60 protein-coding genes (2 of these 60 only partly in view) are annotated in these 57,671 nt (G+C 32.3%); 31 read left to right on the top strand and 29 right to left on the bottom strand.

The genetic code is table 11. The features are described from left to right. Both P6733_RS04145 and P6733_RS04140 read left to right on the top strand, forming a co-directional pair. Window positions 1–291, top strand: partial view of a vWA domain-containing protein gene (locus P6733_RS04145; protein ID WP_306350422.1) — the end only. It extends 831 nt beyond the left edge of the window; 291 of the gene's 1,122 nt are visible here — the last part of the coding sequence; its start codon lies off the left edge, out of view; its stop codon occupies window positions 289–291. A gap of 40 nt (window positions 292–331) precedes the next feature. Next, window positions 332–1,801: an AAA family ATPase gene (locus P6733_RS04140; protein ID WP_372339292.1), complete on the top strand. Its 1,470-nt coding sequence runs from the start codon at window positions 332–334 to the stop codon at window positions 1,799–1,801. A gap of 58 nt (window positions 1,802–1,859) precedes the next feature. Here the strand turns inward: P6733_RS04140 and P6733_RS04135 are convergent, their stop codons facing one another. Next, window positions 1,860–2,357 carry a hypothetical protein gene (locus tag P6733_RS04135; RefSeq protein WP_306350341.1) on the bottom strand — a complete coding sequence of 166 codons (498 nt, stop codon included), beginning with the start codon at window positions 2,355–2,357 and terminating at the stop codon, window positions 1,860–1,862. Between the two features lie 181 nt (window positions 2,358–2,538). On the opposite strand from P6733_RS04135, the gene P6733_RS04130 reads away from it, so the two are divergent. The 3 genes from P6733_RS04130 (at window position 2,539) to P6733_RS04120 (ending at window position 4,943) form a co-directional block, all read left to right on the top strand. Continuing rightward, window positions 2,539–3,438: an EamA family transporter gene (locus P6733_RS04130; protein ID WP_306350340.1), complete on the top strand. Its 900-nt coding sequence runs from the start codon at window positions 2,539–2,541 to the stop codon at window positions 3,436–3,438. A 10-nt stretch (window positions 3,439–3,448) separates the two neighbouring features. Then, window positions 3,449–4,261: a helix-turn-helix domain-containing protein gene (locus P6733_RS04125; RefSeq protein WP_306350339.1), complete on the top strand. Its 813-nt coding sequence runs from the start codon at window positions 3,449–3,451 to the stop codon at window positions 4,259–4,261. A 76-nt stretch (window positions 4,262–4,337) separates the two neighbouring features. Beyond that, window positions 4,338–4,943, top strand: coding sequence for an NAD(P)H-dependent oxidoreductase (locus P6733_RS04120; RefSeq protein WP_306350338.1), 606 nt, complete (start codon window positions 4,338–4,340; stop codon window positions 4,941–4,943). Window positions 4,944–5,043: 100 nt separating this feature from the next. Here P6733_RS04120 and P6733_RS04115 read toward each other — a convergent pair whose 3' ends face one another. Beyond that, entirely contained in the window at window positions 5,044–5,664 is a 621-nt protein-coding gene (locus P6733_RS04115; protein WP_306350337.1) for a hypothetical protein, read from the bottom strand. Window positions 5,665–5,972: 308 nt separating this feature from the next. Here P6733_RS04115 and P6733_RS04110 point away from each other — a divergent pair, with 308 nt between their 5' ends. Together P6733_RS04110 and P6733_RS04105 are read left to right on the top strand one after the other, a co-directional pair. Next, the gene (locus P6733_RS04110) at window positions 5,973–6,875 is read left to right on the top strand and encodes a J domain-containing protein (protein ID WP_306350336.1); all 903 of its coding nucleotides are present in this window, start codon (window positions 5,973–5,975) and stop codon (window positions 6,873–6,875) included. Window positions 6,876–6,892: 17 nt separating this feature from the next. Beyond that, window positions 6,893–7,189: a chaperone modulator CbpM gene (locus P6733_RS04105; protein WP_306350335.1), complete on the top strand. Its 297-nt coding sequence runs from the start codon at window positions 6,893–6,895 to the stop codon at window positions 7,187–7,189. A 95-nt stretch (window positions 7,190–7,284) separates the two neighbouring features. Here P6733_RS04105 and P6733_RS04100 read toward each other — a convergent pair whose 3' ends face one another. From P6733_RS04100 to P6733_RS04090, 3 genes are all read right to left on the bottom strand, one after another. Beyond that, complete coding sequence (locus tag P6733_RS04100) at window positions 7,285–8,619, bottom strand: MATE family efflux transporter (RefSeq protein WP_306350334.1); 1,335 nt, start codon at window positions 8,617–8,619, stop codon at window positions 7,285–7,287. 132 nt (window positions 8,620–8,751) lie between these two features. Next, window positions 8,752–9,510 carry a LytR/AlgR family response regulator transcription factor gene (locus P6733_RS04095; protein ID WP_306350333.1) on the bottom strand — a complete coding sequence of 253 codons (759 nt, stop codon included), beginning with the start codon at window positions 9,508–9,510 and terminating at the stop codon, window positions 8,752–8,754. 9 nt (window positions 9,511–9,519) lie between these two features. Further along, window positions 9,520–10,617, bottom strand: coding sequence for a sensor histidine kinase (locus P6733_RS04090; RefSeq protein ID WP_306350332.1), 1,098 nt, complete (start codon window positions 10,615–10,617; stop codon window positions 9,520–9,522). A 206-nt stretch (window positions 10,618–10,823) separates the two neighbouring features. Between P6733_RS04090 and P6733_RS04085 the strand changes: the two genes are divergently transcribed. From P6733_RS04085 to P6733_RS04070, 4 genes are all read left to right on the top strand, one after another. Further along, complete coding sequence (locus P6733_RS04085; protein WP_306350331.1) at window positions 10,824–11,183, top strand: GNAT family N-acetyltransferase; 360 nt, start codon at window positions 10,824–10,826, stop codon at window positions 11,181–11,183. A gap of 25 nt (window positions 11,184–11,208) precedes the next feature. Next, window positions 11,209–11,661: a GNAT family N-acetyltransferase gene (locus tag P6733_RS04080; RefSeq protein ID WP_306350330.1), complete on the top strand. Its 453-nt coding sequence runs from the start codon at window positions 11,209–11,211 to the stop codon at window positions 11,659–11,661. A gap of 51 nt (window positions 11,662–11,712) precedes the next feature. Beyond that, window positions 11,713–11,991 (top strand): hypothetical protein, encoded by a 279-nt coding sequence (locus P6733_RS04075; RefSeq protein ID WP_306350329.1) that lies wholly within the window; start codon window positions 11,713–11,715, stop codon window positions 11,989–11,991. A 189-nt stretch (window positions 11,992–12,180) separates the two neighbouring features. Continuing rightward, window positions 12,181–12,555 (top strand): hypothetical protein, encoded by a 375-nt coding sequence (locus P6733_RS04070; RefSeq protein ID WP_306350328.1) that lies wholly within the window; start codon window positions 12,181–12,183, stop codon window positions 12,553–12,555. Between the two features lie 6 nt (window positions 12,556–12,561). On the opposite strand, the gene P6733_RS04065 is transcribed toward P6733_RS04070, so the two are convergent. Further along, window positions 12,562–13,785 (bottom strand): multidrug effflux MFS transporter, encoded by a 1,224-nt coding sequence (locus tag P6733_RS04065; RefSeq protein WP_306350327.1) that lies wholly within the window; start codon window positions 13,783–13,785, stop codon window positions 12,562–12,564. A 285-nt stretch (window positions 13,786–14,070) separates the two neighbouring features. Here P6733_RS04065 and P6733_RS04060 point away from each other — a divergent pair, with 285 nt between their 5' ends. From P6733_RS04060 to gwsS, 4 genes are read left to right on the top strand one after another with little or no spacing between them, the layout of a single operon-like run. Continuing rightward, the gene (locus tag P6733_RS04060; protein ID WP_306350326.1) at window positions 14,071–14,262 is read left to right on the top strand and encodes a hypothetical protein; all 192 of its coding nucleotides are present in this window, start codon (window positions 14,071–14,073) and stop codon (window positions 14,260–14,262) included. A 53-nt stretch (window positions 14,263–14,315) separates the two neighbouring features. Further along, window positions 14,316–15,302 (top strand): grasp-with-spasm system ATP-grasp peptide maturase, encoded by a 987-nt coding sequence (gene gwsG / locus P6733_RS04055; protein WP_306350325.1) that lies wholly within the window; start codon window positions 14,316–14,318, stop codon window positions 15,300–15,302. Then, on the top strand, window positions 15,289–15,501 hold the full coding sequence (locus P6733_RS04050) for a hypothetical protein (protein ID WP_306350324.1): 213 nt from the start codon (window positions 15,289–15,291) through the stop codon (window positions 15,499–15,501). The genes gwsG and P6733_RS04050 overlap by 14 nt, the downstream gene beginning before the upstream one ends. After that, window positions 15,498–16,496 carry a grasp-with-spasm system SPASM domain peptide maturase gene (gene gwsS / locus P6733_RS04045; protein ID WP_306350323.1) on the top strand — a complete coding sequence of 333 codons (999 nt, stop codon included), beginning with the start codon at window positions 15,498–15,500 and terminating at the stop codon, window positions 16,494–16,496. The genes P6733_RS04050 and gwsS overlap by 4 nt, the downstream gene beginning before the upstream one ends. On the opposite strand, the gene P6733_RS04040 is transcribed toward gwsS, so the two are convergent. From P6733_RS04040 to P6733_RS03990, 12 genes are all read right to left on the bottom strand, one after another. Next, a complete protein-coding gene (locus P6733_RS04040) occupies window positions 16,489–17,433 on the bottom strand; it encodes a DUF6624 domain-containing protein (protein ID WP_306350322.1) in 945 nt (314 codons plus the stop codon). The two genes, gwsS and P6733_RS04040, sit on opposite strands and share 8 nt — an antisense overlap. A 355-nt stretch (window positions 17,434–17,788) precedes the next feature. Beyond that, window positions 17,789–19,525 (bottom strand): sensor histidine kinase, encoded by a 1,737-nt coding sequence (locus tag P6733_RS04035; protein ID WP_306350321.1) that lies wholly within the window; start codon window positions 19,523–19,525, stop codon window positions 17,789–17,791. Between the two features lies 1 nt (window position 19,526). After that, entirely contained in the window at window positions 19,527–20,651 is a 1,125-nt protein-coding gene (locus P6733_RS04030; protein ID WP_306350320.1) for a sensor protein KdpD, read from the bottom strand. Beyond that, complete coding sequence (locus tag P6733_RS04025) at window positions 20,651–21,724, bottom strand: porin (RefSeq protein ID WP_306350319.1); 1,074 nt, start codon at window positions 21,722–21,724, stop codon at window positions 20,651–20,653. The genes P6733_RS04030 and P6733_RS04025 overlap by 1 nt, the downstream gene beginning before the upstream one ends. Window positions 21,725–21,739: 15 nt before the next feature. After that, window positions 21,740–22,300: a K(+)-transporting ATPase subunit C gene (locus tag P6733_RS04020; protein ID WP_306350318.1), complete on the bottom strand. Its 561-nt coding sequence runs from the start codon at window positions 22,298–22,300 to the stop codon at window positions 21,740–21,742. Between the two features lie 20 nt (window positions 22,301–22,320). Continuing rightward, on the bottom strand, window positions 22,321–24,402 hold the full coding sequence (gene kdpB, locus P6733_RS04015; protein WP_306350317.1) for a potassium-transporting ATPase subunit KdpB: 2,082 nt from the start codon (window positions 24,400–24,402) through the stop codon (window positions 22,321–22,323). Between the two features lie 19 nt (window positions 24,403–24,421). Further along, the gene (gene kdpA, locus P6733_RS04010) at window positions 24,422–26,110 is read right to left on the bottom strand and encodes a potassium-transporting ATPase subunit KdpA (RefSeq protein ID WP_306350316.1); all 1,689 of its coding nucleotides are present in this window, start codon (window positions 26,108–26,110) and stop codon (window positions 24,422–24,424) included. 58 nt (window positions 26,111–26,168) lie between these two features. After that, window positions 26,169–26,246: a potassium-transporting ATPase subunit F gene (locus P6733_RS17980; RefSeq protein ID WP_372339293.1), complete on the bottom strand. Its 78-nt coding sequence runs from the start codon at window positions 26,244–26,246 to the stop codon at window positions 26,169–26,171. Between the two features lie 103 nt (window positions 26,247–26,349). Further along, window positions 26,350–26,631, bottom strand: a complete 282-nt coding sequence (locus P6733_RS04005) for a DUF7674 family protein (RefSeq protein WP_306350315.1) — start codon at window positions 26,629–26,631, stop codon at window positions 26,350–26,352. A 191-nt stretch (window positions 26,632–26,822) separates the two neighbouring features. Beyond that, window positions 26,823–27,215, bottom strand: coding sequence for an ExbD/TolR family protein (locus tag P6733_RS04000; protein WP_306350314.1), 393 nt, complete (start codon window positions 27,213–27,215; stop codon window positions 26,823–26,825). Further along, window positions 27,196–27,915: a MotA/TolQ/ExbB proton channel family protein gene (locus P6733_RS03995; protein WP_306350313.1), complete on the bottom strand. Its 720-nt coding sequence runs from the start codon at window positions 27,913–27,915 to the stop codon at window positions 27,196–27,198. The genes P6733_RS04000 and P6733_RS03995 overlap by 20 nt, the downstream gene beginning before the upstream one ends. A gap of 264 nt (window positions 27,916–28,179) precedes the next feature. Further along, window positions 28,180–29,517 carry a sigma-54-dependent transcriptional regulator gene (locus P6733_RS03990; RefSeq protein WP_306350312.1) on the bottom strand — a complete coding sequence of 446 codons (1,338 nt, stop codon included), beginning with the start codon at window positions 29,515–29,517 and terminating at the stop codon, window positions 28,180–28,182. Window positions 29,518–29,653: 136 nt separating this feature from the next. Here P6733_RS03990 and P6733_RS03985 point away from each other — a divergent pair, with 136 nt between their 5' ends. Further along, window positions 29,654–31,606 (top strand): KUP/HAK/KT family potassium transporter, encoded by a 1,953-nt coding sequence (locus P6733_RS03985; RefSeq protein WP_306350311.1) that lies wholly within the window; start codon window positions 29,654–29,656, stop codon window positions 31,604–31,606. A gap of 52 nt (window positions 31,607–31,658) precedes the next feature. Here P6733_RS03985 and P6733_RS03980 read toward each other — a convergent pair whose 3' ends face one another. Both P6733_RS03980 and P6733_RS03975 read right to left on the bottom strand, forming a co-directional pair. After that, entirely contained in the window at window positions 31,659–32,384 is a 726-nt protein-coding gene (locus tag P6733_RS03980) for a carboxypeptidase-like regulatory domain-containing protein (protein WP_306350310.1), read from the bottom strand. Between the two features lie 193 nt (window positions 32,385–32,577). Next, window positions 32,578–33,444 carry a bestrophin family protein gene (locus P6733_RS03975; RefSeq protein ID WP_306350309.1) on the bottom strand — a complete coding sequence of 289 codons (867 nt, stop codon included), beginning with the start codon at window positions 33,442–33,444 and terminating at the stop codon, window positions 32,578–32,580. 268 nt (window positions 33,445–33,712) lie between these two features. Here P6733_RS03975 and P6733_RS03970 point away from each other — a divergent pair, with 268 nt between their 5' ends. From P6733_RS03970 to P6733_RS03955, 4 genes are all read left to right on the top strand, one after another. Next, window positions 33,713–34,213 carry a GNAT family N-acetyltransferase gene (locus P6733_RS03970; RefSeq protein ID WP_306350308.1) on the top strand — a complete coding sequence of 167 codons (501 nt, stop codon included), beginning with the start codon at window positions 33,713–33,715 and terminating at the stop codon, window positions 34,211–34,213. Between the two features lie 170 nt (window positions 34,214–34,383). Beyond that, window positions 34,384–34,767 carry a hypothetical protein gene (locus P6733_RS03965; RefSeq protein ID WP_306350307.1) on the top strand — a complete coding sequence of 128 codons (384 nt, stop codon included), beginning with the start codon at window positions 34,384–34,386 and terminating at the stop codon, window positions 34,765–34,767. 21 nt (window positions 34,768–34,788) lie between these two features. After that, window positions 34,789–35,259 (top strand): PEGA domain-containing protein, encoded by a 471-nt coding sequence (locus tag P6733_RS03960; RefSeq protein WP_306350306.1) that lies wholly within the window; start codon window positions 34,789–34,791, stop codon window positions 35,257–35,259. A 75-nt stretch (window positions 35,260–35,334) separates the two neighbouring features. Then, window positions 35,335–35,727 carry a hypothetical protein gene (locus tag P6733_RS03955; protein ID WP_306350305.1) on the top strand — a complete coding sequence of 131 codons (393 nt, stop codon included), beginning with the start codon at window positions 35,335–35,337 and terminating at the stop codon, window positions 35,725–35,727. Here the strand turns inward: P6733_RS03955 and recG are convergent, their stop codons facing one another. Beyond that, window positions 35,728–37,833, bottom strand: coding sequence for an ATP-dependent DNA helicase RecG (gene recG / locus P6733_RS03950; protein ID WP_306350304.1), 2,106 nt, complete (start codon window positions 37,831–37,833; stop codon window positions 35,728–35,730). Window positions 37,834–37,964: 131 nt separating this feature from the next. On the opposite strand from recG, the gene P6733_RS03945 reads away from it, so the two are divergent. Continuing rightward, entirely contained in the window at window positions 37,965–40,061 is a 2,097-nt protein-coding gene (locus tag P6733_RS03945) for a M1 family metallopeptidase (protein ID WP_306350303.1), read from the top strand. Between the two features lie 109 nt (window positions 40,062–40,170). After that, window positions 40,171–40,422 (top strand): hypothetical protein, encoded by a 252-nt coding sequence (locus P6733_RS03940; RefSeq protein WP_306350302.1) that lies wholly within the window; start codon window positions 40,171–40,173, stop codon window positions 40,420–40,422. Window positions 40,423–40,501: 79 nt separating this feature from the next. Here the strand turns inward: P6733_RS03940 and P6733_RS03935 are convergent, their stop codons facing one another. Continuing rightward, window positions 40,502–41,314, bottom strand: coding sequence for a class I SAM-dependent methyltransferase (locus P6733_RS03935; protein ID WP_306350301.1), 813 nt, complete (start codon window positions 41,312–41,314; stop codon window positions 40,502–40,504). Between the two features lie 262 nt (window positions 41,315–41,576). Here P6733_RS03935 and P6733_RS03930 point away from each other — a divergent pair, with 262 nt between their 5' ends. Beyond that, window positions 41,577–42,482 (top strand): patatin-like phospholipase family protein, encoded by a 906-nt coding sequence (locus P6733_RS03930; RefSeq protein ID WP_306350300.1) that lies wholly within the window; start codon window positions 41,577–41,579, stop codon window positions 42,480–42,482. Window positions 42,483–42,516: 34 nt separating this feature from the next. Here P6733_RS03930 and P6733_RS03925 read toward each other — a convergent pair whose 3' ends face one another. Further along, window positions 42,517–43,038 carry a DUF7935 family protein gene (locus P6733_RS03925; RefSeq protein ID WP_306350299.1) on the bottom strand — a complete coding sequence of 174 codons (522 nt, stop codon included), beginning with the start codon at window positions 43,036–43,038 and terminating at the stop codon, window positions 42,517–42,519. 119 nt (window positions 43,039–43,157) lie between these two features. On the opposite strand from P6733_RS03925, the gene P6733_RS03920 reads away from it, so the two are divergent. From P6733_RS03920 to P6733_RS03905, 4 genes are all read left to right on the top strand, one after another. Continuing rightward, the gene (locus P6733_RS03920) at window positions 43,158–43,928 is read left to right on the top strand and encodes a sulfite exporter TauE/SafE family protein (RefSeq protein WP_306350298.1); all 771 of its coding nucleotides are present in this window, start codon (window positions 43,158–43,160) and stop codon (window positions 43,926–43,928) included. Between the two features lie 121 nt (window positions 43,929–44,049). Next, complete coding sequence (locus tag P6733_RS03915) at window positions 44,050–46,377, top strand: ATP-dependent helicase (RefSeq protein WP_306350420.1); 2,328 nt, start codon at window positions 44,050–44,052, stop codon at window positions 46,375–46,377. A 37-nt stretch (window positions 46,378–46,414) separates the two neighbouring features. Beyond that, window positions 46,415–47,035: an L-threonylcarbamoyladenylate synthase gene (locus P6733_RS03910; RefSeq protein WP_306350297.1), complete on the top strand. Its 621-nt coding sequence runs from the start codon at window positions 46,415–46,417 to the stop codon at window positions 47,033–47,035. A gap of 21 nt (window positions 47,036–47,056) precedes the next feature. After that, window positions 47,057–47,644, top strand: coding sequence for a hypothetical protein (locus P6733_RS03905; protein ID WP_306350296.1), 588 nt, complete (start codon window positions 47,057–47,059; stop codon window positions 47,642–47,644). Between the two features lie 6 nt (window positions 47,645–47,650). Here the strand turns inward: P6733_RS03905 and P6733_RS03900 are convergent, their stop codons facing one another. The 5 genes from P6733_RS03900 to P6733_RS03880 all read right to left on the bottom strand — a co-directional run bounded on the left by P6733_RS03900 (window position 47,651) and on the right by P6733_RS03880 (window position 51,338). Then, on the bottom strand, window positions 47,651–48,289 hold the full coding sequence (locus P6733_RS03900; RefSeq protein WP_306350295.1) for a hypothetical protein: 639 nt from the start codon (window positions 48,287–48,289) through the stop codon (window positions 47,651–47,653). 11 nt (window positions 48,290–48,300) lie between these two features. Next, complete coding sequence (locus P6733_RS03895) at window positions 48,301–48,795, bottom strand: DinB family protein (protein ID WP_306350294.1); 495 nt, start codon at window positions 48,793–48,795, stop codon at window positions 48,301–48,303. Between the two features lie 121 nt (window positions 48,796–48,916). Further along, window positions 48,917–49,771 (bottom strand): OmpA/MotB family protein, encoded by an 855-nt coding sequence (locus tag P6733_RS03890; RefSeq protein WP_306350293.1) that lies wholly within the window; start codon window positions 49,769–49,771, stop codon window positions 48,917–48,919. Window positions 49,772–49,848: 77 nt separating this feature from the next. Next, window positions 49,849–50,844, bottom strand: a complete 996-nt coding sequence (locus P6733_RS03885) for a glycosyltransferase family 2 protein (RefSeq protein ID WP_306350292.1) — start codon at window positions 50,842–50,844, stop codon at window positions 49,849–49,851. A 44-nt stretch (window positions 50,845–50,888) separates the two neighbouring features. After that, on the bottom strand, window positions 50,889–51,338 hold the full coding sequence (locus P6733_RS03880) for a type I restriction enzyme HsdR N-terminal domain-containing protein (protein ID WP_306350291.1): 450 nt from the start codon (window positions 51,336–51,338) through the stop codon (window positions 50,889–50,891). Between the two features lie 52 nt (window positions 51,339–51,390). On the opposite strand from P6733_RS03880, the gene holA reads away from it, so the two are divergent. The 4 genes from holA (at window position 51,391) to P6733_RS03860 (ending at window position 56,997) form a co-directional block, all read left to right on the top strand. Continuing rightward, the gene (holA, locus tag P6733_RS03875; RefSeq protein ID WP_306350290.1) at window positions 51,391–52,395 is read left to right on the top strand and encodes a DNA polymerase III subunit delta; all 1,005 of its coding nucleotides are present in this window, start codon (window positions 51,391–51,393) and stop codon (window positions 52,393–52,395) included. A gap of 140 nt (window positions 52,396–52,535) precedes the next feature. Continuing rightward, complete coding sequence (locus tag P6733_RS03870; RefSeq protein ID WP_306350289.1) at window positions 52,536–52,715, top strand: CAL67264 family membrane protein; 180 nt, start codon at window positions 52,536–52,538, stop codon at window positions 52,713–52,715. A 280-nt stretch (window positions 52,716–52,995) separates the two neighbouring features. Next, complete coding sequence (gene ettA, locus P6733_RS03865; RefSeq protein ID WP_306350288.1) at window positions 52,996–54,690, top strand: energy-dependent translational throttle protein EttA; 1,695 nt, start codon at window positions 52,996–52,998, stop codon at window positions 54,688–54,690. A gap of 147 nt (window positions 54,691–54,837) precedes the next feature. Further along, window positions 54,838–56,997, top strand: a complete 2,160-nt coding sequence (locus P6733_RS03860) for a response regulator (RefSeq protein WP_306350287.1) — start codon at window positions 54,838–54,840, stop codon at window positions 56,995–56,997. Here P6733_RS03860 and P6733_RS03855 read toward each other — a convergent pair. Then, window positions 56,994–57,671, bottom strand: the 3' portion of a protein-coding gene (locus tag P6733_RS03855) for a DEAD/DEAH box helicase (RefSeq protein ID WP_306350286.1). 576 nt of this gene lie beyond the right edge of the window; only the last 678 of its 1,254 coding nucleotides appear in the window; its start codon lies off the right edge, out of view; it ends in the stop codon at window positions 56,994–56,996. The two genes, P6733_RS03860 and P6733_RS03855, sit on opposite strands and share 4 nt — an antisense overlap.

Genomic DNA, 57,671 nt, shown 5'->3' with positions numbered 1-57,671 from the left:
ACAGATGGGAAACCAAGTTGTATTCGAGAGCGCGATGGAAGCTATTACATGAACAGTAATGGTTTAGATCAGTATATTGTTGACCAATGTTACAATAGAGCTCAGGCAGCCCGTAAATTACATATTCCAATTACAACGTTTATGATTGCACAAGATCCTTATTTGAAACAATTTGTAGAGCATTTTACAGAAGCAAATCAAGGAAAGGCATTTTACACTGGATTAAAAGGTTTAGGAACCATGATTTTTGAAGATTACGAACAAAACAGAAAGAAAAGAATAAAAGGATAATCTAATTTTCGATTCAAAATAAACACAAGCACTACACATTATGGCAATTGATTATAAAAACATACACACATTAGGCCAATTAAAGGCTGCGGGTTATATAACTAAAGGGATTAAAGATGAATTACGTGATAATTTGCGTGAACGCATAAAAAACAAGGTACAAACATTTGAAGGGATTCACGGATACCAGGATACCGTTATTCCAGAACTAGAACGTGCTATTCTTTCAAAACATAATATTAATCTATTGGGATTACGTGGTCAAGCAAAAACACGTTTAGCACGCCTGATGATTCACCTTTTAGATGAATGGATTCCATTTGTTGCAGGATCAGAAATAAATGATGATCCGATGAAACCTATTTCTCGATTTTCACAAGATTTAATTGCTGAAAAAGGGGATGAAACCCCAATAAAATGGCTACATCGTAATGAACGTTATTTTGAAAAATTGGCAACTCCGGATGTTACCATTGCAGATTTAATAGGAGATATTGATCCCATTAAAGCTGCAAATTTAAAGCTATCTTATGCCGATGAGCGTGTCATTCATTTTGGAATGATACCTCGTGCAAATCGTAGTATTTTCGTAATTAACGAATTACCAGATTTACAAGCACGTATTCAAGTGGCATTATTCAATATTTTACAAGAAGGTGATATTCAGATTAGAGGATTTAAATTACGTATGCCTTTGGATATGCAATTTGTTTTTACGGCAAATCCGGAAGATTATACAAACAGAGGAAGTATCGTTACTCCTTTGAAAGACCGTATTGGTTCTCAAATCTTAACCCATTATCCTGAAACTATTGAGATTGCCCGTACTATTACTGAGCAAGAAGCACTTGCTAATCAAAGTCAAAATGAATTTATTCACATTCCATCACTGGCCAAAGATTTATTAGAACAAATTAGTTTTGAAGCCCGTGATAATGAATATATCGATAATAAGAGTGGGGTTAGTGCCCGTATGAGTATAACTGCTTTTGAAAACTTAATGAGTACAGCAGAACGTCGTGCCTTAGTTTCTGGAGTAGACAATACGACCATTCGTTTGTCCGATTTTATGGGAATTATTCCATCAATTACGGGTAAAGTTGAATTAGTATATGAAGGTGAACAAGAAGGAGCTGCATTTGTAGCACAACATCTAATCAATGATGCAATACATACTTTATTTCCTGTTTATTTTCCAAAAATTGAAAAATTAGAACGACAAGAAGAGTCAAGCCCTTATCAGGAAATTATTGATTGGTTTTTCACTGAGACAGGTTTTGAATTATTAGATGATTTAACTGATGAGCAATACCGCGAACAACTGGATGCAATTATTCCATTGACTCAATTAATCCAAAAATATCAACCAAATTTAGCTTCAGAAGATATTTATTTCATGAAAGAATTCATCTTATGGGGCTTGGTCGAATATAATAAATTAAGCAAAGATCGCTTCATCAAAGGGTATCAGTTTAAAGATATTTACGGAAGTTATATTAGTAAATTATAATCCTTAGAAATTATCTAATAAAATGAAGTTCCACACTAAATCAGTTGTGGAACTTTTTTTATCTGTAATTTACTAAAAAGTTATAATGTGATTTTAATATCGAATTTACAGTCTTTTCTAAGGAAGGTTTTACATCTTGATAACCCTCTTTTAATTTTCCAGAAGAATTAAAATAATCTGTTATTTTTGATTGAATCAATTTATTCTCAATGTAAATTTCTTTTACCTGAAATATAGCAGTATAGGTGTTATCATTTAAAGTGAATTTTAAAGTGTATTTTATTTTATAATCATACGTTTCACCAAGATTTCTATAGAAAAAAGCATCATCATTAAAAGCCGTAATTAAGATGGTTCTAGAATCTAAATCCTGAATATCTGCTTCACCACGATAATAACCCGATACCCATTCTTTCGTCTGTTTAATAAAATTTTCTGGGGATTTATTAATTGGCGTATCAATGGGATCAAAGCCTTTTGGATTCAAAGTAAGCTTTGGTTGTGCAACTGCAAGATGAGACAAAAATAGTGTGGTAAGTAGTATAAAATACTTCATCGGAAAAGAGTTATGTTATTTAACAAATATAAAAAAAATGGGAGGGAAACCCTAGTTTTTTCCTGTCGCAATAGTATCTATTCTAATCTATCCTAAAATACGTATAAATATTTTCTAAAATGAGGTTTTTATCCCTCAAAATTATTTCATTAATCCTTTTTAGTCAATTATCTTTGCCCCAATGAAACTGATATCCTATTATCTCGCGGCTATTACAGCCTTTATAATCTGGGGACTATTAAGCTTAGTTCTAAAGCCTCTTCATAATTATCAATCCCTTGACATTCTATTTTATAGAGTATTTTTTAGCGGAATTCTACTGTTTCTAATCAATCTTTTGTTTAGAAGGAAAATCATAAAAGCAGATGTCAATCGTCTGAAAAAAATGACCGCTATAGAGAAACGACGTATATTATTATTAACATTAAGTGGCGGATTATTACTTACGACTAATTGGTTTTGTTTCATCTATGTAATGAATCATGTAAGCGTGAAAGCAACCTCTTTAGCTTACTTAGTTTGCCCAATTATGACTGCTGTTTTGGCTAACTTCATTTTGAAGGAACGCTTAACAAAATGGCAATGGACTGCTATAGGCGTCAGTGTTATCAGTTGTTTAATTCTGTCCTTCAACAACTTAACTGATTTACTGTATAGTCTTGTTATTGCTGTTACCTATGCACTTTATCTTGTAAGTCAACGTAAAAATGGAGAATTGGATCGATTTTTCTCCTTGACCATTCAAATTCTTTTTGCAGGGCTTATCATATTACCATTTTACCCAAGTTTTAGCGCTGCATTACCTACAGAACCTATGTTTTATGAATTGGTTGTATTAATAGCACTAGTATTTACAATCTTGCCATTATTATTGAACTTATATGCTTTAAAGGAGATTAATTCTTCTACCGTAGGAATTTTACTTTATATCAATCCTATTATAGCCTTTATGCTGGCTATTTTTAAATACCATGAGCCAATAAATTCAACTCAGATTATTGCCTATTCAATGATATTAGTTGCAATCGCTTTATTTAATATTCATCATTTAAAACGCAAAAGAAAAGAATTACTTATTTAATTAATATGCTATGGGAATTTTAGAAAAACATATTTCTGTACCGAAAAAATTTGAAGATGTTTTTTCCCATATCTATTATACTGAAAACAATACTGACCAAACCTTAGACAAGAAATTAGTCCCCGATTTACAAGCCATTATAGCCTTTAGTTTGGGAAATAATATCAACTTGTCAATAAATGAAACTGAAGTCCTTGCAGTCGATAAATACCTTATACTAGGACCTATTAGACAGACACTTTCCTACCAATTGCAACCTGGTTCAATATTATTAGTGATCAATTTTAAGTGGGATGCTTTTTATCGTTTCTTTGGACATTCACTAGCCTCCTATACCGAATTCATTAAAGATCCCGATCAACTTATTAATGATACTTGTTTTACTGATTTATGTATTCAAATTAAGAAGATGGGTACTTTGACAGAAAAAATAGATTGTATTTTGGATTTTTGTGAACCTTATCTACGTGATCGTACACCTGGATCTATTCCATTGATGAATCAACAAGAAAACAACATTAGTTCTATAAAAAGTATTGCAGCAGAAAAGGGCTATAGTGAGCGCACAGTTCAGTTGAATCACAAAAAGTACTTTGGGTACACTGCCAAAGAACATGCCCGATACCAGCGCTTTAAAAAAGTAATTGATCTTATCACTACACTTCAAAAAACAAATCAAGAGATAGATTGGTTGGACATTGTTACTACTTGTAATTACTATGATCAAAGTCATTTAATCCACGACTTTAATCATTACCTTCAACTTTCCCCTAATCAGTATTTAAAATTACAAGAACAACTCTGTGTAACTAAATTACCGTAATTGTCATTTCGTTTTCTTACAATTCTATCCAAAAGGCAAGATTTAACTTTGCTGAAACAAATTAAAAGTAAACGTTATGAACCATCTTATTATTTACGCACATCCGAATACAGAAAGTATTAATCATTTCATTAAAGAAACAGTCTTAAGCACCTTAAAAGTACAAGGTCATGTTGTTGTAGTCCGTGACTTATATCAGTTAGGTTTTAATCCTGTACTTTCTTTGGAAGATATAAAAGGACAATATAGGGGAGAAGTAGGTCATGATGTCGCTAAGGAACAAGAATATATTCGTTGGGCTAATTCTATTACTTTCATTTATCCGATTTGGTGGACTGGACTTCCAGCTATAATGAAAGGATATATAGATCGTGTTATGACGTATGGCTTTGCGTATCGATATGATCAAGGAATCCAAAAAGGATTACTCACTGGAAAGCAAGCTTTTATTCTTAATACACAGGGTAAATCACATGAAGAATACAAATCCATAGGAATGGATACAGCTTTACAATTAACTTCCGATCGTGGAATATTTACTTATTGTGGATTTGATATAAAAAAACATCTCTTTTTTGAGAAAGCGGATAAAGCTTCAAAAGAAATAATTGAAGTTTGGGCAGATGAAATAAAAGAAACTTATATGAATGCCTCTACTGCATTAGTAGGTAAAATCAAGTGAGACAAAACAAACGGGAAAAACCAAAAGAAATGGTCTCATAGACTGATAAGACCATTTCTCACCTTTAATCAAAACTTATATTCATACTTAACTAATCTATTTATTCTTTGGCCTTTTCAAAACTTAGATTAATATCGTTACCATCATTTGATGCAGCAATATAAGTACACTCTCCAGAAGGAAGGCAACCTAATCCACCCACACCATTTTCATCTTTTATTCTTTTATATTCTCTCGTGTCTTTCCAAACTGGATTAACTACTAATAATTCAGGGCTTTTATCTTTTTGTGGTAAATATGTAATAGCATCGGAATTAAAATATAATATATCCTCTGGTCCACCACTGCTAAAATTTATCTCATCAATATTGTAGAATTTGTTTCCTTTTTTATATTGATAACCAGTACCAGCCACCCAATTAATTTCCAATGGCTTACTATTGAATTCATATCCGCCATTTCCATTATAAGTCGTAGAAATTGCAATATCTGAAGTACCTTTTAATTTTATTTTTACTTTTTTATGAGCTGCAAATACTCCAATAGGTGGATTTACATATACTTTAAATGCTGGAATAATTGTTGATTTCTTATCACCACTAGCGGAATCTAATTTAGTATTTGAGCTCAATCCATTTTTATTAGCCTCTTGTTTATTGCAAAAAGTAAAACTTGTGAATAGGGCTACGACTAAAAGACATTTCAAAAAATTGTTTCTCATAAGAACTATTATTTAGATTAATACTACTATTATTTTAAGAATGTATTCAAATGCTTCAGCATTCCTTATAAAGACATAATTTGTCTTTTTCAGTTCTATAAAGATAATAATTATTTTATTAAATTATTAATCAATATGAATAAATTATAAAAAATAATATTAAAATAAGTTAATATAATAAACATATAAACCAAAAACACTTATTTTATTAAGTAAAACAATTTTCAGAAAATAAAGAAAAAATTAAAACGAGACTGCTATGATTTCAAGGCTAATTTTGTTAAATTTATAATCTGATACAAATTATTATGGCATTTATAGATTATTATAAAGTTCTTGAAATTGATAAAAAAGTAACAGAAGCTGATATAAAAAAGGCCTATAGAAAATTGGCTCGAAAATATCATCCTGATCTGAATCCCAATGATACAGAAGCAAATAAAAAATTTCAACAAATCAATGAGGCAAATGAAGTCCTAAGTGATCCTGAGAAACGAAAAAAATATGATGCTTATGGTGAAAACTGGGAGCATGCCGATCAGTTTGAATCTGCACGCCAATCACAATCAAGTCAACAACGTTCCCAATCCAATCCTTTTTCTGGATATGCTTCAGGAAATTATGAAGGAGAAGATTTTTCAGATTTCTTTGGTTCTATGTTTGGCGGAGAATCCCGTAGAGCGAGTAGTGGAGGTAATGTAAAATACCGTGGACAAGATTATCAGGCTGAACTACAGGTTACCTTACATGACATTGTTAAGACGCACCAACATACCTTAGCTGTTAACGGAAAAAATATTCGGATTACTGTTCCTGCGGGTATTGCAAACGGGCAAGTCATTAAATTAAAAGGACATGGTGGCCCTGGTGTCAACAATGGACCTAATGGAGATTTATACATCACCTTTGTTGTTACTGAAGATCCTGTTTTCAAGCGTTTGGAGAATGATTTACATCTCGCCGTTACATTAGATCTATACACTGCTGTATTAGGCGGTGAAATCATGGTCGATACTCTTGATGGTAAAGTAAAACTAAAAGTGTTACCAGAAACGCAAAATGGGACAAAAGTTCGCTTAAAAAATAAAGGGCTTCCTGTTTATAAACAAGAAGGGAAATTTGGAGATTTATTCATTACCTATACCATTAAAATTCCAACGAACTTATCCGATAAACAGAAAGAATTGTTTCAAGAATTAGCAAAATCATAACTTAAAAAGAAGATTCCATGTCAGTAGAATATATCACTATCAAAACGTACAGCGTACATTATAATATTGATCCTTCTTTTATTATTTTATTAGAAGATGCAGGGTTAATTGAACTTACAATAATTAATGGCGAAAAATCAGTACACACGGAACAATTTGTAATGCTAGAACGTTATGCACACCTGCATTATGATCTTAATATCAATATTGAAGGCATAGATGCAATCCAGCATCTTGTACAAAAAGTAATAAGCATGCAAGAAGAAATTAATACTCTGAAAAACCAACTAAACTTCCATACCATAAAGGAATAAAAGTTTACCCGTCTATAACGATTCAATTAAAATAAAAAGGTCTATCACCTGATTGTACTCAGAGTGATAGACCTTTTATCATTAAATAAATTATCTTATTTTTTTACAATATTTCTATTGACCATTCGAAAGAAACGAGAAGTTAAGAATACCGACATTGATGTTAATCCCACAATAAATCCAATCCATATTCCTGCTGGTCCCATTTTGAAATTAAACGCTAGTACATATCCTACAGGTAAACCAATTACCCAGAAAGCAATCGCAATAAGGTAAGTTGGAATTTTTACATCTTTTATACCACGTAATAAACCTGCTGCAGTAGCTTGTGTACTATCTGAAATCTGAAAAATTGCCGCCAAAAAGAGTAATGTACCCGCTACTTTCACCACTTCTACATTACTATTAAAAAGCAAAGGCAACGATTTATTAAATAAAATCAATATTAAGGCACACAAAACACCATAAGCCAAAGCAATCAATAAGGTACTTTTTCCAATCACAGCTATTTTATCCCATTTTGAACGCCCAAAGGCATTACTCACACGGATAGAACCGGCCTGCTCTAATCCCATTGAGAACATAAACATAAAAGCAACACAGCTAATTGCAATAGAATGAGCAGCTTGTTCAATAGCACCAATTGTACCTACTAAAATTCCTGATACAGCAAATGCTCCAGCTTCCATTCCTAATTGAAAACTACTTGGAATACCAATATGAAGTAATTCTTTAATTGTGTTTAATTTAATCTTCCATTGTTTTTTGCGTACTGCAATATAACGTTTGAAATAACCATGTCTAAAAATGATAATTCCTAGTGTAATAAATAATAAACTTCTAGTAATCAAAGTTCCTAATCCTGCACCCATAAGCTCTAGACGAGGAAAACCTAAATTCCCATAAATCAAAAGCCAATTTAAAAATACATTTACGGGCAATCCCACTAAGGATAATATCATGGCTATTTTTGTAAATTCTAATCCATCCGTAAATTGTTTTAAAGTCATAAAAAATAACATTGGAACAATCGAAATGGCCATCATTTTCATAAATGGAACAGCTAATGTAGCTACCTCAGGATCTTGTCCTAAATGAAATAGAATATCACTTCCAAAGAATAAAGCTCCCGATATGATAACTGCAATTAAAGCACAAAGGAAAAATCCATTAAAGAAAAAATGAGATACCCTTTGCCCATCACGCTGGCCATGTGCCATCGAGACCATCTGGGATACCGATATGGTAATACCTATTCCAAAAACAAAGGGAATATGTAAGGTGTTAAATACTAATGCTGATGCCGCTAATTGTTTATAGCTTATCGCGCCTACCATGGCTGAATCGATCAAATGGAGGGCCATTTGGGCTAATTCTCCAACAATGATAGGGAATGCCAAACGAATTGTTTTTTTAGCTTCCGTTTTCATACTAAATGTTATGTAAAATGATTTTAATAAATGCTCGGCAAAAGTCCATATTCTCGAGCATTCTACAATATATTATATAACCGAAGCAACCAAATTAACTACTGAAATTATATGGATTTGAGCATCTATATCTTACTGATCCAACCATTTCTTAAAGAAACTAGCCTTCACTTTGCTAATCAAAATATAATCTTTTGGTCTTTTTTTAAGGATAATTTTTAGTTTACCATTAATAGCATTCGTGATACTGTGAATGCTTCCTAAGCTTACGATATACTGCCTATTTGCCCGAAAGAAAATTGCAGGATCCAATTGATCTTCCAGTTCTTCCAGGGTTTGACTAATCACATCGGTAGCTCCATTGGCAATAACAACATGTGTGATTTTAAATTCTGAATAAATAAAATCTACGTCTGTTACCTGAACCGTTTTATAACCGTCCCGAAACGGAATTAAAAAGCGACTGCGATATTGTTTGTTTTGCCCTTTAAAAAAGTCCAACATATTCAGAATGGCTTCTTCTGATTTATAGTAGGTTTTCACCCGGTCTAACTTATCCAGCGCATCACTTAATTCGGTAGGTTCAATGGGTTTTAGTAAATAATCTAAACTGTTTACTTTAAAAGCATCCAGCATATATTCATCATAAGCCGTAGTAAAAATGATAGGCGTTTTAATCTCAACTTCAGAAAATATTTCAAAAGATAATCCATCAGAAAGACGAATATCCATCAAAATTAAATCAATCGTTCTGTTTGTTTTCAGGAAGGCTATACTTTCAGTAATCGTAGGTAATACCCCGATTATATCAACTTCTTTACGGATTCCTTTTATAATTTTCTGTAGACGATTTGCATTATGCTCTTCATCTTCTATGATTAAAACTTTCATATAATAAAATTACATATTTAATACGGGAAGTTGAACAATAAACTGCGTTCCAGTAACAATAATTTGTGGTGCTTTTTCAGATAATATTCGATAGCGACTTTTAATGTTTTCCAAACCTATTTTAGAAGTATGAGCGCTAACTTTCATCTTTTGAAGATTATTAGCCACAATAATATGATCATCATCACTCATATAAATACGAATATGCAATGGATTCGAATTCGTTGCAATATTGTGCTTAATCGCATTTTCAATGAGTAATTGCAAAGTAATAGGGAAGATACCCTTATTAAAATTCTTCTTCGGAATATTAATTGTAATATTTATATTATTACCATATCGTATCTGAAGGAGATAAATATAAGCTTGGACAAATTTAATTTCTTCTTCAATAGGCACTACATTCTTTTTCAGATTCATAATCATGTACCGATAAACGCGGGATAAATTATCCAAAAACAAATTGGCTTTCGATTGATTTTTAGTAATCAATTCCGAAAGTGTACTGAAATTATTAAACATAAAATGAGGATCCAATTGCAAACGCAACGATTCCAATTCCGATTGCATCGCAATTTCTTTTTGAGAAATCGCATTAATCTCAAATTCTGCTGCTTCTAGAACAGAATTTTTCCATTTTGTAATCAGATAATTTACAATATGAAATATACTGACTAAAACGGATAAAAATAAGCTCACAAAAATAAACTGCCAATCCTCAATTTTTTGCAATTGGGATTTTGCATGCAAATCATTTGTTGGATAAATCCGATCAAATAAATAAATCAATAATTGTAGTAATAGAACAACAACAATAATTTGAATGAATATCTGAACGAAAAAACGTTTTATAGCATGATTCAACCAAGGAATTTTTCGATCCAACCAATGCGCTGTAATTAAACTTGATTCTGTAACAATAAAACAAAATGAAAGTACGAGCATCCATTCCATTATTGGTAGAGAAAAACCATTATTAAAATAATTTTTCCACCAAGAACTATAAGGATTGACCAAAAACAATAATAAGTAAAAGCTAATGAACGACAAAGGAATCGTTATAGCTCTAAAATAATTATTGAAATTGTCTTTTGTCTTGCGGATCATAAAATAGTATGAATTCTGTATTTGTAAAAATAGTCGTTTTATACAAAAAAAATCTTCCCAAAAACAACTGAAAATAATAGTGCAAATATCTATTATTAAAAAACATCATACTGAAATTTCAGTCGCCAATATAGATGTTTCGGTAATATAATTTATTGAAATAGGGCACAAATTATAGAATTTTGCTCTCAAATAAATTGAATGTCATGAAAATTATATCCGTAAGAGAATATCCAGAATATAAAAAAGACGTTATTCAATACCTTCAAAACAGTTGGTCAGATACACTTCCTGTAGTGTATGAAGATTGCCTCGATCACTGTATAAAAAGTTCAGATCCATTGTCTCTTTGGTATTTGGTAGAACATGAAGGAAGTATACTAGGTTGTGCAGGGCTAATTGCAAGTGATTTTACGAATGAAACCGATTTTTATCCATGGAAAGGGGATAATACAATCGTGAATCCACTCGATTCCGTTTTATTAAGCAAAGCAAAAGAGTATACGTTAAAAGCAGGTTTTGAATACCTCTATTTATGTACCGATAATACCTGTTGGGTATTATAATTATAACACTATAAAACGATACACCATGAAAATTATATCCGTAAGAGAAAACCCAGAATATAAAGATATCACAATCAAATACTTTCAGGATAGCTGGCCTGAAGTATCTGCTATTATGTATGAAGATTGCATTACCCATAGCATCACATCCTTAATGCCTTTACCACAATGGTATTTATTAGAAAAAGACAATGAGATTATTGGCTGTGCAGGGCTTATAACAAATGATTTCATCAGTAGAGGAGACCTATATCCTTGGATTTGTGCCTTGTATATTGACGAAAATCACAGAGGAAATTCGTATGCTTCATTATTAATTGATAAAGCTAAAGAAGATACTTTAAAAGGAGGATTTGAAAACCTATACTTAGGAACAGACCATGTAGGTTATTATGAAAAACATGGTTTCCATTACATTGCTCAAGGATACCATCCTTGGGATGAAGAATCCCGTATTTATGGAATTAGTGTAAAATAATTAAAATTTAGAGGAAACCTTTTCACAATAAAAGCATCTAAAGAATATAATATGAACAGTACTAGAATATATGTAGATTTTAATGAACTGATCGATATGGATATCGTTCTGTTATCACAAGAAGACACAAAACTGGATGCCGAGGGGAATTCAATTCTACTCTATGAAGGAAAACCAATCAACATCTACCAAGATAATACCGAAGATGACATGGTAAATAACCTTGTAGCCAGTGGAGTAGTAGAGAAAAATAATTCGGGCGTGTTCCCAATTTCAAAATGGGTTTGTCGGATTAACGAGAAAGGGATACACTTAGAAAGTGAATTATAATGTAAGTAACTCAAAGTAAAAAGGGTTTAGTTTATTGAAAAACTAAACCCTTTTTCAGTTTAAAGAATAATAAATTATTACTTTATTTCCATCTAAATCTATCTATGATTTAATTCTAGATTAATTTATTATTGGAATAAAACTTACAAATTAATAGGGTATTTTTAAAAAATAAAAGAAATAATAAATATGGGAGATTGGAGTCGACAACCATGGGGAAATGATGAAGCTGCAGATTGGTTTCACAAATTTTGGAAAATTAAAGATTTTACTATTCTAATTAGTGAAATAGAAGATTTTGATCCAACAGAAGAAAAATATGATTCCATCCGAGCAGCAAGCTATCTGTTACAAACTCTCGGTATTGTTTATGTTTGGCCATCGGAACACCTTGAGGTGTTAAAACCATTATTAAACAAAGCCATTACGATATTGACACATATGGTTAATCCGCCTAATGATGATTGGGGATTTTTAGATATGTGGGGGAATGATCCAGCAGTAATCTATTCTGTTAAAGAACAAATTACATTACTAGAAATGAGAATAAATGATTTAGTTTAACAATGATTAATGGGTTATTACCGTTGAATCTGACGTTTCTATTGGTGTTTTAATATAACGTCTTCCAATGACTAGAATTAATAAAGCAATCAGCGATGAACCAGCCATAACTGCAACCATAGGTACTGTAGAAGGCGTTTTAAACAAACTAATGATTACCGAAGCTAATGCTCCTAAAGCCATTTGTGTAGCTCCCATTAATGCAGAAGCACTTCCAGCATTTTTTGCAAATGGAGCCAAAGCCAATCCTGCACAATTAGGATTAGAATATCCTAAACTACACGCAAATAAAAATATCATTGCAATAGTTCCAAATAATCCAAACCAACCATTTATCGCACCAATTAGAAATACAGCACTCACAGTAAATTGTGAAATTAAGGCTGCATAGACCATTTGCTCACTCGTAAATCGTTTTAATAATAAACTATTAATCTGGCTTGATCCAATCAATCCAACTGATAGGAAAGCAAAAACCCAACCGTATTCTTTTTTACTTAAATCAAAGATTTCCATAAATACAATTGGCGATGCCGCTACATAGGAAAATAATCCTGCAAAAGCCATTGCTCCCGTAAAAGCATAGGTAAAAAATTGCGGCTCCTTAAGTACCGTTATAAAGTTCGTGATAATAGGTTTTGGTTTTAATGAAATTGTAGTGTCTGGTTGGTATCCATTAGGCAATCCAAATCTAGAAGCCAGTAATAATAAAAGTCCCATACAAGCTAATACCATAAATACAGATTGCCAACCTAAATCCGAAATAAGATAACCACCTACAGTAGGCGCTAACATAGGAGAAAGACCTAATACCAACATTAATAAAGCAAATATTTTAGGACTGTCTTTCACAGGAAATAAATCACGTACCATTGCTACAGCTGCAACAGAAGCAGCACAACTCCCTACTGCTTGAATAAAACGTAGAAAAATTAAGCTTTCAATTTCCCTTACAGCAATACAACCTAAAGAAGCTAAGATATAGACTAATAAACCAATATATAATGGTTTTTTTCTTCCGAAACGATCCAATAATGGGCCATATAATAATTGACCAGCCGATATTCCAATAAAGTAACTGGATAGTGATAATGAAACTTGTTCTGTAGTGGTTCCTAAATCCTCTGCAATAGCAGAAAAACCAGGTAAATACATATCAATAGAGAAAGGTCCTAAAGCCGTTAATAAACCTAAAATAAGAATTAACGTCCAATATCTTTGCTGTGTCATTTTGTATAGAATTGTACCCAAAGGGCATACTTAAAAAAGAGCGCAAAGATAGGTAATTATTTCCCGTGCATAAATCTTAAAATCAGATTCTTTATGAAAACTTAATAGATGCTATTTAATAGCTTAACATCTTAGTTTTAATCTTTTATTTTATGCATCTAAAAAATGCATTAAATACATAAAAATACACTTTATATTGTGTTTTTTTAATAATAATTCAACAAAAATAGCAATTAAATGATTTATTATTGTTATATTTAGTTTTTAATCATTTAATTTAAAACTATGAAAGACTCATTATTAGAAGCTTTTAAAGCCAAAGGGAAAAAAATTGATTTATCATTGGTAAAAGGAGGGAGAACTGCCCCTTCAATGCAATGGCATTGTACACAAACATCTGTAGGAAGTGATGATTATTCGACACCTGATGAGTGTACTGACTGTCCACCTTATTTTTTTTCTGACATCCAACATTAATTTATAACCAAGAAATATTCAAATTGAATATTTCTTGGTTAATTTTCATTTTTATGGTTATAATCTTTTCCGAAACAACCGATTTATCTACTAATCAAGTTATTGATTGGTTAATATTTAATAATACAAAATACATAAGATATAATGAAGCTAAATCATACTACAAACAGTCATTATTAGATAAAAGTTATTCTTATAAAATTGGAGATAATATTTTTGATCATTCTATTGAAAATTCTAATCAAATTAAATCAATTTGGTTCAGAAGACCTTACAAAGGTATAAATGACATGTTTGAAATTATCCCGACAAATGGATTAATTCCGTTTAAAAAACTAGAATCCAATCTAAAAAATCACTATACAATTTTAAAAAATTTAATAATAAATTCACTTTTAAAATATAGAACTTTAGGTTCTTATGAAACTATTCAGCTTAACAAACCAATTGTTTTATCAATTGCAAAAAATGTTGGATTAAAAATACCTAATACCATTATTACAAATGATTATAAAGAATTAAGAAGGTTTTATATCCAGAATAATAATAAAATTATCACTAAGGCATTGTCCGAATCATTTCGGTTTGACCCACCTAATGAGGGTCATTGGATATCCAATAAAACTGTATTAATACAAAATATTAATCAAAGTCCAAAAAAATTTGCTACATCATTATTCCAAGAATACATTGAAAAAAAATATGAATTAAGAGTGTTTTATCTTAATGATAAAATATTTTGCTCTTGCATATTTAGCCAACTAAATACAAAAACGAAAATTGATTTTAGAAACTACGATAAAACAGTTCCAAATAGAATTGTTCCATACAATTTACCCTCTGATATTATTCAAAAAATTATTAGACTAATGAAAATACTAAATCTTAATACTGGTTCTATCGATTTATTAAAATCACACAATGATGAGTATATCTTTTTAGAAGTAAATCCTGTAGGTCAATTTGGATTTATCTCAGAATCTTGTAATTTTTATTTAGAAAAAGAAATAACAAACTATTTAACTAATGACAGAAAATAAAATAAAGTTCAAAGAAGATAGTAATACTCCTTTCTCATATCATTATTTTGAATTGGAAAAAAAAGATCAAAAAAATATGCTTTATATAACATCTAGTATGGAATATTATGGCACTCATTTTATTAGAGATGAGTATAAGCCTGCAAGCCGAAATTCTCTTTTTATTCATTCACAAAAAATAAAACTTAAAGATCAATGAATTATTTTTTATTATATACAGATTGTATTCTAGTAAAGGGAATAAAAGAAAGCTTAATCATAGATTTACAAAGACATCAAGTTATTCCAATACCAAATTTATTATATGAGATTTTAAATGTAAATCTTTATGATAATAAAGTAAATGCAGTAAAAAAAATATTCAATTCAGAATATGATTTAGGCATAGATAAATACTTCAATTATCTAGTAAAGGAAGAAATTGGATTTTATACAGATACACCAAAGGCGTTTCCTAAAATTAATTTAAAATTTGAATTACCTTTCCATGTTTATTCATCAATTATAAATCTAGATAACACTACTAATTTTAATTTGAAAGATGTTTTAGGAGAATTATTATCCCTAGGTTGCCAAATAATAGAATTAAGAATAAATAATAAAATTGAGATTAATTATTTAAAAACCACATTAAATTGTATTAAATCGAGTAGATTAAAATCATTCGAAATCATCATAAAAAATTCTGATTATTATAGTGAATATGAACTAATAGAACTTGTTGATTTTGACTTAAGAATCTCAATTACAGCGCTATCAAGTATAGGTATATCTAATATAAATGAACGATTATTCTTCTCAACGGACACCATGTATGATCTATCAACAACAAAATACTCATCTGAATTATTTGTCTTGAATATGAAGTTTTTTACCGAAGCACAAAAATACAACACCGCCTTAAATAAAAAAGTTTGTATTGATTCCTTCGGTAATATAAAAAACCATATTTCACATGATACTGTCTTTGGAAATATTAATCAAGTGAGTATAACAAAAGTAATCTCAAAAAATAATTTTACTGAAAAATGGAAAATTAATAATGATCATATTGAAGTCTGTAAGGATTGCCAATATCGATACATCTGTTTCGATGATTCTGATATTATTGAGAATAATGGTAAATATAAAAAAAAAGAAACATGCTCTTTTAATCCCTATACAAATCTATGGGAAAATAGCATATCTAATTAACCTCCATAAACTGTTTATTAATAAGAATCTGATCTTCTAGATTCCATATTATATTCCAGCGTTTTGCATATTTTTCAATAGAGTCTAAACCAACTGATAATCTTCGCTCATTAATTTTGGCTGGATCTTCTACAGCAAATACATAATGCTTCCCTGATTTTTCATCTATTCGAATTTGTGAGCCATATTTTTGCATTTTATTTTCATACATCTTAATTCTGTCGGATAATAATGCTACAGCTTGTGGACTTGCTTCTTCATTTAAAACAGCTTCTTCAAGTAATGGAAGGTATTTTTTCTGTGGTTCAAGATCTGCATGCTGAATTATTAAAAATGCCGCACTGGATGCAAATTTACCTACATCAGACTTTTTGGGCCATCCATTAACCCTGATCATTTTTTCTAAATCAGCTACGTTTTCTAAGTTTAATTTATGCTTAATATTCCATAAAGAATCTTTCATATATATCGTTCGACATTTTTGATTTTGAATTTCTGTTAAGGAATAATAGGCCTGGTCTTTTATATACATTTCCCATAATTTCGTTGTCATTTCAACATTTTTAAATCCTTTAAATTTCTTTTTGATCTTTTCAATTTGATTTCTTTTTAATTGATCCCATCTAGTATCATTGAGAAGATTAATATAATCTGGATTACATAATGCCATGGGTGTAGAATCGCTTACAATAGCTTTATCTAAATAATAAAAACTAGAATCTTTATTATTTTTCATTGCATATAATGAAGCAAGTCTATATAAGTTTTTTTGGTTTAAAGAGTCTTCTTTATTTATAATTAATGAAGTTTTAAGAGCTTGAATATAACAACCTACAGCGAGGTCGTTTTCTACTTCTTGCTTCAGCAATTCAATATTTTTTGACTTTAGAGCATCATCAAAATTTGTTTTGCAAGATAAAAACAAAACTGAAATCATAATAATTGTAAACCTAAAATAAACCATAATAATGAGCTTTAATTAAAAACTCAATATAAGAAGAAAAGCAAAATATAAAGCTTTAAAAAAGCTCAATTTTAAATTTTGATACCGATTTTTATAGCAATGATGTAGAACCTAATCGATTTAGTGATTCAAGATGTTTTTATGTTTTAAGAATATGTATATAGCGCATAAAAATGATAAGAATACTATTTTTGATAAGAGAATTTGTCTGGTCACGATACCTTATTCTTTTTTTCTTGGATGCGAAAGAAGACGTAAATAAGGACTTTCATGACTAACTTCAAGCACAATTTTATTTTTATTCAATCTATTATTTAAAACTTTAATCTTAAATTCTTGAAGCCGATAATTTAAAATAAAATGTACTACCTAATCCAATTTCACTATCCATTCCAATGATACCACCTTGAGCTTCAATAAATTCCTTACTAATGGCCAATCCTAATCCTGTACCGGCATTATTACTCCCCGGAACTTGAAAGTATTTATTGAAAATCTTCTCTTTGTATTGGTTGTCAATCCCTTTTCCTGAATCAATGACTTGAAAATTTACGACATCAACTTCAGTATTGATTTTTAAAACTATGGTGCTCATTTCGGTAGAATAACGAATCGCATTGGTTAAAAAGTTAATCAATACCCAAGCTGTTTTTTCAGTATCGGCAATGACAGCAGGCAAATCTTCTTCAATTTGGGTGGTAATTTCAATATGTTTTTGTTCGGCTGAAACTTTAATTGCTTCAATTGCAAAATGTAATATTTCGTACGGGCTGCTCTTTTGGATATTCAACTGAATATTCCCCGTTTCTACCTGAGATAAGTTTAGTAATTCACCTGTGATTTTGAGTAATCTGTTACTGTCATCCTTTACACTATCAATCAATAATTGTTGTTCTGGATTAATTACTCCTGTGATTTTATTCTCTAATAGTTGTAAACTTAATTTAATCGAAGAAATAGGGGTTTTTAACTCATGAGAAATAGTGGCAATAAAATTGGTTTTCGCAAAATCCAATTCTTTATACTGTGTAATATTTCGCAATATAATTACGTCACCAATATTAATGAGTTTTTGTTCTCCAGTAGGAGTGATGGTAATATTAATGATGTCCTGATCGAAATAACTCTCTTTTCCGTGCGCAAAAATCTTAAGCGGTGTTCTTTTCTGTTCTGGGTCAATGGGTTTATCACAAAGCTCCTGAATCAAGGACTTCATTAAATCATTCTGTAAGGCCAACGTCTGAATAGAATTACCCACTAAGGAATCATTTTCAAAACCTAATATTTTAATCGCTTCATCATTGGCAAAAATAATTTGTTTCTGGTGGTCTAAACCAATAATAGGATCGTGCATATTATTGATTAAAGTATCAAGGCGTTTCTTTTCAAACATCAGTTTGGAAACACTACTATTATTATATTCTTGTAACTTTTCGGCCATTACATTGAAAGACTTTGCCAATTCTCCAAATTCATTATGATCCTCAAAATTAACCCGCTGTGTATAATTCTTATCGGCAATCTGTTTGATACTTTCGGATAGTACATGGATTGGATTGGCGATATTATTTGGGAGATTAATCAATAAACTAAAAGCTATAAAAAAGCAAAAGGTTCCTGTTAATGCAATCCATACCGAAGCTGCTTCAGCCGTTTCATTGGCCTTGTCACTTTTTTGCTGAATAGCATCCATGTTGTATTTCATAATCGTAGATAAGTCTCCACGAATTAGTTTTTTCAATGAATCATTAGAAATATCTAATTGGAGTTGAGCAAAATGATCACTCAAGTGTTGCGTTGCTTCACGTTCACCTTGTTCTGAAATATTATTCTGTTGTTTTTTTAAATTCTCTTTAAAATTTGCTAGGGCAGGAGCCATATCGGGCATATCATCCAAAGCAATAAACATATTACGAGCATATTCTAAGGTATTATGATTGGCTTTCAGAATATTATTTGTGTCATTTTTCAATGACCGGATATAATATTCGCCAAGAAATGATAATGCAATGATCATCAGGAAGAGTAAGCCAACACCCAGCGTTAGTTTCGTTTTAATTTTCATTTTATGAAAGAATTATTAAATCAATATTCGAAGAAGATAATTTCGTCAGCAACTTATTGAAAACGGTCGTAGAAGCAATTATACTGAATAAATTAAGATGTGGCTTGCCAATACATACCGTTGAGATCTCTTTTTGTTCTGCAATTTCCATCATAGCATTCACAATATGAGGGCTTTCTACTTTTATAATCTCAGCACCCAATTCTGTAGCTAATTTAAAATTATTAATCAAATGACGCTGTTTATCCAACGCTATTTTTGTACTGCTTTCTTTTGGCGTTTGTACATACAAAACATACCACTTACTATGATAATAGTTGGCCAGACGAGCCGTCTTCCGAATGACTATTTTAGCTGTTTTTTCGTTGCTACTAATGCAAGCTAGTAAACGATCTTGTCGGAATGAAGCATTTTTTGGCACTTCATTTTCTACTTTTCGTTCCACTTGATTGGCTACTTCACGCAAAGCTAGCTCCCGCAGTTGCAGGATATGTTCGGATTTAAAAAAATTACTTAATGCCGTAGGAATTTTGTCTGCACTATAAATCTTCCCTTCTTTAAGACGTGTAATTAATTCATCTGAAGTAAGGTCAATATTTACAACTTCATCGGCTACCTTCAATACACTATCGGGAATACGCTCTTGTACTTCTATGGACGTAATCTTTTTAATATCGTAATGGAGGCTTTCAATGTGTTGAATATTAACGGCACTAATCACATTTATTCCGGCATCTAATATTTCCATCACGTCTTCCCAACGTTTTTTATTCTTACTGCCTTCAATATTTGTATGTGCAAGTTCATCTACAATTACAATCTCTGGACGTAGATTGATAATGGCTTGTAAATCCATTTCTTCCAGGTGTTTCCCTTTATAGAATAAGGTTCGCCTTGGAATAACCGGCAAACCTTCTAATAAATCATGCGTTTCCTTACGCATATGGGTTTCTATGAAGCCTATTTTCACATCGATTCCATTGCGGAGTAGCGTGTGTGCTTCTTGTAACATACGGTAAGTTTTACCTACACCGGCACTCATGCCGATGTAGATTTTAAACTTTCCTTTTCTGGATTTCTGAATTAAATCCAGAAAATGTTGTGCATTATTTTGTTTCTCATCCATCAAAATGATAGGGCTAAAGAGGTGGTAATACTATAATTCTGGAAACTTGGATTCTCATTATTCAAGAATATTTTGTCTTTACTATCTAGCATTCGACCTTCAATTCTGAATAGAACATTCTCCATAGGAAGGTAATCAAAATTCAATGAATATCCTGTGGTTTTAAAACCATTTTCTGTACCTGTTGGAATAATTACACCATGCTTATCAGTGTAATATTCTACTCTAGCAGCCATTCTTGTTTTATCAGTAGGTTTATACTGTACAATGGCCACTGGAGAATACCATACATTATATTGATTACTACCTTTTGCTTGTTGCTGAATTCCAATGTCAAATCCTGCAATAAGGCCTAACTTTTCGGTAAATTGATGTTGTACAAAAACATTATTAAAATAACGCCATTTTTTTATTGTATCATTCTGTTCATTAACAATATAGGTACTCCAATTTAAAGTAGTACTCGAGTTGGGTTTATAGGTAACTTGCGTCCCAAAAGCAGGCGTTTGATTTCCTTCTACACGTTGAATACGTTGCCATCCATTCAAGTACATTGCCGCTACATATAGCTTCTGATTTGGTGTGGTATAACCTACTTTTACACCGGCTTCAAAATAAGGTGAATTCTCCGCCAGAATACTACGGGTCAACGTCCAACAATCTTTCCCAATGGCACTTTCAAATCCTATATGCGAAGGCATAATCCCTAAGTCTACCCAAAGATTGTGTTTCTCAGAAATTTTTACTCCAATATTGGCTTCATATACGTTTTTCAAAAGACCTTGTTCTGCCGCCAAATTGTATTCCGCATAAGTCCCGACCATCAAGGCTAGATTACCTCTTACTTTATCATTTGCATAAGCAGCTTTAATCACACCTAAATTAAGATTTACCTCGTTGTGTTTATTAAAATTATAGAAAGCAGCATTCTTCACATGATTAGCAGGTTTTCCAAAATCATAACTGTAATATCCTTCTACATAACCTGAAAATGTTAAGGGATTTTTTATAGTGTCTTGAGCAATAGCTTGTAAGGATATCAAGGCCATTGCAGCGATTATTATTTTTTTCATTGTAATAGGGGAGGCTTATTTTAATTGATCTAAAGCCAGATTTAATTGTAATACATTCACTTTTGTAGTTCCTAAAAATCCTAGTAGAGGTTGTTGCGTATGTTGCGCCACTAATTGTTGCACTTTTGCTTCAGGCAATGCTCTTACTTTTGCAATTCGTTTCACCTGAACCAAAGCTGCTTTTGGAGAAATATCAGGATCTAATCCACTACCACTAGCAGTTACTAATTCTACAGGTACATCTTTTTTCTGAATTTCTGGATTATGCACTAAAAATGTATCAATACGGGTTTGAACCATTTGTAAATATTCTGGATTTGATGCTCCTTTGTTACTGGCTCCACTTCCAGCTGCATTATAGTTTACAGCTGATGGACGAGAATAGAAGTATTCGTCTTTTGTGAAGGCTTGTCCAATATTGACATAGTATTTTTTATTGTTTTGAGTCACTACTTCTCCTTTACCTTGATTAGGAGCCAATTGTGCTACTCCCCAGATTACTAGTGTATATACCCCAGAAAAGAACAATAAACTGATGATGGTTAATCGAATTGCGGGAATTATATTCGTTTTCATTTTACTTTATTTTTAAATTTTTACATGAATAGAGATACGATACTGTCAATCACTTTGATTCCTATGAAGGGGATAATTATACCACCCAATCCATAGATCATTAAGTTTCTGCGCAATAAAGCACTGGCGCCAATAGGTTTGTACGCTACACCGCGTAATGCCAGTGGAATCAATATTGGGATTATTATCGCATTGAAAATAACGGCCGATAGTATGGCACTTTCAGGACTGTATAAATGCATGATATTTAATCCTTGTAAAGCCGGAATTGCAGTAATAAATAAGGCAGGAATGATGGCAAAATACTTGGCTACATCATTTGCAATAGAAAAGGTAGTCAATGTACCACGAGTCATTAATAACTGTTTACCAATTTCGACGATTTCAATTAATTTCGTTGGATCATTATCCAAATCCACCATATTTCCTGCTTCCTTAGCAGCTTGTGTTCCACTATTCATGGCCACACCAACATTCGCTTGAGCAAGAGCAGGAGCATCATTTGTTCCATCACCCATCATCGCTACTAGTTTTCCACTTTGTTGCTCTTGAATAATGTAATTCATCTTGTCTTCTGGCTTCGCTTCTGCGATATAATCGTCTACACCTGCTTTTTCTGCAATAAATTTGGCTGTTAAGGGATTATCTCCCGTAACCATTACCGTTTTAACTCCCATTTTGCGTAAGCGCTCAAAACGCTCCTGAATGCCTGGTTTGATAATATCTTGTAATTCGATTACGCCTAAAGCTTTATTATTCTCTGCAACGACAAGTGGTGTTCCTCCATTTTCAGCGATTGATTTTACAGTTGTTTCTACAGAGTCTGGGAATGCATTACCTGCTTGTAACACTTTGGCTTTAATAGCGTCAAAAGAACCTTTTCTGATTTGATCGCCATTCGGCAAATCCACACCAGAAGATCGCGTTTCCGCTGAGAATTTAATAAAAGTCATACCTCCAGTGTGTTCCTGAAAATTGCTTTTAGGTTGTAAGTTGTAATGTGGTTTATTGTATTCCTCTGAAAAGGCCAATTCTATAATCGATTTTCCTTCCGGTGTTTCATCTGCCAAAGAGCTTAAAATACTACTGGTTACAAAATGTTTTTCGTCTATGTTTTCAACAGGGTAGAAGCGTGTTGCTTTACGGTTACCAATAGTAATGGTTCCTGTTTTGTCCAATAATAAAACATCAATATCTCCAGCTGTTTCTACTGCTTTACCAGATTTGGTAATTACATTTGCACGCAAAGCACGGTCCATTCCTGCTATCCCAATAGCAGATAATAATCCTCCAATTGTTGTTGGGATAAGACAAACAAACAAAGCAATAAAGGCAGATATAGTGATTGGAGAATTTGCATAATCGGCAAATGGTTTTAAAGTCACACACACGATGATAAATACCAATGTAAATCCAGCTAATAAGATTGTTAAGGCAATTTCATTTGGTGTTTTCTGACGGCTAGCACCTTCTACCAAAGCAATCATTTTATCCAAGAAGCTTTCACCTGGTTGAGTTGTTACCTGAACTTTGATTTTATCAGACAGTACTTTTGTTCCTCCTGTCACACTACTTTTATCACCACCAGCTTCACGGATTACTGGAGCTGATTCTCCTGTAATCGCCGATTCATCAATGGTAGCCAATCCTTCTATGATTTCACCATCGGTAGGAATTGTATCTCCTGCTTCACAAATAAAAACATCTCCCATTTTCATCTGAGCCGACATTACTTGTTTTACTGTTACATTAAAGCCCGGTTTGTTATCTACAATCAGATTTGCCGGTGTTTCCTCTCGTGTTTTACGCAAACTATCCGCCTGTGCTTTTCCGCGTGCTTCGGCAATTGCTTCCGCAAAATTGGCAAACAATAAGGTTAGTAATAATACAAGGAAAACAATAAAGTTGTAGATAAAGCTTCCTTGTGATGTTTCTCCTAAGGCAATCCAAAGACAAACAATAAGCATCACGACTGTACCAATTTCTACCGTAAACATAATGGGGTTACGGAACATGATTTTGGGATTCAGTTTGATAAAAGCTTGTTTTAATGCTTCATTCACTAAATCTTTCTGAAACAAAGCGTTATTCGTATTTTTCATTTTATTTTATTTAAAATAATTATTTTAGGGAGAAGTACTCTGCAATAGGACCTAGTGTTAAGGCAGGGAAAAAGGATAATGCAGCTATTAAAGCAATCACAGCAAAAACCATAATACCAAATGTGCTTGTATCCGTTTTTAAAGTTCCGGCGCTTTCAGGAATGTATTTTTTACTGGCTAATAAACCTGCAATTGCAATAGGACCAATGATTGGGATGAATCGAGACAACAATAATAATATACCTGTACTCACATTCCACCACATTGTATTATCCCCTAATCCTTCAAATCCGCTACCGTTATTGGCTGCCGAAGAAGTGTATTCGTATAGCATTTCACTAAAACCATGGAATCCGGGATTATTGAGTGTCGAAGTTGTCAAGGCTGGGAATGAAGTTGCCAAGGCTGTTCCTACTAAAATTAAGAAAGGATGTAATAAAGCCACAATCATCGCAATTTTCATCTCTTTGGCTTCAATCTTTTTTCCCATAAATTCGGGCGTACGACCGACCATTAATCCACTGATAAAAACAGCCAGAATAATAAAGATGAAGTAATTCAACATCCCTACACCACAACCGCCGTAGAATGAATTGGTCATCATGGCCAATAGTTCATTCATTCCAGAAAGCGGCATGCTACTATCATGCATTGAGTTTACAGATCCTGTAGAAATTACGGTGGTTGCAATATTCCAATAGCCAGATGCAGCGGCGCCAATTCGGGTTTCTTTTCCTTCCATTGCTCCAGAACTGTTATCGATTCCCATTGCTGAAATTGCGGGGTTTCCACGCATTTCGGTAACCACAGTTGGAATTGTCAGAATTAAAAATCCGAGTGTCATCACCCCGAAAATAACCCAAGCCATTTTTTTGCGTTTCAAATAGTAGCCTAAAGCAAAAATCATTGCAAAAGGAACAATCATTTGGGCAATCATTTCCACACCATTCGTAAAATAGTTTGGATTTTCAAAAGGATGTGCTGAGTTGGTTCCAAAAAAACCACCCCCATTTGTTCCAATATGTTTTATCGCTATAAATGCTGCTGCTGGTCCAGTAGATACTTCTACTTTATCTCCTTGTAAAGAAGTGATGGCATCTTTTCCTTCAAAAGTCATTGGAGTTCCATTAAATACTAATAGAATCGCAACTACAATGGAAAGTGGAAGTAATATTCGTAAACAAGATTTAATCAAATAGTTGTAGAAATTCCCTAGTTTATTGGTTGCTCTTTCTTTTAAAGCATTGAATAATACAACGGCAGCTGCAATTCCTGTTCCGGCACTAACAAATTGTAGAAACATCAGGAATAATTGTGATAAATAACTTACTCCAGACTCACCAGAATAATGTTGCAAATTACAATTAACCATAAAGGATATACTGGTGTTAAAAGCCAATTCAGGAGATTGTCCTGCATTACCGTCGGGATTTAAAGGCAACCAACCTTGGTTCATTAAAATAACCATTCCCAGAATAAACCAAATCAAATTGATCGTAAGCATCGCTACTAAGTGTTGCTTCCAGTTCATTTCTTTTTTGATATCAATTCCACTGGCACGGAAAAAGAACTTCTCTATTGGATTAAATAAAAAATCGAGCCAAGTACTTTCTGAAGAAAATACTTTTGAAATATAACGTCCTAGCGGAATGGCTAGAATTAGTGTGGCAATAAATAAACCTATAATGCCAATTATTTCTGTGTTCATATTGTAGAAATTTGTTTATTTTTTTGAGTAAAAAAAGAATGAGGATCTTTTTCGTTTTTTAAAATTTTTCAGGTTTTAGCAGTACGTAAATGATAAAGGCAAAAACCGCAACTGAAATAATAAATAGTGCTGTCATAATTTTTATATTTTATCGAAGAAATCGATGCTTTTAAAACAAATTAGAAATAAGATGATTCCTAATAGAACTAAGAGTATTGTTGTCATGATTGTATTTTTTTTTAAACTCCTGAAGCGTTTACCTGTTTGATGTATTCTCTGTCCAATTGTAGTGGTAAGACTTGATGAATGTTGTAATTGTTCATTTCCAAATAGTGGGATACTTTAAAAATGAAAATAGAGGAGATGGCAATTTTGACTTCACTACTGCCTGTTTTTAATTTGTTCTCCGCAATGGAAAGACATCTTTTTAATAATTGCGGTTTGTTAGTTTGCATAAACAGTATTGTCAAATCGGATAATCGTTCGACCTGATTATAAATTGTTTCATGTATTTTTTTCATAAGAATAAATGATTTGTTTTTCATTCCTATGCCAAATTACATTCCAAAGTAGGAGGGTTATCCCTAAGAGGCTGTCCATAAAGCGATAAGCTATTTTAGGAGAGTTTGGGCCATAAAAAAAGCCTATCAAAATGATAGGCTTTTATCAAATTGAGAGGAATTACACTCTCAATCGTATGGATATAATGTTCTTATTTTGCCGTAGCAAGAACGAAGTTTAATTTTAATTTTGAACCTATTTGCAATAGGTCTACTAAATCCTGTACTTGTAGGTTATACGGAATACGGATTAGAACTTTCTGATCTTGTAAAGCATCAGTTTTTGTTTTCAAAACAGTTTCTAATTCATCGAATGGAACTTCTTGTTTATCGATAAAATAACGTTTGTCTTCTGTAACCGACAGGCTTATATGCTGCTTGTTGGTCGTCTCATTCGTTTGTGCTTTAGGAAGCATCAGTTTAATCACATTAGGGTTAGCCAACGTGGAAATAATAAGAAAGAACAACAACAAAAAGAACATGATGTCGCTCAGAGAAGAGGTCGGTATTTCTGCTGAAAAGCGCTTATTCCTTTTGAGTCTCATTTTGTGGCTGTTGTATAATGTTTATTAATTCTAAAACTTGTTTTTGTACGTTGAAAGAGAAATTATCAATCATCATATTGAATAGGTGGTAAGCAGAGTAAGCAATTACACCTACAACTAAACCAGCACCACTACTAATCATCTTCTCGTATAAACCTCCTGATATATTTCCAATACTAATATTTTCAGAAATAGAAATGCTATAGAAAATTTTAATTACCCCAGAAATTGTTCCGATAAATCCTAAAATAGGTGCAATCCCTGAAATTAAACCTAGATATCCTAGTTTCTTTTCCATTTGAGCAATTTCAATATTGGCGGTTTTTTCCATTGCTGATTCGATTTCACTAATCGGACGGCCAATTACACGGATTCCGCTTTGTAAAACATTAGATGTTGCAGTAGAAGCTCTTTTGCAAATCATAATTGCTCCATCGATTTTACCAGAACGCAATTCGTATTTAATATCATTCAGCAAAGCTAAATCTTGCTTAGAAGCTTTTTGTATAGACAAATAACGTTCTATAATAATGTAAATACAAAAGAATAATAGTAGAATAATGGGAACAATCATAATCCCACCTTTCATTAAAAACTGAAAGTAAGAAGTACTTTCTCCGCCACCAGTTGTGGCAATAACAGCATTTGTTGAGTTTTTAGCAATTGTATCTGCTTGTAATAGAAAATTTGTAATAATCATAAAAGTATTCTTTATTTAGTGTGCAGTTAAATTTGTGCTTTTAAATGAAATTCGTTGACAATATTACAATATTTATCAATGAATTAAAAATTGAAAAAGCATTTATAACAGTTAATTTCTGTGTTTTAATATGTTACAAAAATGTTTTTTAATCCGTAATTCAAATCTCTCGATTTTACTTTTATAAACGGTATTTTTTTCACTTAAGTATTTATAACCTCAATTCGCGTTATTTTATTGTTTCAATTGTATAATAACGGTCTTTTATAATTTGTATTCTTCCATCTTGCGATAGAGCGTAGCTACACCAATTTCCAATAATCGGGCAGTTTCTGCTTTATTTCCTTTTGTATAGTTTAATACCTTCTGAATGTGCAGTTTTTCGATACTCGCAATTGAAAATGCCGATAATGTTTTATGTCCTTGATCCGAATGGTGTTCTATTTCATACGGTAATAAATCGGTCGTTAAAGTAGCCCCATCTGCTAAAATAACCGAACGTTCAATGATGTTTTTTAATTCGCGAACATTTCCCGGCCAGGAATATCCCTCTAGTTTCCTGATGAACTCAGGTTCTATTGTTGTAATTTTTTTGTTGGTTTTAGCCGAAAACTGCTCTACAAAAAATTCTGTTAGTATTTCAATATCTTTTGTTCGTTCTCGTAATGAGGGAATATGTATTTCAAAAATATTCAATCGGAAGTACAGATCAGAACGGAAGCGGTGTTCTTCACTTTCTTTTTTAAGATCTCTATTAGTAGCTGTAATTAATCGGAAATCCGATTTGCTTGGTTTTGTATCTCCAACCTTAATATATTCACTTGTTTCTAAAACACGTAATAGCTTGGCTTGTAATTCTAAAGGCATTTCACCAATCTCATCCAAGAATAATGTTCCGCCATTGGCTTCTTCAATAAAACCTTTTTTATCTTTTATTGCACCTGTAAAGGCTCCTTGTTTATGTCCAAACAATTCACTTTCCAATAGTTCTTTCCCAAACGTACTACAGTTCAACGCTACATAGGATTTTCCCGCGCGACTACTATTTTCATGGATGGCTTGTGCAAAAACTTCTTTTCCTGTTCCCGTTTCTCCATTTAATAGAACCGTAGATTCTGTTGGAGCTACTTTTTTGGCTAATGCAATGACTTGCTCTAATGCTTTTGATTTTCCTATAATTGTATCAAACGAATATTTATCAAAAATTCGTTTTTCTAAGTGCCGTACTTTTTTAAGTAGAGTAACTTTTTCAATTGCTTTATGGAGTAAGGGAATAATTTTATCGTTATCATTACCTTTTACAATATAGTCGAAAGCACCATTTTTCATCGCTTGTACACCATCAGCGATATTACCAAAAGCAGTTAGAACTATAATTTCCGTGAGTGGATAAACCGCTTTTATCTGTTCGGTAAGAGCAACACCATTACCATCAGGCAATTTTACATCACACAGTACCACATCTATAGCATGAAGTTCTAGTTTTTTTAATCCTGTTTTGCAGTTCTCAGCTTGGAATACTTCAAATCCTTCAGCTACAATAATGCGGGCCATAAGGCTGCGTAACTTGTCTTCATCGTCGATGATTAGTATATTTTTCAAAGGCTATATTACTTTTATACAAAGTTATAAATATAGCTATTAGAATCATTGATTGAAGTAAATAATAATTTCTATTTATTTTAATATGCTATAAGTTAATATTTTGTAGTTTTGCCCTTTTAAATCAAATATTTCCGTGGGAAAAAATCATCAATTAGGTCATAAATTATCCGCAGCAGGTTTACTAGTAACTTTAGGAATTATTTTTGGCGATATCGGTACTTCACCGCTATATGTATTGAAGGCAATTATTGGAAGTCATACCATTGATGCCGATGCTGTAAGAGGAGCCATTTCATGTATTTTTTGGACACTTACTTTACAAACAACTTTAAAATACGTTGTTATCACGCTTCAAGCTGATAATAAAGGTGAAGGAGGAATCTTCTCTTTGTACACCTTAATCCGTAAAACAAAAATTAAATGGCTTCTTTTCCCAGCTATTATTGGAGGAAGTGCCTTATTGGCCGATGGAATTATTACACCTCCAATCTCTGTTTCGGCTGCAATTGAAGGTTTACAAGCTATTAATCCAGCTATTCAAACGGTCCCAATCGTTATTATTATATTAACTGCATTATTCTCAATACAACAATTTGGAACTAAATTCATTGGTAAGTTCTTTGGACCTATTATGTTAGTTTGGTTTACAATGTTAGGGGTATTAGGAGTTACACAAATGATGACCGACTTAAGTGTTATCAGTGCTATTAATCCATATTATGCTTATAAATTATTATCCGATCACAATGGTGGTTTCTTAGTACTTGGAGCGGTTTTTCTTTGTACAACAGGGGCAGAGGCTTTATATTCTGACTTAGGTCACTGTGGGAAATCGAATATTCGTGTGAGTTGGATTTTTGTAAAAACGTGTTTAATCTTAAACTACTTTGGACAAGGTGCTTGGTTAATCTCACATGAAGGTCAAACCTTAAAACAATTAGGGGTATCAAATCCATTTTTCGGAATCATGCCAGGTTGGTTTGTACCTATTGGTATTGGTATTGCAACATTAGCCGCTATTGTAGCGAGTCAGGCATTATTAAGTGGATCATTCACTTTAATTAATGAGGCTATTCGTTTGAACCTTTGGCCTAAAGTAAAAATTAAATATCCTACCGACCTAAAAGGTCAATTGTATATTCCTTCAATCAACTGGTTATTATGGGCTGGTTGTGTGATGATCGTATTACACTTTGAAGAATCATCTGGAATGGAAGCTGCCTATGGTTTAGCAATTGTATTAACCATGTTAATGACAACTACTTTGCTGAACTACTATATGATCTTAAAGAGATACAATCCGTTATTAATCACACTTTGTATTGCAACCTATGCTATTATTGAGGTTTCTTTCTTAATTGCCAACCTTAATAAATTTACACATGGTGGTTATATCACCATTTTAATTGCAGCCATATTAATTACAGTAATGCTCGTTTGGTATTATGCTCGTAAAATCAGAAACCGCTATGTGGTATTTGTAAAACTAGCCGATTACCTACCAATATTAGAAGATTTAAGTAAAGATATGAGCGTACCTAAATACGCTACACATTTAGTATACCTAACAAGTGCCGACAACCGTCAAGAAATTGAATCCAAGATCATGTATTCAATTATGCAAAAACAACCTAAACGAGCTGATATTTATTGGTTTGTACACGTTGATGTTGTCGATGAACCGTACACAATGGAATATAAGGTGAATGAATTCATCCATGATGATGTAATTCGTATTGACTTTAGACTTGGTTTCCGAGTTGCACCACGTATTAACCTAATGTTTAAAAAGGTAGTAGAAGATATGGTAAAATGTAAAGAAGTAGATATTACAAGTCGTTATGCTTCTTTAAATAAAAATCATATCATTGGGGATTTCAGATTCGTTGTCATTGAGAAATTTATATCCTATGAAAATGATTTACCGTTCTATGAAAAATTGATTCTAGACGCTTATAATTTCTTAAAGCATCTTGGTCTATCAGAAGGAAAAGCTTTTGGATTAGACAGCAGCTCTGTGACAATAGAATCAGTACCATTGATTATTGCACCACAAAAAGAGTTGAATATGACTCGTGTAAAATAACAACCACACATAAATAAAAAAGCCCTCTAAAATAGAGGGCTTTTTTATTACTTTATTTTGATAACTGCTTAAATTCTGTATTCTTAGCAATTAAAAAATCCATTCCTTTTAATATATCGTTGTTATTAAAGATCGTTTTGGATTTAGGATCCGCACTACAATATTCTAAAAAAAGATTTATTTCCTCTGGTTTTAAATTTAAAGCACCTGTATAAAATGTCTTATCATACGTATTTGCTGCTACTTCTTTAAAATTAATTGATTCTCCTTTTTTCTTATTCTTTTTAAAGAACTTAATGATGTCCTTTCCTAATCGGACTAAGTCGGTTCCATCTTCGATTGTCCCGTCATTAATAAATTTATTTTTAAGGGAAGACTGCTTATCATCAATATATTTCTGATCTACAATTATTTGAGAATTATAACGCTCTACTTCATCAATGTTTTTCTTAGAAATCACTACTTCATCTAATTTCTCTGCTTTTTCGGTTAATGAAATCATCAGATTATTTTTAGCAATATCATCTTTAGTCAGTGTAACACTTTGGTATTCATAACCTAGAGACGCAAAAACTAACACATCTCCTTCTTTTACATCAATAATATATATCCCAAGGTTGTTTGTAGTAACAATTTTTCTTGAGGTAGAGTTAATAACTTCAATACCTCGAATAGGGTAGTTCCCATACATTACTTTCCCTTGAATTGATTTCTCTGTCTGTGAAAAACCAATTTGAGATATAAAAAATAATACAATAGCAATGAGTCTAGTTTTCATGATTTTGGTTAGATAGGTTTATAGCAGAAATATACAATTTATTCCAAGAAAAAATCTTAATAGAATTATAAATTTTAATGAACTTTCTTACATTTGATTTGTACTTTAACTCTACCCATATAAACTAATTGTAAATTTAGCCCAAAAGAATCAGATTAAAGAAAATGAAAATCAACTCTTGAAGTAATTAAAACTAGTACATTAATTCCTCTACATTCTTTTTAATATTTTCAGATATTTTCTGAGTAGGCAAATCATTTGGATCATTTCCAAAAGGGTCTTCAATTTCTTCTGCAATCAACTCTAAACTGGCTAATACATAAAAAATGAAAATTACCACCGGAATAATGTAATACCCTAACTGAAACACATAACCAAATGGTAATGTGATTACATACATAAAGATAAACTTCTTAATGAAAGCACTGTATGAATAAGGAATAGGGGTATTTTTAATTCGTTCACAAGCTCCACAAACGTCTGTAAATGATTGAACTTCTGCATTCAGAACAATTAATTGTTCTCCAGAAATTTTACCTGCATGATACAACTGGTCGAGCTTAGCCATCATGGTTTTGGCAATCTGATTGGGTTTGTGCTTATAATGATCATCAGACAATGTCTTATTATCAAATAACTCATGACTGATACTTTCCATTTTCAAATGCAAATTCAATACAGATGCGTAAGCAGGAATCATTTTCTTGAAGAAAGCTTTATCCTCAGGGTCTTTCAGCATCACTGATAACTTAATCGCTAAATTTCTACTATTATTAACCAAAGAACCCCACATTTTTCGTCCTTCCCACCAACGATCATAGGCAGTATTGGTTCTGAAAACCAACAATAAAGAGATTACAAATCCTAGCATATTATGCATAATTGTAAGATTCTTTACCTGACTCGTACTGGATAAATCCCAATATTCCAATTCTAAATAGGCAATACCTCCTGAATAAGCAGCCAAAGCAATTATTAATGGAATTAATTTTCTAAAAGTATCCCCTTTGTGGAATCGAAAGATAAAGGAAACCCATTCTTTAGGATCATATGATATCATATACTGATGATGGTGTTTATTTTTTGGTTTCAAATATAAAAAAAGGAATTGGTTTCTAGGACTGATCAAATATGGATATAGAATAAATCATCGTATTTTTCATTTAAAACAAATGCTAAAACACTCAAATCTAACCACTTTAAAGAACCTTATTTTTTTGTTAATTCTATGATTCAAACCTCTAAATAATTTTAAATTTGCTTTTCATTCCTACAACCATCAATCTTTGTCTTTGATGGTAAAATAGAATGATTATAAAAACATCACTATGATTGAAATAAAGAAAGTATCTACTGTTGAAGATTATAAAATTGTACAACACATTGCAGCTGAAACATGGCCAGTGACCTATGGTTCTATATTATCTAAAGAACAAATTGACTATATGTTCGGAAAAATGTATGCTATTGAAGCACTGGAAGAACAAGGTACTTTAAAAGGACATCATTTTATATTAGCACAAGAAGATACTCATTTCCTTGGATTTGCCTCTTATGAATTAGATTATCAAAATGCAGGAAAGACTAAAATACATAAGGCTTATATTCTTCCATCAGCGCAAGGAAAAGGTATTGGTCGTATCTTATTTTCTGAAATTGAAGCTATTGCTAAACAGAATAACAACAATATCATCTCCTTAAATGTAAACCGTTTTAATAGCGCAATTAATTTTTATGATAAAATTGGGTTCATAAAAGTGGCTGAAGAAGATATTGAAATAGGAAATGGCTATTTAATGGAGGATTTTGTTCTTGAAAAAGAAATCTAAATTTCAATATTCATATTACTTTAAAATTTATATAAAAAAGGGACTCAATCACATGAGTCTCTTTTTTTGTTAAAAATCTTTTCTCACTAAATTAATTGTAAGATATTATCTAATAAATAATTGTTAAATATATTTTAAAAGAATACTTTTGTCTTCTTAATTAAAAACTTATGAAAGGAATAACATTTATAGTATTATCTGTTCTTTTAGCTAGTTGTAGCTCAAAAATATCTTCGAATATAATTAGTCAAAATAAGTCACTAACAATTGAGGATAAAGTTGCTTTTCTAGATATACAACACTTAGTTCCAGAAAATGTAAAAAAAATTGGAGACGCTAGATATCAAGATACAGGATTTTCAACAAATTGTGATTTATATACAAACTTAGTGAGTGCACGTAAACTTGCTCGACAAAATGGCGCCAATATCGTTAAAGTAATCGAAAAAAAGACACCAGACCTATGGAGTAGTTGCTATAGAATAAAAGTTGAATTTTATTACTATGAAGGGGATGTAACCAAACTTAAACAGTACCAATTACAAATTAACTAAATATCAATTATACTTAAAACAATGAAACAATCAATTATTCTTTCTTCTTTAATTTTAACATTGCTATTGTCTAGCTGTGCAACAATCATTTCAGGTTCAAAACAAAAAGTAAAATTTTCAAGTACACCTTCTGCTGCTTCAATATTTATTGATGAAGTCGAAGTTGGTAAAACACCAATGGAATTGAAGCTTGCTCGAAAAAAAGAACATCACGTTATGATTAAACTAGAAGGGTATCAAACCTATGAAACGAACTTAACCCAAAAATTCAACGGATGGTATTTAGCAAACATTCTGGCTGGAGGCATAATTGGTTTAGTTATTGACCCTATTACTGGGGCTATGTATAATTTAACGCCTGTACAAATTAATGCTGCTATGAAACAAGGTGCAGTAGTAAAAACGAATGATAATGAAATTTATATTAATGTTGCTTTAAATATAGATGCTGACTGGAAAAAAGTGGGACAATTGGAAAAAGCTGCAAACTAATATAATTCCAAATATCTATTGTTATTTTTATATTAAGTAATATTTTTGGATACTATAACCAATCCATTAAAATTTATGAAGAAAAAAATATTCTCCCTCGTAGCCATAGTGGCATTCTTATCCAGTTGTACCAGCTCTAAAGTTACTTTTGATTTGTCAAATGGAGGTAAACCATTGCCTGCAGATATTAAAATTGCTTTTCTGGATGTTCAGCAGGCTTTACCAGCAAATGTTGAGAAAATAGGGGATGCAAAGTATGAGAATTTAGGTTCTCCTAATCATTGTGATTTTGATTCTAATCTAATTCATGCAGGAAAATTAGCCCGTGACAATGGTGCTAATCTTGTAAAAGTTATAAAAAACAAGGTTCCTAGTTCTGGAAATCCATGTGATAGAACTCAAATAGAATTTTATTATTACAGTGGAGATGTAACTACGCTACAGCAATATCATTTACAAGCAAAATAATTAACTAATATAATTCCAGATATTCTTTTTCTGTGATAATAACATAAAAGTCTGTCTTAAAGAGGTATGCTCTGGTTTTGCCAATGGAGCATCCTCTTTAAGTATTTTTACAGCATGATGTCGTGCTAATTGCAATATATCACGATCACGGACAATATCGGCAATTTGAAGGTTTAATACACCACTTTGTTGAGTCCCCATTAAATCTCCTGGACCGCGCAGTTTTAAATCTACTTCTGCAATTTCAAAACCATCATTCGTACGAGTCATAGTTTCCAAACGAGTTTTACTATCACTACTCAATTTATGACTGGTCATAAGAATACAGTAACTCTGTTCCGCACCACGGCCTACACGTCCGCGCAATTGATGTAATTGAGATAATCCAAAACGCTCCGCACTCTCAATAATCATTACACTGGCATTGGGTACATTTACACCAACTTCAATAACTGTGGTAGCCACCATAATATTCGTTTTTCCTTGTGCAAAACGTTGCATTTCAGATTCTTTCTCTGAAGGTTTCATTTTACCATGTACAATACTAATACTATAATCGGGTAATAGGAAGTCACGGGAAATACTTTCGTAACCATCCATTAAATCTTTATAATCCATTTTTTCAGATTCCTGAATTAACGGATATACGATATAAATTTGACGTCCTAAAGCAATTTCATCACGGATAAATTTCCATACTCTTAAACGATTACTATCATAACGATGTACCGTTTGAATTGGTTTTCTTCCCGGTGGCAATTCATCAATCACAGAAATATCCAAATCACCATATAAACTCATCGCCAATGTACGAGGAATAGGTGTAGCGGTCATCACTAAAACGTGTGGTGGAATTGTATTCTTTTTCCATAATTTAGAACGTTGTTCTACACCAAAACGGTGTTGCTCATCAATTACAGATAAACCTAAATTATGAAATTTCACTTTATCTTCCAGTAAGGCATGGGTACCAATTAAGATATCTAAACTACCGTTTTCAAGCTCTTCATGAATAATTCTACGATCTGAAGTTTTAGTTGAACCAGTGAGTATCTTTATATTGACATTCATCTCTTTAGCTAATTCTGATAATCCTAAAAAATGCTGATTTGCCAAGATTTCTGTTGGTGCCATTAAACAAGCTTGGAAACCATTATCCAACGCTAATAGCATACTTATAAAAGCGACTATGGTTTTTCCTGAACCAACATCTCCTTGCAACAATCGATTCATTTGAGCATTACTACCCATGTCATTTCGAATCTCTTTGATTACTCTTTTTTGCGCATTAGTCAATTCAAATGGAAGATGATTATTGTAAAAATTAGTAAAATAATCACCTACTTTTTCAAACGGATGTCCTTTGATTTTATGCTTACGGATTAGATTTTTCGTAATTAATTGTATTTGGATAAAGAATAATTCTTCAAACTTTAATCGGAATTGGGCACGTGATAATAAATCAGTGCTTTTGGGGAAATGAATATTAAAAAGAGCTATATTCTTCGGAATCAACTTCAATTCTTCCATTAGATAACCGGGCAAAGTTTCGGTAAAGAGTGCTTGTGTTTCTACAAACAACTGCTGCATCAACTTATTGATTACTCGATTAGTAATTCCGCGTTGCGTTAATTTTTCAGTAGAAGGATAAACGGGTTGCATCGCAGAACGTAAATTTTGCTGATGTTCCTCTAATAATTCCATTTCTGGGTGTGCCATATTGAATGTCGAACCATAAGCTGTACATTTTCCAAAAATGACATACGTAGTATTTAATTTTAAACTTTCTCGAATCCATTTATGCCCTTGAAACCAAACCAATTCCATTTCTCCTGTAGCATCAACAAATGTTGCAACTAAGCGCTTACCACGTTTTTGCTCTACAGTTTTTATATTGATTATCTTACCTACAATCTGAACTTCAGCTGTTGTACTGTGTAGCTCATTAATAGTGTAATATCGTGTTCTATCAATATAACGGTTGGGGTAGAGATTGATTAAATCCTGGTATTTATGAATGCCTAATTCCTTGCGTAAAAGCTCCCCTCGGTTTGGGCCAACACCTTTTAAGTATTCAATAGGGGTTTGAAGAAGATTAGACTGCATCGATTTAATTTAAAAAGACGAAGATAAGGCATAAATTATCAATTTAAAAACGATGCATTATAACAATTCAATCTTTGTAGCACTCACATTTTTTGTAAATTTGAAACGTTACGATCACTAAACCTATTATTTTGAAATACTATATCATTTTTTTCTTCTTCTTTATTCATTCAGCTTACAGCCAACAAAGAGAGGCTGTTGATTTTAAAACACTCGATGTTGCGCTCAATATAAATCCTGTACAGCAAAATGTAGTTGGCCATATCAAGTATACCTTTGATGTATTAAAACCCATAGATACCATTCGTATCGATGCACAACGCATGTCTTTTACAGAAGTAAAAATTAATGGCAAAAGTGTACAGCATAAAAACAATAATAAAGCTTTACTATTATATGAAGGCTATCAAGTAGGTACAAACGAAATAACCTTCTCTTATGAAGCGATTCCTCAACAAACAATGTATTTTGTCAATTGGAATTTTACAGATGTCATTGATACTCCTGTTGAAGTTCAAGGACAAATATGGACACAAGGACAAGGAAAATACACAAGCCATTGGCTGCCTAGTTTTGATGATCCCAATGAAAAAGTAATTTTCAATTTAAACATAACTTTTGAGAAAAGTTTTACTGTCATATCAAATGGTTTACTTCAAAATAAAACTGAAAAAGGAGAGGAAATAAGTTGGCAATTCCGAATGAATCATCCTATGAGTAGTTATTTGGTTATGTTGGCAATTGGGCACTTTGATAAATACACCGAGAGTTCCAGTTCTGGTGTACCATTGGAATACTACTATGAAAAAGAAGATTTAAATAAAATTGAACCGACCTATCGTTATAGCAAACAGATATTTGATTTTCTAGAAAGAGAAATTGGTTATGCTTACCCTTGGAAAATATACAAACAAGTTCCCGTTCGAGATTTCTTATATGCGGGGATGGAAAATACAACGGCTACCGTATTCTCCAAAGATTTTGTTGTGGATACTATTGGACGTAATGATAAAACGTACACCAATGTCAATGCTCATGAATTAGCCCACCAATGGTTTGGTGATCTCATTACGGCAAAGACCAATCAACATCATTGGTTACAAGAAGGTTTTGCTACCTATTATGCTTTACTTGCTGAAAAAGATATTTACGGAGAAGATTATTTCAACTTCGAATTATACAAGAATGCACAGCTTTTACTTCAAGCTTCAAAAACTGATACAATCCCTTTACTGAATGAAAAAGCTAGCTCGCTAACCTTTTATCAAAAAGGCGCTTGGGCCCTGCATAGTTTACGCGAAGCAATAGGCGCTAAGACATTCAATTTGGCGGTAAAAAATTATCTTGAAAAATATGCTTTTAAAAATGTGACTACCGATGATTTTCTTGCAGAAATCAATAAAGTATCACGTTTTGATACCGTTAATTTCCGTAAAAAATGGCTAGAACAAACAGGATTCCCTGAAGCAGAAGCCCTTGATATCTTAAAGAAGAATAGCTTCATCAAGCATTACCTGGAAGTTCAGGCAATGGAAAAAATTCCTTTTGCCAAAAAGAGCAAAAAATTAGAATCATTGCTTACAGGTTCTTCTTATTTCCCCATAAAAGAGCTCATTGTATACCAGCTAACAGCTGAATCTTATGAAAACAAAGAAAAGCTACTGACATTCGCCTTAAAAACAAATGATGTTCATGTTCGTCAAGCTGTTGCTGTTTCGCTAAATCCAATTCCAGAGAAATTTAGATCTTCTTATGAAACTTTACTCGATGATCCATCCTATATCACCAAAGAAATCGCCTTATTTAACTTGTGGCAGGCTTTTCCAAAAGAAAGGGTTCATTATATTGAAACGGCAAAAAAATGGGAACAGTACCAAAATAAAAACCTTGAACTTTTGTACTTAACATTATCTATTATGACTCCTGAATTCAAGGAACAACGAAAAGATAATTACAAAAAACTCTTGGAATATACGGGTACAAATTATGATACTGGTATTCGTCAAATTGCTTTAGACAAATTACTGACCATGAAATTAATCACAGATGATGTACTCAAAAGTCTTGTTTATGGAACAGTGAGTCACAGATGGCAGTTTACAAAGTTCAGCAGAGAAACTATTCGTTCCTTACTGAAAGACAAATCAATCCGTGAACGTCTCGAAAAAATACAACTTGAATTACCATTGCGTCAAAAAAACCAACTGGATCGATTATTAGAAGAGTAGTTTTCAATAATTATACATTAAAATTTGTCTCCTAAAGAATACATAAAAATTAATGTTATTTATATTCGCTTTTTTATAATTTAGCTGTAGATAAAAATAAACTAGACCAATGCAAGAAAAACAATTAACTGAATTTACGGATCAAGAATTATTGGAGAAAAGAAAAAAGGCAAAATCCAATACTACAATCAATGCTGCAATCTTGGGATTTCTAATAGGTGTTGCCGTTTATAGTGCTGTAAAGCATGGTTTTGGATTTTTTACATTTTTACCTTTGTTTTTTGCTTTTTATGCAGCCAACAAATGGAAAAAAGAAACCCAAACATTAGAGAAAGAATTAAAATCTAGAAATATAAAATAAGCCTACACGATTCTCAATAAATCTTAATAGATAATCAAAAACTGTGTAGGCTAGATGATAACTCTTATATAAAGTTTACTTAGTTGCTATCTTTTTTCTTTTTTGCCGTTATAGAATAAACCATTGGAATTTTATTCTCTAAATGTTTTATTCTGAATTTTTTAGGTTCAAATTCAATTATGTTGTTAAAGCAATTGTAGGGAGAATAATCATATTCATCCAAAGAATTTATTTCAAGTCCATTTTTTATCAAACTGTTCATTACTTCACTTAAACCATGATTCCACATCACATATTCTTGTGTTATGGTTGCAGTTTTATCAGCATAAGTCCCACTTTCAGATTCTAAAATTGCTCCTGAATTAAAATAATTATATCCAATTTTATCGAAGTTATCATCAAACATCCACACAACAGGATGAAATTCAACAAATATAAATTCTCCGTTGGGCTTTAAAAATTTAGAAATAATTTTTGCCCATTTGTCTAAATCCGGTAACCAACCAATCGTTCCGTAACTCGTATAAACAATATCAAATTGTTGATCTAAGTGGTTTGGTAAATCGTAAATATCACAACAAACAAAATTTACATTTGAGTTGGTCTCTTTTGCAATCTGTTTTGCACTTTCAATCGCTTTATCTGATAAATCAACACCAGTAACTTCAGCACCAAGTCGACTCAAAGAAATTGAATCTTGTCCGAAATGACATTGTAAATGTAGAATTGTTTTGCCTTTTACATCACCCAATAGATTTAATTCAATATCATTCAATGATGTTCTTCCTTTTAGAAAACCAGGAAGGTCGTAAAATTCTGATTTTAAATGTGTGTCAGTTCTGTTATTCCAAGATTGACGGTTTATCTCTATATAATTATGTTCTGAATCCATTATCTCTATTTAATTTTTATAATAAAAACAATAATAGGAATTATTTAAATACTATCTACCCATTAAATATTCAAAAATCCGATAAAACATACAAATTATGTATTCTTAAAAACGTGATAAGAGAAAAATCCTTGATCGTAAACTAGAACAATTATTCAAGAATAGTTTTTGTGTAAATTTTATCATAAATAAAGCTTATAATTACATTCTATTCAGAATAAAACCCTTAATTTTAAAATTATCATTTTTTTATTTCAAATACATGCGGGCATTAGTAATTTCAGGCGGTGGCAGTAAAGGGGCTTTTGGAGGAGGAGTAGCACAATATCTCATTCAGGAGAAAAAACACGAATACGATATCTACATTGGATCTTCTACAGGGAGTTTATTAATCCCACATTTGGCCTTGAATAAAGACAATAAGATTTTTGACATTTATACAAACGTAAATATGTCTGAAATTTTCAGTTTAAACCCTTTCATTGTCAAACATAAAAAAGGGCAGGAGGTAATCACAATCAACCACTTTAATCTCATTCTACAATTCATTAAAGGCAAGCGTACTTTTGGAGAAAGCAAGAGTTTAAAACATTATATCAAGAAAAATTTCACCAAAGCTGAATTTGCTATTCTAAAAGAATCCAAAAAAAATATTATTGTAGCGGTCACAAATATTACACAGAATATGGTAGAATATAAATCGATTTTCGATTGTACCTACGATGAATTTTGTGATTGGGTATGGATATCCTGCAACTACATTCCATTTATGAGTTTAGTTACCCGTAATAATTTTGAATATGCCGATGGTGGATTTTCCAGTGTCGTTCCTATTTACGAAGCCATTAAAAGAGGTGCTACTGAAATCGATGTTATTGTCCTGGAAACGGAAGATCGAAAAGCTTCCCGTATTATTGGGAAAAATCCATTTTCTCTATTGGTAGATTTGTTTGGAATACTACTGGATCAGGTTGAAAACCATGATATTACTATTGGAAAATTAGCTGCCAAAAACAATAATGTAAAACTTAATTTTTACTATACTCCAACAAAGCTAACAGATAATCCTTTGGTTTTCAATAAAAAGAAAATGCTAGAATGGTGGCTCGAAGGATATGAATATGCGAAGAATAAGAGTGAATTGATGAGCCAAATCAAAAATTTATAATTCCGGATTTGACTCATTTTATTTTATAAGGAGATTACCACAATTCGTTCACCTCACTTTTTATATAAGCCAAAGCAGCATTACTAGGTGATTGTTTGTCTAATAAGTCACTTAATATCACTTCACGCAGTTTATTTGCTGTGTCTACTTTCTCACTCATATTCGCTTTGCGAATCATTTGAATCGTAGCACTTTTGGCTGTATTAATAATACTCCAACACTCGTCAGAGATATAAATCTGTTGCGTTAAATTATGTTCAAACTCTTGCTCAATATGATTGATAATCAAGCTTTCATAATCATACTTATCACTTGAATGTGGAGCAATACGGATTAATAATTTTGCAGGATTAATTCTTTCTAAAAATAAAGCCATACGCTCATAAGCTTGTAAGCGAATAGGCAAAGCATTTTTCTGTGCTTGTTTTTGTATTAAATAACGTCTTCTTCCTTCTTCATTTCTAGTATGTTGGTAGAAAAAATAATAAGCTGTGGCTCCGGTAATAACAGCTGGTAAAGTGTAACTCAATAGTTCTATAATTTTAGTAGAATCCATTTTTATAATTTGATTTTTTAGGTTTTGTCTAGGTCACAAATAAACGAATAAAAAATATAAAAAGTGCGTGAATTTTATATTTAACGGGAATTAATATAGCTATTTTTGCAATAAAAAAAATGGAAACGACAACCATTGTCTTGTTATGTATTGCAGCATTTGCAGCTGGTTTCATAGATGCCATTGTAGGTGGAGGTGGATTAATACAAACCCCAATCAGTTTAATATTATTACCCTACTTGCCTGTTGCTACCGTAATTGGGACATTGAAGGTTCCTTCATTTGGTGGAACTAGTATTGCAGCCTATCAATACCTCAAGAAAATAAAAATGAATTGGCCTCTTTTGGGTATTATGGCAATCACTGCTATCATCTGTGCATTTTTAGGTTCAACCTTATTGATTCATGTGAGCAATGGTTTCATGAAACCCTTACTACTAGTCATATTAATCCTGTTGGCAATATATACTTACACTAAAAAGGACTTTGGTCAACATACTGAAAAGAACATCGCTCCGAAAAAAGTAATCCTGTATTCTATACTAATCAGCTCAGTAGTTGGATTCTATGATGGATTTATAGGTCCCGGAACTGGAAGTTTTTTAATTGTCGCATTTATCACTATCTTAGGGTTTGATTTTTTACATGCTTCCGCCAATGCCAAAATGGTAAATCTGGCCACCAATTTAGGTTCAATCACTCTTTTTCTATTAAAAGGAAAAATCATCTGGGCGATTGCTTTGCCAATGACTGCAAGCAATGCAGTAGGAGCATGGCTAGGAGCAAAACTAGCCATCAACAAAGGGAATAAATTCATTCGTATATTCTTTTTAGTCGTTGTTATTGGAACATTAATCCGATTTGCTTACGACGTCTACAGGGGAAAATAATAATTGACTTTGATTCCCAAAAATAGTCTGAAAATAGACGAATAAAATTTAGATTCCGAATACACAATACAAGAATACTAATTTCAAAATTCTTAATTTTGTGAAATAATTAAAAATGAACATGCAAAAATACATCAATCAGCTGAATGAAGCGCAACGTGCACCCGTATTACAGAAAGATGGTCCTATGATTATTATCGCAGGGGCAGGATCTGGTAAAACGAGGGTTTTAACGATAAGAATTGCTTATTTGATGAGTTTAGGCGTGGATCCATTCAATATTTTATCCTTGACATTTACGAATAAAGCAGCACGTGAAATGAAGAATCGTATTGCTGATATCGTTGGTAATACCGAAGCTAAAAATCTGTGGATGGGTACCTTTCACTCGATTTTTGCTAAAATCCTTCGTATTGAAGCTGACCATTTGGGTTATCCTTCCAATTTCACGATTTATGACGCACAGGATTCAGCTCGATTAATTGGTGCCATCATCAAGGAGATGCAACTGGACAAAGATATTTATAAACCAAAACAAGTATTTAGCCGTATTTCATCCTATAAAAATAGTTTGATTACCGTTAAAGCTTATTTCAATAATCCTGAATTACAGGAAGCCGATGCGATGTCCAAAAAACCACGTATGGGTGAAATCTATCAGAATTATGTAGACCGTTGTTTTAAAGCGGGTGCTATGGATTTTGATGATTTATTATTAAAAACCAATGAGTTACTTACTCGATTCCCAGAGGTATTGATGAAGTATCAGGATCGTTTCCGTTATATATTAGTAGATGAGTACCAAGATACGAATCACTCCCAATATTTAATTGTACGCGCCTTATCCGATCGTTTCCAAAACATTTGTGTCGTAGGAGATGATGCCCAGAGTATTTATGCTTTCCGCGGTGCAAATATCAACAACATTCTGAATTTCCAAAAGGATTATGAAGGAGTGAAGATGTATCGTTTAGAACAAAATTACCGCTCTACAAAAAATATTGTGGAGGCAGCCAACTCTATTATTGATAAGAATAAGACGAAATTAGATAAAATCGTATGGACTGCGAATGATGATGGTCCTAAGATTAGAGTACACCGAAGTTTAACCGATGGGGAAGAAGGACGTTTTGTAGCCAGTACAATTTTTGAAGAAAAAATGCAAAATCAAATGACCAATGGTCAATTTGCAATTTTATACCGTACCAATGCACAATCGCGTGCTATGGAGGATGCTTTACGCAAACGTGATATTCCTTACCGTATTTATGGTGGATTATCATTTTACCAAAGAAAAGAGATTAAAGATGTTATTTACTACCTGCGTTTGATTGTCAATCCCAAAGATGAAGAAGCTTTAGTCCGTGTTATTAACTATCCTGCCAGAGGAATTGGTGATACTACTGTAGAGAAATTAACGATTACTGCAAATCATTACAAACGTTCGATTTTCGAAGTAATGCAGCATATTGATAAGATTGATTTAAAATTAAATACAGGAACTAAAAATAAACTAAAAGACTTTGTTACAATGATACAGAGTTTTCAGGTTATTAATGAAACACAAGATGCTTTTTACCTCGCCGACCATGTCAGTAAAAAGACTGGATTAATTCAGGAATTAAAAAAAGATGCTACTCCAGAAGGTGTAGCTCGAATTGAAAATATCGAAGAATTATTGAATGGTATTAAAGACTTTACAGAAGGACAAAAAGAAATTGATGGAGCAAGAGGAGCCTTATCTGAATTCTTAGAAGATGTTGCCTTAGCTACCGATTTAGATAAAGATACGGGCGATGATGATCGTGTAGCATTAATGACGATTCACTTAGCAAAAGGACTAGAGTTTCCCCATGTATTTATCGTTGGGATGGAAGAAGACCTTTTCCCAAGTGGAATGAGTATGAGCACCCGAAGCGAACTGGAAGAGGAACGTCGTTTATTCTATGTAGCCTTAACCAGAGCTGAGAAACAAGCCTATTTAACGTATGCACAATCGCGTTACCGTTGGGGAAAATTAGTGGATTCTGAACCATCAAGATTCATTGAAGAAATTGAAGGAAAATATTTAGAATATATGACACCACCAGAACGTGGTCGTTATAAACCAATGATTGATTCGGATATATTTGATGATTCAGATAAATCAAAATTCCGTTCTGAAAAACCTAAAAATGGAACACCACCCCGCAGTTATGGTGATTCAGAAACCACTGCCAGTACAATCCGTAAATTAAAACCAATGACGAGTGGTGGACCAGTTGCTTCATCACCGGTCAACGATTCTAAATTACTGACTGGTAATGTAGTCATGCACGAACGTTTTGGTAAAGGAGTTGTATTGAATATCGAAGGAATTGGTGGTGATAAAAAAGCAGAGATTAAGTTTGATGTAGGTGGTATTAAAAAGCTGCTTTTACGTTTTGCAAAATTAGACATATTGTCTTAGATAACAGTGTTATACTATAACCTTAAAAATTAACAAGATGGCTCAATTTATTAAAATTTACGAAGATAATCCCAGTGAAAAAGAAATCGCTAAAGTTGTAAAGGTATTGCAAAATGGAGGATTAGTTATTTACCCTACAGATACTGTTTATGGATTGGGTTGTGATATCTCTAATACCAAAGCTTTAGAGAAAATTGCTAAGATTAAAGGTGTAAAATTAGACAAAGCAAATTTTTCATTTGTTTGCCACGATTTAAGCAATATTTCCGATTATGTGAAACAAATTGATACTTCCGTTTTTAAGCTATTAAAAAGAGCATTACCAGGTCCATATACATTCATTTTACCAGGAAATAATAACCTTCCAAAAGAATTTAAAAAGAAAAATACAGTCGGAATACGAGTACCCAACAATTCTATTGTTTTGGAAATTGTACGTCAATTAGGCCGTCCCATTGTTTCAACTTCTATTCGAGATGAAGATGATGTTATCGAATACACAACTGATCCGGAATTAATCTTTGAAAAATGGCAAAATATCGTTGATGTCGTAATCGATGGTGGATATGGTGATAATCAAGCTTCAACAGTTATTGATTTATCAGATGGTGAGCCTGTAGTAATTCGTGAAGGAAAAGGTTCGTTAGATATTTTATAAGAATCTAATTTTACATTTTAAATGGATGATATTACCATAATCACAGGATTTGTTACTGGGGAAATTACAGCCTCAGAATTCGAAAATATATTATATGAAAGTGATAGTCTGAATACATTGTTTTCTCAAGAACCTGCACCTTCTTGGTCTTCGGATATGGATTTATATTTATACTTAATCTCGCAGGATTATCACTCTGCATCCGATTTGCTCAACATACAAGATGTTTTGTCAAAGCTATTAGTCCGCCAAGGTATTGTTGTAGAAAAATCAGATGATTTTCAAAATATTCTCCATGAAAAGGCGAAGCTATTACCCAAATGGTTATCCATTACTGACAAACAATACAATATCATTAGAAAGGGTGCTCATGAATTGAAGGGAAAGGAATTTGATACTTATATTAAAGATCATGTACAGAAGAATTTCATCAGTTTAAATAAACCACCACGTTGGTTACAAGACGCCTACTGGCCAATTCACAATGACATTCCTTTAATTTTTATAGGACAATTGGATATTGCTAAAATGCGTAACGATGAGGCCTATGCTTATATATTTTACAATCAGAATAATCAAACCTATCAAACAATAGAACAATCCATGTGAAACTGTTTACATGGATTGTTTTAATATCGTGGCTAAAGTGATGTCTACTTTCTCAACATCATAACCATCTCCAGAATGAAATACCCACAACGAATTATCTTGTGAATCAATACATAATATTCGTGTATTCTCATATCCTATGACCAATCCTCTGGATAAAAAATCTATTTTCTCAGTAGCAGTAGTATTAAATATTTCTTTGGCTGTATCCACAAATCCTTCTAATTGCTTAATGGTCAAATAGGATTTTTTTTCAACTTTGACTTTCTCACATAACGCTTCTAAATCATATAGTGTAAAATTATCTTGGTCTTTGAAGATTGTGATTTCCGAAACAAATGAATCACTGACCAAATAATCAAAATAGGGTAAAGGAATTTTTACTTTCGATTTTTCAAGAATAGTATTCAGTTGCTTCACTGTTTTTTTCTTCTTTATTACTACAATATTCGGATTGGGAATTGTAGGTGTAGCCATCCAGGTAACAGTATTAAACTGGAAATCACGATTACATACCGGGCAATCCAGAAACATAAAGGTCATTTTTTTACTTATTGCGGATTGTAAAAAATCATATTTACTCAACTGTTTTATATCAATTGTTTTTCCACAATCCCAAGTATATGGGCAGGTAATCTCTTGCATAGAATAGGGGATTATATTTGTCTATTGCTTACTATCGTTTTAAATCTTTCAATTTGTCTTCTATGTCGTAGAACATGAACAATAGCATGTTCCATCATTTGTTCTATGTCATAGGTTTGCTTCCAAGAAGTCAGTACTTTTTTATCCTGATCATATACTTCCAATTCATGGTCGTATATCGTGAGAAAAGCATTTCGTGTAAATGCTATTACATTGTCTAAATCTTGAATATATTCGGCACTTGACAAACGAATCTTCTTTGTCGGCCTTTCTTCCAAGATATTTTTGAATGTTTTGATGTATATACAATACGAATAACCAGCACTTACCACATGGGCTAGTACAGTTTGAATTGATTTACAATCCGAATCTTGTGTTTCATGGTCTACAATATAAGCTAAATCATCCGCCGACATATCTTGTATGACGTGTTGCAATTCAACAATTGTCTTTTCATATTCTCCTAAAATGGCTTGTACAGCATTCTGCTTTTGGTTTGGATTCATCGAGTTGTCCTACTTATTTTTGACTTATTCAAATATAAGTAACTTCAGTCTACTAAAATGATTCCAATAAAAAAAGCATCCTAAATTTAGGATGCTTTTAATTTATTTTCTGAAGATCAGATTATTGTTTTTTCTTCATTTCTTTCTCGATCATATCATAGAATTGATCAATCTTAGGAAGTACAACAATACGTGTTCTTCTATTTCTTGCTCTGTTTTCAGAAGAATTGTTTGGTGCTAATGGGATGTATTCTCCACGTCCAGCAGCAGTCATTCTTTTTGGATCAACTTTGAATTCGTTTTGTAATACTCTAACTACTGAAGTTGCACGTTTTACACTCAAATCCCAGTTGTCTTGTAATACAGGGTTCTTAATCGGCACATCATCTGTGTGACCTTCAACCATGAATTCAAAATCTGGTTTGTTATTTACCACTTTAGCAACTTTACCTAAAATTTCTTTAGCTCTATCGCTTACTTGGTAGCTACCGCTCTTGAATAATAATTTGTCTGAGATAGAAATGAATACTACTCCTTTTTCTACATTGATTTCGATATCACTATCATCAAGATTACCAATTGCTCCTTTTAAACTTGTAACTAAAGCTAAGGTAACAGAATCTTTTTTCGTTAATGCATCTTGCATCGTTTTGATTCTTAAATCTTTCTCTCTCATACTTTCAAGAGATTTTTCTAAGTTTTCTGCTCCTTTAGAAGATAGGGTCGTTAAGTTCCCCATATTGTTGATTAAATCAGAGTTGTTTTTCTTTAAGAAATCTACCTGATTTGCTAAAGCATCTTTTTGATGAGCCATAGCTTCTTTTTCCGTTAGACAGGTATTTAGCTTAATTGTAGCTGTATTTAATAAATCCTGAATCTCTTTATTCTTATTTTCTAGTTCCGTAATCTTTTTCTTAGATCCGCACGAAGTCGTTAAGAGCGCTAACAGGGATAGCGCGAGAATCGCTTTTTTCATATTTTTTTCTGGTTTTTTGTTAATTACAAATTTAATACTTTTTAAAAATAGTCCCAGTACTTAAGCCTAAACTATTGTTAAAGTTTATCTCCAAAAACCTTGCCGTTCTTAAGATAATAATGATAAACGATACTTTTTATGTTGTAGTATTTTTTGGACTGAAACTGATCTCTTTTTTTATAAAATTTTGAAAAACTACCATAAAAGGCAAAATGTGATTTAATAATTGCAACACAATGTACAAATTTACCTTGCATAACTAATTGAACTCCAGCCATTCCATCTTGTACTAATCGTAAAAAGATAATAGGGAATAGCGCTTGTTTTGGCAAATTTTTTAATAGCATAAATAACGAATTCCTGAAATTCAGAAATGTTTTCTTTGGATTACTCTCATGTAAAGTAGCTCCACCTACATGATATACCGTCGATTTGCTGTTGTAATAAACCTTATAGCCTTTATTTATAGCTCTCCAACATAAATCAATTTCTTCTTGATGTGCGAAAAAATCAATATCAAATCCCTCTAATTTACGAAATATATCTTTACGAATGAAAAAACAGGCTCCTGATGCCCAAAATATTTCAGTTTCATCATTGTATTGTCCTACGTCTTTTTCAATTGTTTTGAAAATGCGTCCACGACAAAAAGGAAAACCATACTGATCAATATAGCCTCCGGCTGCTCCTGCATATTCAAAATAATCTTTTGCTTTATAATCTAGTATTTTAGGCTGAATTATAGCAATTTCTGGTCTCTTATCAAAGGTTTCTATAATAGGTGTTAACCAATTCTCAGTAACCTCAATATCAGAATTCACTAAGGCATAATATTCTTCTTCTACAGCAACTAGGGCTTCATTATAACCCTGTGCAAAACCAAAGTTTTCTGTATTCTGAATAATCTTTATGGTGGGATATTTTTCTTTTACAAATGCAATCGAACTATCTGTAGACGCATTGTCTGCTACATAAATCTGTGCTTCCTCAGTGTATTTTACAATAGAGGGTAAAAATTGCTCTAACAATTTCTGTCCATTCCAATTTAATATAACAACAGCGATTTTCTTCATTCTATAATTTTGTTTAACTCTTTAGGCAATCTCATTTTGCACCACTAAAACTTGTCGTGCAGTGGTAATTGAGGTAAAAAATGATACTTCTCTTGTTCGTAATCCATTTGACAATAATAATGATTCAATCCATTGGTAACCATTAAATATTTTGAATTCACAGTCATATTATAACGAGCAATCTGATCAAAAGTGGTTTGCGTAATTTTTACTTGTGGTGCTTTACATTCTACCAATAGAAAAATAGTCCCATCTGGATTAAAAACAACCACATCATACCGCTTGGTCAAGCCGTTAATTTTGATGACTTTTTCTACATTAATCCATGATTTGGGGTATTTCATCTCATTCATCAGATAATGAACAACATGTTGTCGTACCCATTCTTCTGGTGTAATCAAAACAAACTTTTTACGAATTTCATCAAAGATAGCTGCATTATTTTTGCTATTTTTGAATCGAAACTGGTACGAAGGAAAATTGAGTGATTGCATCAGGCAAAGTTAAATTAAAATTTAAAACTCAAAATTTAAAATTAGATAAAGAGTGGACGAAGTTATAAAGATTGTAAACGATATAAAGCAGGGAAATATAAAACCAATATATTTTTTGATGGGAGAGGAAGCTTACTTTATTGATAAATTATCCGAATACATCGAAAAGAACATTCTTACGGAAGAGGAAAGAGGTTTTAATCAAATGGTTTTATACGGTAGAGATGTAACGATTGAAGATGTAGTATCGAATGCAAAACGTTACCCGATGATGGCCGAACGTCAGGTTGTTATTGTAAAAGAAGCACAGGAATTATCCCGTACCATCGATAAACTGGAGAGTTATGTTGAAAATCCTCAACCTACTACCGTTTTAGTTTTCTGTTATAAATACAAAACACTGGATAAACGCAAAAAACTGACCAAAATTCTGGATCAGAAAGGAGTGGTTTTTCACAGTAAAAAATTATATGATAATCAAGTAGGGGATTGGATCAAACGTATACTTTCTGGAAAAGGATATAACATAGAACCAAAAGCCAATATCATGCTCGTAGAGTTCTTAGGGACAGATTTAAGCAAGATTAGCAATGAATTGGATAAACTAATGATTATTCTACCAAAAGGTAGCACCATCACGCCGAATGTCATTGAAGACAATATAGGATTCAGTAAAGACTATAATAATTTCGAATTGCGTAAAGCCATAGGTGAACGCAACCAACTCAAGGCTTATCAGATTGTCAATTACTTTGCCGATAATCCTAAGGACAATCCATTAGTGGTAACAACTAGTATGATTTTTAGTTTTTTCTCCCAATTATTAGAATACCATGGATTAAAAGACAAATCACCTGGAAATGTCGCCAAAGTATTAAAATTAAACCCTTATTTCTTAAAGGATTACGATTTAGCATTGCGTAATTTCCCTATGCGTAAAGTGAGTCAAATCATTTCTACTTTGCGTTCTGTAGATATAAAAAGTAAAGGAGTGGGTGCCAATAGTTTGTCACAATCGGATCTATTGCGTGAAATGTTATACAAGGTTTTTAATTAATTGCGATTAAATTCCTGTAGGACAAAGATTATTTATCATTTCTTTGTCCGTTATATCTATTAAATTTAACGATATTTGCACTTCAAATTTTACTCAGAATGCACCCGCTATTTGAGTAAGTGTAAAAATACAATATAGTTATGGCAATGAATAAAAATTCCATTTTTGGATGGGCATCATTTTTAATGTTTTTAATTGGTACTTCATTAGTATTATTAGGAGTCCTAAAATATAAAGATTATGCCATTGGATTCTCAGTAGTAGGAATAGGTTTTTTTGCTATTTCATGGGTCTTTAATGCGCTTAAAGGTCGAGTTTAACTCTATTAACAGAATCTACTATAAAACAACAGCTTACAGATATTTAATTTATTTGTAAGCTGTTTTTATTTTAATTAAATATAGATTATTATTTACCTCGTTTTTTAAACGCTAACAGAGTCCTTGCTCGAACGATATATGGTTATGCTAACTTTATACCACCTTAGAGCAATCTAAAACACCGAATCATTTTAATATTCTGTATTTAAAGCTATATTTGCGTTACAGATAGGAGAACTCCCTTTTGTAGTTAAAATTCAATAAATTAACAAGTTATAATATGTCTGACGATAAGAAAGTAATTTTTTCGATGTCTAAATTGAGTAAAACTTACTCAAGCAGCGACAAACAAGTATTAAAGAATATCTATTTGAGCTTTTTTTATGGAGCAAAAATTGGTATTTTAGGTTTAAATGGTTCTGGAAAATCTTCACTTTTAAAGATTATTGCCGGAGTTGATAAAAATTATCAAGGAGATGTAGTTTTTGCTCCAGGATATACTGTGGGTTATTTAGAACAAGAACCACAATTAGATGATGATAAAACAGTAATTGAAATCGTTCGTGAAGGTGTAGCTGAAACGATGGCAGTTCTTGACGAATTCAATAAAATCAATGATAGTTTTGGTTTGCCAGAAGTGTATGAAGATGCAGAAAAGATGGACAAACTAATGGAGCGTCAAGCACTTTTACAAGATAAGATTGATGCACTTGGAGCTTGGGAAATCGATACAAAATTAGAAATCGCAATGGATGCTTTGCGTACACCCGATGGAGATACACCAATCAAAAACCTTTCTGGAGGAGAGCGTCGTCGTGTTGCTTTATGTCGTTTGTTATTACAACAACCAGATGTATTGTTACTGGATGAGCCTACCAACCACTTGGATGCAGAAAGTGTACTTTGGTTAGAGCAACATTTAGCACAATATGCAGGAACTGTTATCGCTGTAACGCACGATAGATATTTCTTGGATAATGTAGCGGGTTGGATTCTTGAACTGGATAGAGGAGAAGGTATCCCATGGAAAGGGAATTATTCTTCTTGGTTGGATCAAAAATCGAGCAGAATGGCACTTGAAGAAAAAGTGGCTTCAAAACGTCGTAAAAATTTAGAGCGTGAGTTAGACTGGGTACGTCAAGGTGCAAAAGGTCGTCAAACGAAACAAAAAGCGCGTTTACAGAATTACGACAAATTATTGAATGAAGATCAAAAACAACTGGATGAGAATCTAGAAATCTATATCCCGAACGGACCACGTTTAGGAACAAATGTTATTGAGGCTAAAAATGTAGCCAAAGCTTTTGGTGATAAATTGTTGTATGATAATTTAAATTTCACCTTACCACAAGCAGGAATTGTTGGAGTTATCGGACCGAATGGTGCTGGTAAGTCAACTATTTTTAGAATGATCATGGGAGAGCAACAACCAGATAGTGGTGAGTTCGCAATCGGCGAAACGGTAAAAATTGCTTATGTAGATCAAGCACACTCTAATATTGATCCTAACAAATCAATCTGGGAGAATTTCTGTGATGGTCAAGAATTAATTATGATGGGTGGTCGTCAAGTAAATTCAAGAGCTTACTTAAGTCGTTTTAACTTTGGTGGAAGTGATCAAAACAAAAAAGTTTCTACACTTTCTGGTGGGGAACGCAACCGTTTACACTTAGCCATGACGCTTAAAGAAGAAGGAAACGTACTTTTACTGGATGAGCCTACGAATGACTTGGATGTAAATACACTTCGTGCGCTAGAAGAAGGTCTTGAAAACTTCGCTGGTTGTGCTGTAGTTATTTCTCACGATAGATGGTTCTTGGATAGAATTTGCACACACATTCTAGCTTTTGAAGGAGATTCTGAAGTTTATTATTTCGAAGGAGGATTCTCAGAATACGAAGAAAACAGAAAGAAAAGAATGGGTGGTGATCTTACTCCAAAAAGACTTAAATACAAGAAATTAATTAGAAACTAATACATCTATTTAATTTTCAGTAATAATTAAGAAATCCCGAATTAATCGGGATTTTTTTTTATCGATTTTTTAAATGTATATTTGGTCGAAAATAATTCTTTTATGCCCCTTACTAGAATAATTTTAGTATTAATTACAACCTTTTTTTTGACGTTTTTTTCATTCGGACAATCCAAATCTCCTAATAGAAATGATGTTTATAAATTGATATTACATTCTGATAGCCTACTAATTAATCTAAATTTTAAAGAATCTCTGGAGCTCTCTAACGTAGCTCTAAAAAACGCCATTAAACTTAAGGATAATGACCTGATTGCACTCGCGTACAACAATATCGCCAGTTCGCATGGTGAACTATCGGACGTTAACCAATCTATAAATTATTATAACAAGGCATTACATTATGCGAACAAAACAAATAATGATACTATAAAAGACATCCTTTATAATAACATTGGTCACGCATATTCTTTTGGTAAAAAAGATTATTTGAACGGTATTAAGTACTTTAAAAAATCATTAACCTTCGCTGAAAAGATTGCCGATACTACTCAAATTCTGTTTACAAAATTAAATTTAACGGAAGCGTATTTTAATAAAAAAGACTTCGAAAGTGGTCTCCCTTTTCTCTTGGATTCTGATCTTTATATAAAACGTTATGGTGATGTAGAATCTAAAATTATTATAAATAAACTCTATGGTTTATACTATGCTAATAAAAAACTGTATGCTCAAGCCAAAGAGCGGTTTTTAAAATCTATAAATACCGCTATATCAACGAATAACAAAACAGAATTAGCGGGTTCTTATCAAAGTTATTATCAATATCTCGCTTCGATTGGGAATTTCAAAGAAGCCTTTCAGAATCTCGAATTATTTCAGAAGATAAAGCAAGAAATCAATAATAAGGAACAAATTAAAAGTGGTCAAATTGCTGGAGTAAAAATTGAAGTTGATGAATTTAAAAGAGAGGTGGAAAAGGTAGAGGTGGAAAAGGAAGCACAGCTACAAAACTTGAAAATGTCCAAACTTATTGTGATTCTTTTTCTAGTTGTTTTTATAATCCTGCTGCTCTTTTTACTAACGCTTTATCGAAATAATAACTTGAAAAGAAAACTCAATGAATTTCTCCTCGCCAAAAATGAAGAGCTCATACGTTCCAAAGAACATGCAGAAGAATCTTCAAAATTAAAAAGTCAATTTATTTCAACCATTAGTCACGAATTAAGAACGCCTTTATACGGGGTAGTAGGAATTACCGATATGTTGATAGATAAACATAAAGAGCTAGATAACAGTGAGGATATGAAGTCATTAAAATTTTCGGCTCAATATTTGTTAACTTTGGTTAACGATATCCTTCAGATTAATAAAATCGAAGATAAAAATGTAGTATTAGAAATACTCCCTTTCATTATTGCTGAAGAATTTAATAAAATTAAAGAAGGATTACATTTTATTGCCATGAAAAATAATAATAATCTAGTACTAGAAATTGACCCAAATATACCCAAGCATTTAAAAGGAGACAAAATAAGACTTTCACAAATACTATTAAACTTAACAAATAATGCTTTAAAATTCACGAATAATGGCCAGATCATTTTAAAAGCTGAATTTTTAAATCAAAAAGAAAATACCTGTTTTATCAAATTCCAAGTCATTGATAATGGCTGTGGAATTGCTTCAGAAAATCAATCTATGATTTTTGAAAAATTTGTTCAGATTGACCGCAAAAATGATGATTATCAGGGAACAGGATTAGGCCTTTCGATTGTAAAAGGATTGATTACCTTTTTTGATAGTGAAATCATTGTAAATAGTGAAAAAAATATAGGTACTACCTTTTCATTCACTATTGGTTTTGACCTGGATACAGTGGAAGAAAAAGAGACTGCGGTTCATTCTAAGCTTACTGAAGCCAATAATCCTTCCTTTAAGGTATTGGTTGTAGAAGACAACAAAATCAATCAAATGGTGACGCGTAAAATCCTTGAAAAGAATAATTATACCTGCCTGATTGTAGATGATGGCTATCTTGCCTTAGAATTATTAGAAAAAGAAGATTTTGACGTTGTATTAATGGATATCAACATGCCTTTGATTAATGGATTTGAAACCACAAAGCTAATCCGCCAGAAAGGAATGATGCTGCCTGTTATTGCATTAACAGCTTTTGATAAGGATGAAATTCAGAAAGAAGCTGTCGATTCTGGGATTGATGATATTATCATTAAACCTTTTATCTCTGCCAAATTATTCGAGATTATCACCAAACAAATTTATATAAAAAGAAACGCTGGTTAGTACCAGCGTTTTTTATTTTTCTTAGCATTATCCGATTTTCTGGATTTATGCGCTCCTTTACTTCGATTAGAATTTTTAGGTGCAGTTGCAGCAGCTGGACTAGATTCTCCACCTGTCCAAGGGAAAGGATGATCTTCAACTGTTGTCACTTTTACTTTGATAAGTTTCTCAATATCTTTCCAATAGTTCTTTTCGTCTTTTCCACAAAAAGAGATTGATATACCTCCATTACCTGCACGTCCTGTTCTACCAATACGGTGTACATAGGTTTCAGGAATATTCGGTAAATCAAAATTGATAACATAAGGTAATTGGTCTATATCAATACCACGAGCTGCAATATCCGTAGCAACCAATACACTTACTTCTTTTGTTTTAAAATTCTCTAAAGCTCTTTGTCTTGCATTCTGAGATTTATCTCCGTGAATCGCTTCAGCATTAATCCCTTGTTTTTTTAAGGCTTTGGCAACATTATCTGCTCCGTGTTTAGTTCTTGAAAAAACCAATACATTGCTTAAATCTTCATTTTTAATTAAATGAAATAATAATTGTCTTTTGTTTTCTTTTTCTACAAAATAGACTCTTTGTTCTACCGTTTCAGCAGTAGAAGATACTGGAGAAACTGTTACATATTCTGGCTTCGTTAGAAAAGCATCTGCTAATTCTCTAATAGC

Source organism: Flavobacterium aerium (assembly GCF_030766725.1).
Taxonomy (GTDB): Bacteria; Bacteroidota; Bacteroidia; order Flavobacteriales; family Flavobacteriaceae; genus Flavobacterium; species Flavobacterium aerium.
Note: the sequence above shows the minus strand (reverse complement) of the source record. Positions and strands in the feature narration are given on the sequence as shown.

What these genes read in the sequence shown, in the direction of transcription:
- P6733_RS04140 (WP_372339292.1), top strand. Translation starts at nt 332, where the DNA reads ATGGCAATTGATTATAAAAACATACACACATTAGGCCAATTAAAGGCT.
- P6733_RS04135 (WP_306350341.1), bottom strand. Translation starts at nt 2,357, where the DNA reads ATGAAGTATTTTATACTACTTACCACACTATTTTTGTCTCATCTTGCA.
- P6733_RS04130 (WP_306350340.1), top strand. Translation starts at nt 2,539, where the DNA reads ATGAAACTGATATCCTATTATCTCGCGGCTATTACAGCCTTTATAATC.
- P6733_RS04125 (WP_306350339.1), top strand. Translation starts at nt 3,449, where the DNA reads ATGGGAATTTTAGAAAAACATATTTCTGTACCGAAAAAATTTGAAGAT.
- P6733_RS04120 (WP_306350338.1), top strand. Translation starts at nt 4,338, where the DNA reads ATGAACCATCTTATTATTTACGCACATCCGAATACAGAAAGTATTAAT.
- P6733_RS04115 (WP_306350337.1), bottom strand. Translation starts at nt 5,664, where the DNA reads ATGAGAAACAATTTTTTGAAATGTCTTTTAGTCGTAGCCCTATTCACA.
- P6733_RS04110 (WP_306350336.1), top strand. Translation starts at nt 5,973, where the DNA reads ATGGCATTTATAGATTATTATAAAGTTCTTGAAATTGATAAAAAAGTA.
- P6733_RS04105 (WP_306350335.1), top strand. Translation starts at nt 6,893, where the DNA reads ATGTCAGTAGAATATATCACTATCAAAACGTACAGCGTACATTATAAT.
- P6733_RS04100 (WP_306350334.1), bottom strand. Translation starts at nt 8,619, where the DNA reads ATGAAAACGGAAGCTAAAAAAACAATTCGTTTGGCATTCCCTATCATT.
- P6733_RS04095 (WP_306350333.1), bottom strand. Translation starts at nt 9,510, where the DNA reads ATGAAAGTTTTAATCATAGAAGATGAAGAGCATAATGCAAATCGTCTA.
- P6733_RS04090 (WP_306350332.1), bottom strand. Translation starts at nt 10,617, where the DNA reads ATGATCCGCAAGACAAAAGACAATTTCAATAATTATTTTAGAGCTATA.
- P6733_RS04085 (WP_306350331.1), top strand. Translation starts at nt 10,824, where the DNA reads ATGAAAATTATATCCGTAAGAGAATATCCAGAATATAAAAAAGACGTT.
- P6733_RS04080 (WP_306350330.1), top strand. Translation starts at nt 11,209, where the DNA reads ATGAAAATTATATCCGTAAGAGAAAACCCAGAATATAAAGATATCACA.
- P6733_RS04075 (WP_306350329.1), top strand. Translation starts at nt 11,713, where the DNA reads ATGAACAGTACTAGAATATATGTAGATTTTAATGAACTGATCGATATG.
- P6733_RS04070 (WP_306350328.1), top strand. Translation starts at nt 12,181, where the DNA reads ATGGGAGATTGGAGTCGACAACCATGGGGAAATGATGAAGCTGCAGAT.
- P6733_RS04065 (WP_306350327.1), bottom strand. Translation starts at nt 13,785, where the DNA reads ATGACACAGCAAAGATATTGGACGTTAATTCTTATTTTAGGTTTATTA.
- P6733_RS04060 (WP_306350326.1), top strand. Translation starts at nt 14,071, where the DNA reads ATGAAAGACTCATTATTAGAAGCTTTTAAAGCCAAAGGGAAAAAAATT.
- gwsG (WP_306350325.1), top strand. Translation starts at nt 14,316, where the DNA reads ATGGTTATAATCTTTTCCGAAACAACCGATTTATCTACTAATCAAGTT.
- P6733_RS04050 (WP_306350324.1), top strand. Translation starts at nt 15,289, where the DNA reads ATGACAGAAAATAAAATAAAGTTCAAAGAAGATAGTAATACTCCTTTC.
- gwsS (WP_306350323.1), top strand. Translation starts at nt 15,498, where the DNA reads ATGAATTATTTTTTATTATATACAGATTGTATTCTAGTAAAGGGAATA.
- P6733_RS04040 (WP_306350322.1), bottom strand. Translation starts at nt 17,433, where the DNA reads ATGATTTCAGTTTTGTTTTTATCTTGCAAAACAAATTTTGATGATGCT.
- P6733_RS04035 (WP_306350321.1), bottom strand. Translation starts at nt 19,525, where the DNA reads ATGAAAATTAAAACGAAACTAACGCTGGGTGTTGGCTTACTCTTCCTG.
- P6733_RS04030 (WP_306350320.1), bottom strand. Translation starts at nt 20,651, where the DNA reads ATGGATGAGAAACAAAATAATGCACAACATTTTCTGGATTTAATTCAG.
- P6733_RS04025 (WP_306350319.1), bottom strand. Translation starts at nt 21,724, where the DNA reads ATGAAAAAAATAATAATCGCTGCAATGGCCTTGATATCCTTACAAGCT.
- P6733_RS04020 (WP_306350318.1), bottom strand. Translation starts at nt 22,300, where the DNA reads ATGAAAACGAATATAATTCCCGCAATTCGATTAACCATCATCAGTTTA.
- kdpB (WP_306350317.1), bottom strand. Translation starts at nt 24,402, where the DNA reads ATGAAAAATACGAATAACGCTTTGTTTCAGAAAGATTTAGTGAATGAA.
- kdpA (WP_306350316.1), bottom strand. Translation starts at nt 26,110, where the DNA reads ATGAACACAGAAATAATTGGCATTATAGGTTTATTTATTGCCACACTA.
- P6733_RS17980 (WP_372339293.1), bottom strand. Translation starts at nt 26,246, where the DNA reads ATGACAGCACTATTTATTATTTCAGTTGCGGTTTTTGCCTTTATCATT.
- P6733_RS04005 (WP_306350315.1), bottom strand. Translation starts at nt 26,631, where the DNA reads ATGAAAAAAATACATGAAACAATTTATAATCAGGTCGAACGATTATCC.
- P6733_RS04000 (WP_306350314.1), bottom strand. Translation starts at nt 27,215, where the DNA reads ATGAGACTCAAAAGGAATAAGCGCTTTTCAGCAGAAATACCGACCTCT.
- P6733_RS03995 (WP_306350313.1), bottom strand. Translation starts at nt 27,915, where the DNA reads ATGATTATTACAAATTTTCTATTACAAGCAGATACAATTGCTAAAAAC.
- P6733_RS03980 (WP_306350310.1), bottom strand. Translation starts at nt 32,384, where the DNA reads ATGAAAACTAGACTCATTGCTATTGTATTATTTTTTATATCTCAAATT.
- P6733_RS03975 (WP_306350309.1), bottom strand. Translation starts at nt 33,444, where the DNA reads ATGATATCATATGATCCTAAAGAATGGGTTTCCTTTATCTTTCGATTC.
- P6733_RS03970 (WP_306350308.1), top strand. Translation starts at nt 33,713, where the DNA reads ATGATTGAAATAAAGAAAGTATCTACTGTTGAAGATTATAAAATTGTA.
- P6733_RS03965 (WP_306350307.1), top strand. Translation starts at nt 34,384, where the DNA reads ATGAAAGGAATAACATTTATAGTATTATCTGTTCTTTTAGCTAGTTGT.
- P6733_RS03960 (WP_306350306.1), top strand. Translation starts at nt 34,789, where the DNA reads ATGAAACAATCAATTATTCTTTCTTCTTTAATTTTAACATTGCTATTG.
- P6733_RS03955 (WP_306350305.1), top strand. Translation starts at nt 35,335, where the DNA reads ATGAAGAAAAAAATATTCTCCCTCGTAGCCATAGTGGCATTCTTATCC.
- recG (WP_306350304.1), bottom strand. Translation starts at nt 37,833, where the DNA reads ATGCAGTCTAATCTTCTTCAAACCCCTATTGAATACTTAAAAGGTGTT.
- P6733_RS03940 (WP_306350302.1), top strand. Translation starts at nt 40,171, where the DNA reads ATGCAAGAAAAACAATTAACTGAATTTACGGATCAAGAATTATTGGAG.
- P6733_RS03935 (WP_306350301.1), bottom strand. Translation starts at nt 41,314, where the DNA reads ATGGATTCAGAACATAATTATATAGAGATAAACCGTCAATCTTGGAAT.
- P6733_RS03930 (WP_306350300.1), top strand. Translation starts at nt 41,577, where the DNA reads ATGCGGGCATTAGTAATTTCAGGCGGTGGCAGTAAAGGGGCTTTTGGA.
- P6733_RS03925 (WP_306350299.1), bottom strand. Translation starts at nt 43,038, where the DNA reads ATGGATTCTACTAAAATTATAGAACTATTGAGTTACACTTTACCAGCT.
- P6733_RS03920 (WP_306350298.1), top strand. Translation starts at nt 43,158, where the DNA reads ATGGAAACGACAACCATTGTCTTGTTATGTATTGCAGCATTTGCAGCT.
- P6733_RS03915 (WP_306350420.1), top strand. Translation starts at nt 44,050, where the DNA reads ATGCAAAAATACATCAATCAGCTGAATGAAGCGCAACGTGCACCCGTA.
- P6733_RS03910 (WP_306350297.1), top strand. Translation starts at nt 46,415, where the DNA reads ATGGCTCAATTTATTAAAATTTACGAAGATAATCCCAGTGAAAAAGAA.
- P6733_RS03905 (WP_306350296.1), top strand. Translation starts at nt 47,057, where the DNA reads ATGGATGATATTACCATAATCACAGGATTTGTTACTGGGGAAATTACA.
- P6733_RS03900 (WP_306350295.1), bottom strand. Translation starts at nt 48,289, where the DNA reads ATGCAAGAGATTACCTGCCCATATACTTGGGATTGTGGAAAAACAATT.
- P6733_RS03895 (WP_306350294.1), bottom strand. Translation starts at nt 48,795, where the DNA reads ATGAATCCAAACCAAAAGCAGAATGCTGTACAAGCCATTTTAGGAGAA.
- P6733_RS03890 (WP_306350293.1), bottom strand. Translation starts at nt 49,771, where the DNA reads ATGAAAAAAGCGATTCTCGCGCTATCCCTGTTAGCGCTCTTAACGACT.
- P6733_RS03885 (WP_306350292.1), bottom strand. Translation starts at nt 50,844, where the DNA reads ATGAAGAAAATCGCTGTTGTTATATTAAATTGGAATGGACAGAAATTG.
- P6733_RS03880 (WP_306350291.1), bottom strand. Translation starts at nt 51,338, where the DNA reads ATGCAATCACTCAATTTTCCTTCGTACCAGTTTCGATTCAAAAATAGC.
- P6733_RS03870 (WP_306350289.1), top strand. Translation starts at nt 52,536, where the DNA reads ATGGCAATGAATAAAAATTCCATTTTTGGATGGGCATCATTTTTAATG.
- ettA (WP_306350288.1), top strand. Translation starts at nt 52,996, where the DNA reads ATGTCTGACGATAAGAAAGTAATTTTTTCGATGTCTAAATTGAGTAAA.